We start from the raw sequence: 55,790 nt of genomic DNA, 5'->3' as shown, positions 1-55,790 counted from the left end.
GACCACGAGGTTCGCGAATACGGTGTGCGCTCGCTCCTGGTCGAACCCGCCTACACCAGCACGGGATTCGAGGCCAACAGCACGCTGGCCGACGAGGCCTTGTCTGCCTACGACGTGCGGCGACGCGACATGGGCCGCCTGCTGGCTGCGGCTATCAAGGACGGCGACGACCCCACTGTCGTCGCCAAGGTGGTCCTCGCGGCTGCGACCGATGAGCGCCCGAAGCTGCGCTACACCGCGGGTCCTCAGGCCGGCCGCGCCGGCCTGCTGCGGCGCCTCGCTCCCGACCGGATCTTCGACCAGCAGATCCGCAAGCTCAACAAGCTGCCCGCCTGAACTCAGACTTCGGAGTCGTCACCATGTCTTCTCATTCCACCTCCACCATCTTCGTCATCGGCGGCACCGGGGCACAGGGGATGCCCATCGTCAAAGCTCTTGTCGCCGACAAGAAGTACGCCGTGCGGGTCCTCACCCGCGATGCCACATCCCCTCGCGCCAAGGCTCTCCTCGCGCTCGGTAACGTCACTATCGTCGAAGGGTCATTCGCGGACGAGGACGTTCTGCGTGAAGGATTTCGTGACTGCGACGGAGCGTTCGTCAACATCGACGGTTTCAACACTGGCGAGAAGACCGAGACCTACTGGGCTTTTCGCAGCTATGAGATTGCTATCGAGGAAGGGATCAAGTTCTTCGTCTATGGAAACCTGGACTACGCCCTGAAGAAGTCAGGTTACGACTCCCGGTTCCGGACCGGCCACTATGACGGCAAGGGTCGCATGGCCGAATGGGTGCTCTTCCAGAACGAGAAGAACAGGGACAGGATGGGAGCGGCGGTCTTCACCTCAGGTCCCTACATCGAGATGGTGATCTCGCCGCTCACGCCCATGACGCCCAGCATCGAGGACGGTGTCGTCACGTGGCGGGTCCCGCTCGGTGACGGCGCCGTTCCACACGTGGCTCTCGACGACTGCGGATTCTATGTCCGCTGGCTCTTCGATCACCCGGAACGGGCCAATGGCATGGACCTCGAGGTCGCGATCGAGCACGTGACCTATGCGGAGATGGCCGCGGCGTTCGAGAAGGTCACCGGGCATCCGGCCCAGTACATCGACACCGATCTGGAAACGTACTGGAACAGTCCGGACCTGAAGGGGATCGCCGATCACCCTGCCGGATACAACGCCGATCCGAACGACAAGAGCACCATGAGCTTCCGCGACAACTTCACGGGCTTCTGGAACGTGTGGAAGCACGGGATCATCACCAGGAATTACGCACTGCTCGACGAGATCCACCCCAACCGGATCAAGAGTGCTGAGGAGTGGTTCCGCCGTGAGGACCAGCTGGGGCGCGAGCTCGGCAAGGGAGGTCTCTGGGAGAGGGTCCAGCCGGAGAACTGGAGCATGGACTCGGCGGTCCTCAAGAGCAGTGCGGACTTCAGGACAGGCAAGTTGTAGCCATCACACGTCGCGACGACAACCTCGGTCAGCGGTGCTGGTCGGGGCTGTCGTGGTGAGCGAAAGTACGTCGGGTGGTCAGGTCGGCGCCGGTGAGCACACCGGCCCGGCCGAGCAGTCGGCCATTCTCCCAGTTGGACAGTCCGAGCTCGGGGCGGTCCAGCGCGTACTGGCCGTCGACCCAGCGGGTGAATCCGTCGCCGACGAACGGGGCGTTGACCCGGTCGCGGAACCGAGCGTACGCCGCCGTGTCGGCCGAGACGAAGGACGCCACGAACTGAGGGCTGTAGGTGTTGAAGAGTCTGACTGCTTGGTCGACATCGTCGACCACCACGAGGCTCAACTCGGGCGTGTCCTCCCACTCCCACTCGGTCCCGAGCTCGTCGAGGGGCAGCAGGCTCGCGCGCGGCTCCAGGGACATCCGCTCGGCACGCCGCACCTCGATACGGCGCTCGAACTCGTCCCGTGACACCCAGCCTTCGCTTCCGTCTGCGACATGCACCCGAGCCTCGCCGCCACGCGCCGCGGCGGCGTCGTCTGCTGCCCGCAGCAGCACCGGCACGAGCTCGTCCGCTCGGTCGCGTACGACGGCGACGACGTTGAGGGTGTTGCACACCTTGCGGTCCAGGGAATGCCGCACGACGCCCGCGAAGTGCTCGGAATCGGCGGTGCTGTCGGCGACGAGCCACGCGCCGCCGGTGCCGTGGGCACTCACGGGGATCCCGCTCTGGCGCGCGACGCTGCCGAGCTGGGTCACCGCGGCGCCCGAACCGCGTACGACGGCCAGTGCCAGACGGGGGTCGCTGAACAGGGCCCAGCCGGCGGCGCGGTCGCGCACTCCGACCAGGCTGATCGCGGCTTCGGGCAGGCCTGCGGACCGCAGGGCGGGGCGCAGGGCGTACCGGTCGATCGCCTGAGCCGTCGCGAGTGCGTCGCCGCCGATGCGGAGCACCGCGGTGTTGCCCGTTGCCAAGACACCGGCGGCGTCGGCGAAGACGTTGGGACGCCCCTCGAAGACGAAGCCGATGACGCCCAGGGGAGCGGAGACGATCTCGACGCTCCAGCCGTCGTGCTGGACGCGCTCGACCAGTTCGCTGGGACCGTCTGAGCGGGCCTCCTGCTGTGCGGCCCAACCTCGTAGCCCGGCGACCATGTCATGGCGCATCTGCGCCGAGGCGATCAGCCTGGTCGTCGAACGCCCCTGCTTGTCGGCGCGAAGAACGTCGTCGGTGTTTGCCGCCTCGATGCGGTCCCAGACGACGTCATCAGCCAGCAAGTCGGCGAAGGCGATGTAGAACTGCTGGACCCCGGCCGACGGGGCTGTCCGCAGCTGCGCGAACGCGTCGACCGCCGCATCGACCACGGCTGTCACGGTGGACTGAATCGCCTTGGGTACGTGCAGGAGTGCCCCGGTCGACTGCACGACGTGCAGTTGGTCGCCCGCACGGAAGGCCGCGGCGAGCTCTGCAGGAACGGTTGTGTATCGGTCCCCGCCGAAAGGAATGACCGCGCCTTCAGGCAGGCTGGTCAGTGCGGCGATGGTCATTCGATCTCCCACGTCCAAGGTGTGGTTCTCAGTTCAGCCACCTGGCGGGTCATTGCACCCCTTCAGCGTCGAGGAGAGCGCCCACAGTCGGCGAGACGAGCCCGGTCAGGTCCTCGGCCCCGACTCCCGCCCGGGCGCTGGCCCCGTCGAAGACCACCATGAGCTGGCGGGCCAGCAGATCGGGGTCGCGTGCCCCGCCCCGCTCCACCTCGGCACGGAAGAACTCCGCCAGGGCTTGCTTGACGCCGCGGGCGACCCGACTTGCGGGGTGCTCCGGACTCTTGAGCTCGATCTGGACCGTCAGGTATCGGCAACCCTGGAACTCTGGTGCGACCGCCTCGGTCTCCATTCGATCGAAGACGTGCAGGATCCGCTCGCGTGGTGAACCACCATCGTCCGCGGCGGGGAGGAGCCACGCCGTGTAGGCGGGCGCTCCTCGCTCGAGGCTCGCCGCCAGCAGCTCGTCCTTGCTGTCGAAGAGCTGGTAGAGAGAACGCTTCGAAACCCCCGCCGCCTGGCACAACGCCTGGACACCGACTCCGACACCTTCGCGGTAGCTGAGCTGGGCCGCCGCCTCGAGCAGTCGCTCCTCAGGACTTGCCTTCACCTCCGTGGTCATGCGGCGAGTCTAGCCGGACTCGAGCCGATGCGAAACCGATCGGTTTCTATCGGCGCGTGCTGCCGTGTTCGGCGTGGCCGCACGCCGTCGGTGGCCGTGCCTTCGTTGGAAGGGATGGGGTTGCAATCCGGAAACCGATCGGTTTATCGTTCATGACACCGATCGGTTTCAAACTCGGGCGTGCGGTGTCGGCACCTGACTCGAGCACCCATTTCGTGGCACGACAGCCCGCGTAGACATCGCGCTCCGACCGGGCCAGATCAGAAAGGATCATCCTTTGTCCAGCAAGAACAAGCTCGAGGACCATCCCACCGTCGTGAAGATTCGCCTCCGGGACGACCGGAGTGTCGCGCGCCCCACCGAACCGCTGGACGCGGCGTGGTTGCGTGAACTGTGTCTCGAGGCGGGCGCGGACGATGTCGGTTTCGTCGAGATCGACCGACCGGAGATCTCCGATCAGCGTGAAGACCTGGAGGCCGCGCTACCTGGTGTCCGAACGCTGATCAGCATGGTCAGTCGAATGAACAGGGAGAACATCCGGACGCCGTCGCGTTCGGTGGCGAACCTGGAGTTCCATCATTCGGGTGACCTCATCAACGACGCCGCCAGGCAGGTGGTCCGCGGGCTCGAGGCGAAGGGCGTACGTGCACTCAACCCGGCAATGGGCTTTCCCATGGAGATGGACAAGTTCCCCGCGAAGGCCTGGGTGGTCTCGCACAAGCCAGTTGCTGTCGCGGCCGGGCTGGGCCAGATGGGCCTCCACCGCAACGTCATCCACCCTGAGTTCGGCAGCTTTGTCCTGCTGACCACGGTTCTTGTCGACGCCGAGGTGGGGGAGCTCTCCCGGCCCATCGACTACAACCCGTGCGTGGACTGCAAGCTGTGCGTCACAGCCTGCCCGACCGGAGCGATCTCCGCGGACGGTCACTTCAACTTCTCCGCCTGCTACACGCACAACTACCGCGAGTTCATGGGCGGCTTCGGTGACTGGGCCGAGCAGGTCGTCGAGAGTCGCGATCGGCACGACTATCGATCCCGGGTAACCGACCAGGAGAGTGCTTCAATGTGGCAAAGCCTTTCCTTCGGGGCCAACTACAAGGCCGCCTACTGCATGTCGGTCTGCCCGGCAGGGGAGGACGTCCTCGGTGCCTGGTTGGACGATCGCAAGGCACACGTGGACACGGTCGTGCGCCCGCTCGTGGACAAGGAGGAGACCGTCTACGTCGTCGCCGACTCCGACGCTGAGAGGCACGTGGAAAAGGCGTTCCCGAACAAGCAGGTGAAACAGGTCGCTGCGAGCCTGCGGCCGGCCGACATCGCGGGCCTTGTGGAGGGTCTGCCGCTGATCTTCCAGCGCGAGAAGGCGCTCGATATGTACGCCACGTACCACTTCAGCTTCACTGGATCCGAGACTCGCGAGTTCACGGTGACGATCCGTGATCGTGAGCTCGACATCGACGACGGGCTTCACGGCGATCCGGATCTCCGAGTCTCTGCCGACTCTCAGACCTGGATGCGGTTCCTCTCCAAGCGATCGGTGCTGCCGTGGGCGCTTCTTCGGGGCCGTATCAAGATGCACGGCTCGCCGCGGTTGCTGCTCGCTTTCGGTCGACTCTTCCCGTCGTGACCGATCGATAGGAAAGAAACCCCAGAACTCATCACGAAGGGCACGAAATATCATGGGCATCTCTCGCGTCGAAGTGGAGCGCGATCTCGTAGTGGCAGGTAAGGAGGCGGTGGGCGAAGGTGTTGTGCGGCTGACCCTGCATGATCCAGACGGTCAGCCGCTGCCCGAGTGGGAGCCGGGAGCACATATCGATCTGAAGCTGAAGGAGGACCTCGTCCGACAGTACTCACTGTGTGGAGACCCGGGGGATCGTTCGAGCCTAGAGGTCGCGGTGCTGCACGAGCCCGAGAGCCGAGGCGGGTCGAGCTACGTGCACGACGTCCTCGCCGAAGGCGACACCGTCCGCGTTCGTGGTCCTCGCAACAACTTTCCGTTGGAGAAGTCGAAGCGCTATCTGTTCATCGCGGGTGGCATCGGAATCACCCCGATGCTGCCCATGGTCGCCGCAGTCCATGCCCGCGGAGCGGACTGGAACCTGGTCTACGGGGGACGTACCCGAGCGTCGATGGCGTTCCGCGAGGACCTTCAGCGTGCGTACAAGGGGAGGGTGAAGTTCCGGCCGCAGGACGAGTTCGGTCTGCTGGACCTGCCCTCCCTTCTCGGCAAGCCACAGCGAAAGACAGCCATCTACGTCTGCGGGCCGGAGCCGCTCCTAGCGGCGGTCGAGGCGGCCTCGCAGAAGTGGCCGAAGGACGCGTTGCACGTGGAGCGGTTTGCGCCGAAGCGCGACCTCGCCGCCGGGCCGCGTACCAGCTTCGAGGTTGAGCTGGCCCAGTCCGGCAAGAGGTTGCGGGTCTCCGAGAACATGTCGATTCTTCATGCCGCCGCAGGCGCTGGGGTGTCGGTCTTGAAGTCGTGCGAGGAGGGGGTCTGTGGAACCTGCCAGACGAAGGTGCTCGCTGGAGAGATCGACCACCGCGACTCCGTGCTCGACGACCGAGACCGCGCCGCGGGAGACTCCATGATGATCTGCGTCTCCCGGGCCAAAGGGGACCGGCTCGTCCTGGACCTTTGATCCGATCGGCCGTCGTGAGGGCGTGAGGCGCTCAGGTCAGCGAGTTCAGGAGCTCGGCGGGCACGTCGGGTCGTTCCAGTGCGACGAAGTGACCGGCGCCGGCGATCTCGGTGAACTCCGCCGAGGGGAGCAACTGCCTGTTGGCCTCTCGGTCGGTGAGGCGAGACCAGTCCTTCTGGCCATAGACGAGGTGGATCGGCGCGGTGACGTCGGAGTACCGCGAACGGGCCGCGATCAGGCTGGGGAGATTCCCGTACACGGCGCGGGCGACGGTCGGGTAGCCCGGTCGGCGGCCCACCTCGAGCAGCTCGTCGAGGTAGTCGTCTCGGAGCGAGGCCTTGTCGCCGAGGCCGCCACGGAGAACCGCGCGCATGATCGGCTTGGGCTCCACCGCTGCGATCCGGGGTCCGACTCCCGGGGCAAGGACGCCGGTGACGACGAACCTGGCCAGCAGGCTGGATCGGGCGATTCCGCCTGCATAGTCGTAGGGATTGATCGCAACGACTCGTCGGACCCGGTCCGGGAGGTCGGCGGCCGCGGTCAGCGCGAGGACCGCGCCCATCGACTCGCCGAGGATCGTAACGTCATGCAGGTCCAGTCGAGTCACGAGCGACGTGACCGCGGCGCGCATGGCGGGTTCGTCGTACGAGGCTCCTGGGACGATCTCGGAGTAGCCCATCCCGGGCAGATCGAGGGCATAGACCGTGTAGCGGTCCTGCACCAGGGGAATCAGCTCGCGAAAGTGTTCGGCCTGGGTACGCACCGTGTGCAACAGGACGAGGGATCTGCCGGTGCCTCCGGTGAGGTAGCGAAGTCGCCCTCGCTGCTGGCTGCTGGGTCCTGTGGGATCGAGAACGCGGGCGGTCATCCCCGGGATCCGGATCGTGGATGCGGTCGCTACTTCTTCGGACATGCCATCTCCTCGGGCCTGTGACGTGTCGCGGTTCGGGTGCCACGAGGACTCCACCAGCTGCGACAGCAGACGAGTGCTCGACCCTGGCTACTGGAATCCATAGTCAGAAACCTACCCGATCATGGAAGCGCAAGCCCGCATGAGTGGCTGCCCAAGCTGATCAAAGGCCGGGGACACGACCGACGCTGTGCGCTCGGCCCCACTCGCCGACGCACCGTCGTCGACGAGTGGGACCGATTGGTTCGCTCGCTACGACGCCTCGCGTCGGTGAGGTCGCTCAAACGAGGGAGCGGGCTTCGTCCCTGGCGCCACCCGAGGCCTTCCATGATGCACCACGGCCCTCGCGGATCATCCTGCCGGTCGTGGCGACGGTCTAGCAAGGGTCGGTGGGATCGTGCAGCATCGGGCTGCCCGATCCCACAACGGTCGGTCCTGTGGCACTGCTCTGTGCCGTGGCAGGCGCCTCAGTTCGCCGGCGACGCGAGCGACCCTTCGCCTTACGAGATATTCCGTACGCTCTCGCGGACCTTCAACATGAGCAGCGTCGAGGGGCGCGGCTTGGCCTGCTCCTTCACGCTGTCGGTGACGATCGCCGCAAGCCGTTGGGCCTCTTTGGTCAATCGAAAGGCGATTGTCGTGAGTGCTGGTCGGGTGAGCCTGCTCAAGGGCGAGTCGTCCGCGCCCACTACGGAGACGTCGGCGGGGACGGAAAGTCCCTCCGCTGATGCTGCCATCATCAGCGCAAACGCCACCTCGTCGTTGTAAGCGCAGATGCCGGTCAGGCCGTTAGCCGTTGCCTGGGTCAGCCACTTGCGCACCGCAGACCCATTGTTTCCGGACGGCAGGCGCCAATGGATCAGTCGTCCGCCTGCCTGGCTCAGCTGGTTTCTCGCACCTTCGAGGCGAGGGGTGCTGAACCAGTCCAGAGCCCGGTCGGCAGGGGAGACGTAGGCAAGTGACGTATGGCCATGCTTGATCAGCGCGTCAGCTTGTAGCTTTCCGATCTCAGTCTGCTTCAGAGCAGAGACGTCCTCCCGGTTCGGAACATCGCCCATGAACGAGGTGACTGCGATGCCCCGGCGATCTGCGATGTCGACCTCCGCTTGACTGAGTTCACCTATGGCGACCACCGCTCTAGGAGTCAGCGCGCCGAACACCTGAGTCAGGTCCTCACCCGGGCTGCGCTGGTGGAACAACATCGTGAGGCCGACGGCATTGAGCTCGGAGCTCACTTCTCGGAGCAGGACGCCGAATGGCCCGGTGATCGGCCAGTCCGGCATGAGGCACAGCACGACACTGCTTCGGCCTGACCGCAAGGCGCGCGCCTCTGGTGAGGGTGTATAGCCCAGCTTTTCGGCCGTAGCCAGCACGCGACGCCGGGTCGCTTCGGGGATGGCTCCGGCGTTGGGGTGATCGTTGAGAACGAAGCTCACCGTCGTCCGGGACACGCCTGCTGCCTCGGCCACGTCGCGGCTGCTGACTCGTCCTTGCCTGGCTTGAGTCACTTCACTTCACCCCGAACGTCCCGACGCCACCTTGGCGATCCCACCCTAGTGGTGCTGTTGCGATCTACCGACACGTGCCTCTGCGATTCCATAGTCAAAGTGTGTTGGCGAGGATCGACAGCGAGTGGTCGACCTGGGGGATCCTGGGGTCCTCGTTGAGGTGTCCATGAAGCACCGCCCAAGGAGATCCGCCGTGGATCGATCTCGAGGTGGGCCGCGTTTCGCGCGGCCCAGCGTCCAGTTGCGCTCGCTGGGTCGGGTCGACGATGGCGTCCAACACCGAGGTCATTCCCTCCAGGTGCGGGAACTTGGCGGCAAAATGCGGATCGATAGGCATGGTCGGCTCCTCAACTGGATTGGATTCCAGCGTTCAGGCATGAGCGCAGAGCATCGACGAGGTCGTTGGCACGCGTGTCGGGAAGTCCGCCCATCCGGTTCGGGGTGTAAGCGAAGCCGACCCGTGCTTCCCGGTCTGCGAAGGCCAAGGCTCCCGACGCGCCGTCATGTCCGAAGCTCGATGGCCCGAGCATGGGACGTAAGTCGGAGGTCAGCATGAATCCGAGGCCGTAGCGCGGTTCGTGGCCTGGGACACCGAAGACCATGGGGCCGGCGGAGCGGACGGTGAGCGCGTCCGACACGACCGGGGCCGATAGCAGTGGCTCGCTCCCTTCGACGTTCGATATGCACGCTGCGTACAGCTTGGCCAGGCTGCGCGCCGTCGTCGTGCAGTTGGCAGCCGGGATGGCGCTGGACCAGACCTCGGGGTCGTTGTAGTGGCACGCCTCCTGGACGCCCGGCAGGGGCAGTTGGAGTGCGCCGTTGAGCGTGGCGGCACGCATCACGCGGTCATCGTGTAGCAGCAGTTCCCGAAGCCCCTCCTTGATGTTGTCGGAGGTCCACTCCGGCACGGACGGCAGCGACCTCGCAACTCGGCGATGTTGGGCTTCGGGAAGCCCGACCCACGTGTCGAGGTTGAGTTGCGGCGCAAGCTCGGTGCGCAGGTATTCGCCGGGAAGCTTGCCCGTCACTCGGCGGATGACCTCGCCGATCAACCATCCGAGGGTGAGGGCGTGGTACGCGTGTCCTGATCCCGGCTCCCAAAGCGGGCTCTGGCCCTCGAGTGCGGCGATCACCGGATGCCAGCTCAGAACGTCGCTGCGAGAGAGCGAGGACTCCAGCAGCGGGAGACCGGCGCGGTGGGCGAGCACGTGCTCGAGCGTGATGGTTTCCTTCCCGAAGGAGGCGAACTCCGGCCAGTAGTCACTGACCGACGCACTGAGCTGGACGCGCGAAGTGTCGGCAAGTCCCAGCAGGCAGAGGGCGAGCAGACCCTTGGAGCATGAATAGACGACAGCCAGGGTGTCTTCGGCCCACGGGGTCTCTTCCTCGGGATCGGCGACGCCGCCCCAGACGTCGACGCGCTTGTGCCCGTCGACGTACACGCTCAGTGCGGCTCCGGTATCGCGTCCTGCGCGAAGGTGGTCGGCGAACTGGTCAACGAGCCGTTCGAAGCCGGGGCCATACGTGCCGTGCACTTCGGTATCCATCGAATTCCTAACACGATTTAGTGATCCGTGTCACGGACGGTATACCGCAGAGGCTTGACCAGCAAGGGATCCGGCTGGACGGGTCTTGTCAGGGGCGGGGTTTCCAAGAACCTTTGCCGCCCGGGCTCTTGTGTGTCGGGCGTCACATGTTGTACGGTCCTGACACCAGTTAGTAACACGTGTTAGTCCGCGCAGTACTGCCGATTTCGACTTCAGGAGTCCCCATGAACCGCAAACGATTGATGACGTTGGTTGCTGGATTGGCGCTGACGTTGGGCGTGACAGCCTGTGGGAGCGACGGCGAGACGTCGAGCCCCGAGAGCGCGACGGAGCTGCGGATCGGCCTTTCGTTCGGGCCATCCACGCTCGACCCGGCCAAGGACGGCGGCGGAGCGCCGAACGTGATGCGTTCGCTGACCAACGAGTCGTTGTTCCACATGAACGCGGACTACACCGCCAGCCCAGCGCTGGTGAGCGACTACAAGTACGTCGGCGAGGGCAACAAGGTTTTCGAGTTCACGCTGAAGAAGGGGATCCGCTTCACCGACGGGAGTCCACTGGACGCGGCGGCGGTCAAGACGTGGCTGGACTACTTCGGCAAGCAGCCCGGGCCGTACGCCACCACGCTGGCGATTGCGTCGGTAGAGACCGAGGGTGAGTACACCGTCCGGCTCAACCTGGCGTCGCCGAGCCCGATCGTGCCCTTGCTCCTGTCTCAGTACGGCAACCGGGGCGCCCTCTCGAGCCCCAAGTCGGTCGCTGACTCGGACAGCCTGGCCAAGGGCACCTACGGCGTCGGCCCCTATGTCCTGGACCCCACTCAGTCGGTGACGGGTGATCACTACACGCTGGTGCCCAGCAAGCACTACCACGACCCCTCGGCCGTTCGCTTCAAGAAGGTGACCGTTCGGATCATCTCCAACCCGTCCTCGATGTTGCGTGCGTTCCAGTCCGGCCAGATCGACTTCGGCAACCTGGACTCATCGACGGCGCCCGCGGCGGAGAAAGCCGGCGTGAAGGTGATGCACTGGCGCAGCGGCACCGTCGTGGTGACGCTCGGTGACCGCAACGGGACGACCACCAAGCCGCTCGGCGACGTGCGGGTGCGCCAAGCGCTGAACTATGCCATCGATCGAAAGGCGATCGCCAAGGCGATGGTGGGCAAGTACGGCCGACCCACGTCGCAGTACCAGACCGAGTACACCGATCCGGCTCAGGACGATCGCTACCCCTACGACCCGGCGAAGGCGAAGGAGCTGCTCGCTCAAGCAGGTTACCCGGACGGGTTCAGCATGAACGTGGTCGACCCAGGCTCCATGATCGGCAACTGGGGCGACCCGACGATGCAGGCGGTCGCGAAGGACTGGGACGAGATCGGCGTTCACGTGAAAGTCACTCAGGCGACCACTGACTTCATCCCGCAGGCGCTGTCGAAGAAGTTCTCCGCGATGCAGTGGACACCGGACACCTCGCCGACGTCGATCGCGTATTCGCTGCTGTATGCGCCTGACGCCTCGCTCAACCCCTTCGGGGCCGTGGCGCCGGAGATCGATGAGTTGTTCGCGCAGGGGCAGAGCGAGTCGGGCGACCAGGGGGCGGAGACGTTCAGGAAGCTCAACAGCATGGTCACCGAGCAGGCGCTCAATGTTCCGGTCTACGAGTACGACATCCCGTGGGGGATGAGCGAGCACATCACCGGAGTCGAGAAGGGCTCTTGGATAGTCTTCGGCGCCGACCTCGGATGGAAGGGCTAGTCCCGATGGCCAGCGTGTCGGTTGACGCGATGGGTGCGCCGCTCAGGCGCTCCGGTCGCGGGCGCGCCTTGGGCAGACGCGGCAACGGTGGCCGCTGGCTGACCTCGTCGCTGGCTCGCCGCTTGTTGACGGCAGCGCCGTTGCTGCTGGTCGTGTCGAGCTTCAACTTCCTGTTGCTGTCACTCACGCCGGGGGATGCGGCGCGCCAGATCCTCGGCGCCCGTGGCACGCCGGAGCAGTACGAGGCATTGCGTCAGCAGCTCGGGCTCGATCTCCCGGTCTATGAGCAGTACTGGCGCTGGCTGAGTCACGCGGTCTCCGGTGACTTCGGGACCTCGATCATCAACGGCACCCCGGTGCTGGAGTCGATCATGAGCCGGGTGCCGGTGACCCTGTCACTCATCGCTGGGTCGCTGGTGGTGAGTGTCGTGGTGGGCGTCAGCCTTGGCGTGTTCAGTGCGGTTCGCGGGGGAGTGGTCGGGAAGATGGTCGACGCGCTCGCTCTCCTGAGCTGGGCATTGCCGGTCTTCTGGGTCGGGTCCGTGCTCGTGGTCGTCTTCGCGATCAAGCTCGAGTGGTTCCCCGCCCTTGGCTATGTGCCGTTCACCGATTCGCCCCGGGACTGGGCACGGTCGCTGGTGCTGCCGGTGATCGCGCTCTCCCTCGGCTCCGTTGCCGCCGTGCTGAAGCAGACCCGTGAAGCCATGCTCGACGTGCTCGGCAGCGAGTACATCAGGATGGCCGCCGCGAACGGCATCTCCCGGACTTCACTGACCTATCGCCACGCCCTCAAGAACGCCGCGATCCCGGTCGTCACCGTTCTGGGCGTCCAGACCATCGGCCTGCTGGGTGGCGCAGTGCTCATCGAGAACGTCTTCTCCGTGCCGGGCCTTGGTTCCCTCGTGGTGAGCTCAGCCCTGGCCCACGACATCACGATGGTGCAAGCGGTCGCGGTGGTCTTCACCGTCATTGTCATCATCGTCAACCTGTCGGTCGACCTCGCCTACGGGCTGTTGAACCCGAGAGTGAGTGCAGCATGACCGTGATCGTGCCCGGAGCCGAGATCTCCACAACTCCCACCGCCAACCGCGGTCTCGTACGCCGCTTGATGCGCCGGCCGCTGGCGGTCGTGTGCCTGGGTTACCTGGCGGTCGTCATCGTGATCGCCGTCGCTGCCCCGATGCTGATGCCAGATGTCGCGAGCGAGAGGGCCGGTGATCTCGGGGCCGGCCTGCAGGGCCCGAGCGCCGCTCATCCTCTCGGCGTCGACAGCCTGGGGCGCGACGTTCTCGAGCGACTCTTGGTGGGCACCCGGATCACGTTGGTCGGTGTCGTCGAGGCGATGGCCGTTGTTCTCACGCTCGGGATCCCGATCGGACTGGTGGCCGGCTACGTCGGCGGCAAGGTCGACCGGGCGATCATCTGGCTGGCCGATCTGGTGTTATCGCTGCCCGCAATCATCTTGGTCATCGTGGTGCTCTCGGTCTTCCCGCAGAGCGTGACAGCCGGAATGGTGACGTTGGGCGTCCTGGCGGCCCCGGGCCTCGTGCGCGTCGTACGAGCCGCGACCCTGCCGGTTCGAGAACAGCTCTACGTCGCCGCTGCCCGCGTTTCCGGCATGTCACGGACCTACATCATCAGCCGCCACGTGCTGCCGCGGGTCATGGGTCCGATCATCGTGCAGGCGTCCCTGCTGGCGGCGACTGCATTGCTGGTGCAGACCGGACTGGCCTTCCTTGGCCTCATCACCACCCCACCGGAGCCCAGCTGGGGTGGCATGGTTGCCGACGGGGTCGGGACCCTGTTCCAGCAGCCGTGGCTGATCTGGCCGCCTGGGCTGGCCATCGCCATGACCGTGCTGGCCTTCGGCCTTCTGGGCGATGCCGTCCGTGACGTCAGCACCGAGGGCTGGTCTGCCAAGTCCGCCCTCCCGGATCGCGACAAGCACCACCGGGCGCTCACGCCGACGGCCGACGCCGTTCCGGCAGGTCCGAACGGCAGCCTCCTGTCGGTCCGTGACCTCACGGTGTCCTTTGTCACCCCGGCGGGGCCCATCCGCGCGGTGGAGGGGGTGACCTTCGGCATCGCCCGCGGCGAGACCGTCGGGGTCGTCGGAGAGTCTGGCTGCGGGAAGACCACCACGGCGCTCGCGATCATCGGCCTCCTCGGTGGCGGCGGACGGATCGACTCCGGACAGGTCTTCTTCGACGGCAGCGACTTGGCTGCTCTGCCGGAGTCTGAGCTCCAAGAGGTCCGGGGCGCCGAGATCGGGTACGTCTCTCAGGAACCGATGGTCGCCCTGGATCCCGCGTTCCGGATCGGCTGGCAACTCGCCGAAGCGGTCCGGATCAACACCGGAGTGACCCGCGCCAAGGCCAAGAGACGCGCCGTCGAACTGCTCGAACAGGTGCAGCTGCCAGAGCCCCATCTGGTGGCCCGCCGATACCCGCACGAGCTGTCGGGAGGAATGGCCCAGCGAGTCGTCGTCGCGCGTGCCCTGGCCGGCGAACCGAAGCTGCTGATCGCAGATGAGCCCACGACGGCGCTCGACGTCACCATCCAGGTCGAGATCCTCGACCTGCTGCGTACCCTGCAGCGCGACCGGGGCATGGCGATCATGCTGGTCACCCACGACCTGGGTGTCGTTGCGGACATGTGCGACCGAGTGGTGGTGATGTACGCCGGCCAGGTCGCCGAACACGCCGGCGTGAAAGAGCTGTTCGGTGACCCACACCACCCCTACACCCGGGCACTGCTCGCCTCGAATCCGCACAACCAGCATAGCTCTGCGGTGCTGCCCACCATCCCAGGTGCGGTCCCCAGCCCGGGCTCGTGGCCGCAGGGCTGCCATTTCCGGTTGAGATGCGCGCATGCCACCGGTCAGTGCGGCATCGGTCAGATTCCCCTCGTCCAGATCGGTGCTTCCCACGAGGCCCGCTGCCTCTCCGCCCACCAGATCGAAGGTGTCTGACGTGAACGACGAGCCGAACCTCCTCGAAGTCCGCGACCTCTCGGTTCACTTCCGCCGCGGCCGCGGCTCGCCCGTCCTGCGAGCCGTCGATCACGTGAGTTTCGAGGTGGCCGAGCGGGAGACCCTGGGCATCGTCGGCGAATCAGGCTCCGGCAAGACCACCATCGGTCGGGCCGTGCTTGGTCTTGTGTCGCCGACCGCCGGCCAGATCCGGTTCGATGGGGAGGACATCACGCGATCGGACTACCGGCGCCGCAGAGGCCTCAGTCGCGAGCTGCAAGTAATTTTCCAAGATCCCTACAGCTCCCTGAACCCGACCCGAACGGTCTTCCAGACGCTGGGTGAGTCGCTGCGCGCAGAGAAGCTCCCGAGCGACGAAGTCCGCAACCGGGTCATCACCATGCTCGAGAGGGTTGGCCTGCCTGCTAGCGCGGCGGACCGGTACCCGTCCAGCTTCTCAGGCGGCCAGCGCCAGCGCATCGCCATCGCCCGTGCGCTCATTGTCCAGCCCCGGCTGGTGATCTGCGACGAGCCCGTCAGCGCGCTGGATCTCTCCGTCCAGGCGCAGGTGCTCAACCTGCTTCGGGAGCTGCAGGACGAGTTCGCACTCAGCTACCTCTTCGTCGCGCATGACCTGGACGTCGTCCGTCACCTCTCGCACCGGATCATGGTCCTGTACCGCGGACAGATCATGGAGCAGGGCCCAGCCGAAGCCGTCTATGCGAGCCCGAAGCACCCGTACACGAAGACTCTGCTCGAGGCTGCGCCCGTTCCCGATCCCGTGCGACAGGCAGAACGCCGCTCGCAACGGGCACGAACTCGTGACACCGCCGGCCCCATCCCGGTCGCGGGCTGCCCCTTTGCCACTCGCTGCCCACACGCGACGTCCCTGTGTCACCTCGAGCGCCCAGCACTCGAAGAGACCTCCGCAGGGGCCACCGTCGCCTGTCACTGGTGGCGAGACATCAGCGGGGAATCCCCCGATACGACCGTCGAGACGCCCTTAGACCCGGTGGTCGACGGTGCCGTGCCCCAGAAGAGCCTCTGAAGGAGACCAGCAATGCCGATCGACCCCGTCCTCGAGCCCATTCTCGCCCAGCTCCAACCGCTGCCCGAGGAACTGGATGACATCGCCGGTCTTCGCGCGATGAACGAAGCCGTTGCCGCCAGCATGGTGGGCTCACTCGTTGAACCCGGACCCGAGATTCGCGACTGCCGCGCCTACACCGTGCAGGTATCGGGTGGAACGATCGAGGTCCTGGTGTACCAGCCGCTCGAGCCAGGTCCGCACCCCGCTCACCTGTTTCTGCACGGCGGTGGCTGGATCGCCGGGAACCCGAGGTGGGCGGTCGTCGACGTCGCCTCGCGGGAGAGATGCGCCGGAGCTGGGTGTGTGGTCGTCGCAGCTGACTATCGCAAGGCCCCCGAACACCCGTTTCCCACCGCCCTGGAGGACTGTTACACGGTCCTGCACTGGATCGTGGAACATGCCGATGAGCTGGGCGTACGACAGGACCTCGTCACGATCGGTGGTCAGTCGGCCGGGGGCAACCTGGCGGCCGCTCTTGCACTGAAGGTGCGCGATGAGGGAGGACCCCGGATAGCGTTGCAGCTGCTCGAGGTGCCGGCCCTTGACCTCACGCTCGATCTCCCTTCGCACACCGAGCTGGACGGCTACGCCCTCACCAGGCGCGACGTCGAGATCTCTCGTCGGCTCTACCTCGCCGACCTCGATGCGGCCCACCCTTACGCATCGCCCCTCCATGCACCCGACGTCTCAGAGCTACCGCCGGCGCACATCATGACCGCGGAGTACGACATGCTTCGCGACGACGGAGCGCACTACGCAGCGCGTCTGGCCGACGCCGGTGTGCCGGTCACCCACTCGATGTATCCCGGGCACGTGCACATCTCACCGGCACTGACCCAGGTGATGGCGTCGGCGCGGGAGTGGCGCAGCGAGGTTCTGGCCGTCCTGAGGAACGCGCACGCCGGTGAAGCACTTCGTGTGGATCTGACGCGGGAGTCGACCCGTGGCTGAGCTCACGAAGCGCGATGGCGGCGTACTCCACTATGAGGTGACCGGTCCCGACGATGGGCCGACACTGCTGCTCATCGAGGGGCTCAGCGCCCACATGCTCGGCTGGCGTGAGGAATTCACGCACTTCTTCCGCGACGCCGGTTACCGTGTCGTCCGGTTCGACAACCGCGATGTCGGTCTCTCCCAGAGGTACCCGGGACAGAGCTACGGGTTGTCCGAGCTCGCCGAGGACACCCACGACCTGATCGACCACCTGGGGTCGGCGCCGGTTCACGTCGTCGGGCAGTCCATGGGTGGAATGATTGCGCAGCACCTCGTGACGCTATTTCCGGACGATGTCGCCAGCCTGACGCTGTTGTACACCACAGCTTCCGCCGCCCACATCAACACCGGCGCGCGCGGCCCGCACAGTCCAAGTGTAGAAAGGCGTGCCTCGACTCGCGACGAGGCAATCGAGCTCCACATCGTGCAGGAAAGGCTCTGCGCCTCACGGACGTACTCCTTCGACGAGGCGTGGAAGCGTGAGCTCGGGGGCCGGATGTGGAATCGCGGCTACGACCCGGACGGTGTCGCGCGTCAGACCCGGGCCGTGTTTGCCCATTCGACCGACCTCTCGCGGCTGTCCTCGATCTGCGTACCCACCTTGCTCATCCATGGCACCGCAGACCGGCTCATCGACTACGACGCCTCGGTCGAGCTGTACGCCGCCATCTCGGGCAGTGAGCTGTGGCTCGTGGAGGGGATGGGCCACGACCTCCCCCGCGAGCTGTGGCCTTCCTTGACCAGCCTGATCGTCGCCAACGCGGCCAAGGCGCGTACGGCGGTAGCCGCAGAGGAGCAGAGCGCGTGACGGACCACAACGACCCACGGCCCAGCCCGACAGGGCCTCCCGACAGCGAAAGGCAAGCCATGACTGACAACGTCCAGACACACCGCCGCACGGCACTCGATCGGATTGCCGGCGCCCCGATCTCCTGGGGCGTGTGCGAGGTCCCGAACTGGGGCCATCAGCTCGAAGCCGACCGCGTTCTCAAGGAGATGAGCTCTCTTGGCATCGCCGCGACGGAGTTCGGGCCGGTCGGCTTCCTCGAGGAGGAGGCGGTCGCCAAGGCCGAGCAGTTGTCGGCGTACGGGATGAGGGCCGTCGGCGGCTTCCTGCCGGTCCTCCTTCACGACGCGCGCCACGACCCCATGCCCGAGGTTGATGCCTTCATCGACGGCTGCCTCGCCTCCGGGGCGGGTGTCGTGGTGTTGGCTGCATTCACCGGCGTCGACGGGTACGACGCGCGCCCGGTGCTCGACGACGACGGATGGTCGGTGATGCTGGCCAACCTCGACCGGATCACCGACCGCGCCGCCGCACGTGGCGTCATCGCCTGTGTGCATCCGCACGTCGGCACCATGGTCGAGAGCGGTGAGGAGACCGAGCGCATTCTCGCCGGATCCCGCGTCGGACTCTGCGTCGACACCGGGCACCTGCTCGTCGGCGGTGCCGATCCGGTCGCTCTCACCGCCCAGCATCCGGAGCGGGTGGTCCACGTCCACCTCAAGGACGTCGACGGTGCGATTGCCGCGCGTGTCATGGACGGCACCCTCACGTTCGGCGAGGCAGTTCAGGCAGGGATGTTCCTTCCGCTCGGCGAAGGCGACGTGGACATCGCGGCGATGGTGCGCACGCTCGAGGCGGCCGGTTACCAGGGCTGGTACGTCCTGGAGCAGGACGTCATGCTCAACGCACCGCCCAGCGATGAGCACAGCGATGAGGGTCCGGTCGGCGATGTCCGCAAGAGCCTGGACTTCCTGCTGGGGGTCGCCCAATGACGATCGGGGCCGCGAACGCAGTGCACGTCGAGGTGCTGACCATGGGGCGGGCCGGCGTCGACGTGTACCCACAACAGATCGGCACCCCGCTCGAGGACGTGACCAGCTTCGCCAAGTTCCTCGGCGGAAGCCCGACCAACGTGGCCGTCGCCGCAGCGCGGCTCGGCCGCTCCGCCGCGGTGATCACGAGAACGGGCGAAGACCCGTTCGGACGGTTCATCCACAGAGCCCTCCGTGAGTTCGGGGTGGATGACCGCTTCGTCACCGGAGTTGAGCACCTCCCGACCCCGGTGACGTTCTGCGAGATCTTCCCGCCCGACGACTTCCCGCTCTACTTCTACCGGCTGCCCACCGCGCCCGATCTGCAGATCGGGGCCGACGAGCTGGACTTCGACGCGATCGCGGCCGCTGATGTGTTCTGGGTGACCGGAACCGGGTTGTGCGAGGAGCCGTCACGCTCCGCCACGATGGCCGCGCTCAAGGCACGCACGGGGCACGGCACCACAATCCTCGACCTCGACTACCGTCCGATGTTCTGGCGGTCGCGGGCCGAGGCACACGAGCACATCCACGCCGCCGTGCAGCTCGTCGACGTCGCGGTCGGGAACCTCGACGAGTGCGAGACCGCTGTCGACGAACGCGATCCGCAGCGGGCGGCAGCCGCGCTGCTCGACGCCGGCGTCGAACTGGCCGTGGTCAAGCAGGGCCCGGCCGGAGTCCTGGGCGTCCGCCGCGGGGAGGCCGTGGTGGTGCCCCCAGTGCCGGTTGACGTCGTCAACGGCCTCGGTGCCGGCGACGCGTTCGGCGGGGCGCTGTGCCACGGGCTGCTCGCGGGCTGGGACATCGACCGGGTGCTTCGGTTTGCGAACGTCGCCGGATCGATTGTGGCCGGACGACTCGCGTGCGCTGACGCCATGCCAACCAGCGCCGAGCTCGAGCCATTTCTAAGCGAGGCACTGTGACCGTGGAAATCCGCGACCTCGTCGATGTCAGGGCTCGTGAGCCGCAGCGTGTCACCGAACTCGCAGCGATCCGCTCGACGCCTCAGGGTCTCACCGGCGTCACCGGGCGCCTGATGCTGGTCGCCGCCGATCATCCGGCTCGCGGGGCGCTGCGCGCCGGCGCGGACGGGCTGGCGATGGCGAACCGGCGCCTGCTGCTCGAACGCCTGGCGATCGCGCTGTCGCGGCCGGGTGTGGATGGCGTGCTCGGCACTCCGGACATTGTCGAGGACCTGCTGTTGATGGGCGCGCTCGAGGGGAAGGTGGTGATCGGCTCGATGAACCGCGGCGGCCTCGCGGGAACGTCGTTCGAGATCGATGACCGCTTCACCGGGTACGACGCCGCGGCCATCAGCCGGATGGGTCTACAGGGCGGCAAGATGCTGCTGCGCATCGACGCCGACGATCAGGCCACCGCGCGCACGCTGGAAACATGTGCACGTGCGGTCGGCGAGCTTGCCGGGCAGGGGCTGATGGCGATGGTCGAGCCGTTCATCGCGCACTGGGTCGAGGGGCAACTGCGCAACGACCTGACGGTCGAGGCGGTGATCCGGTCGGCGACCGTGGCTGCCGGCCTCGGGTGGACCAGCGCACACACCTGGCTGAAGCTGCCGGTGACCGACGACATGGACGCGGTTCTCGCTGCCACGACATTACCGGTCCTCCTGTTGGGCGGTGAGGTCTCCGTCGATCAGGACACCCAGTTCGCCGCCTGGCAGAAGGTCCTGGCAAACCCGCAGGTGCGCGGCATGGTGGTCGGCCGCTCCATGCTCTATCCGCCCGACGGTGACGTCGCAGCCGCCGTCGACACCGTTGTCGGGATGATGTGAGATGAGCACACAGACCAGGACGGGACTCGTCCTTGCGGCGGGAAGCGCCGCACGAGACGGACTCGACGTCGTGATCACCCCAGAGTCCGCGGGCTGGGCGTTCAGCGGTCTCGCCGTGCTCACACTCGCACCCGGCGAGCAACGCACTTGGTCGACCGGCGACGCGGAGACACTCGTGCTGCCACTCGCTGGCTCCTGCACGGTGACTTGCGGCGAGGAGACCATCACGATCGCCGGCCGGCGAGACGTCTTCAGCGGTCCGACCGACTTCGTCTACGTCCCCCGCGACGCCGACGTCACCGTGGTCAGCGAGGCCGGGGGCCGGTTCGCCCTGCCGTCGGCCTGTTGCGAGCGCCGGCTGGCGTTCCGGCACCAGCCAGCCGATCGTGTCCCGGTCGAGCTGCGCGGAGCCGGCCAGTCGAGCCGACAGGTGAACAACTTCTGCACTCCCGGTGCGTTCGAGGCCGAGGCGCTGATTGCCTGCGAGGTGCTCACGCCAGGGGGCAACTGGTCGTCGTACCCGCCGCACAAGCACGACGAGAAGACCGAGACCGAGAGCGTGCTCGAGGAGATCTACTACTTCGAGGTCGAGCCCGGGCCGGCCGGGCCGGGCATCGCGTACCAGCGGGTCTACGGGAGCGCGGCCAACGACGTGGACGTACTGGCCGAGGTCGGCACGGGTGACGCGGTACTGATCCCGCACGGCTGGCACGGCCCCTCGATGGCAGCACCCGGGTACGACCTCTACTACCTCAACGTGATGGCCGGGCCCGGTGAAGAGCGCGCCTGGCGTGTTTGCGACGACCCGGCGCACGGCTGGGTGCGGGACACGTGGGTCGATCAAGAGATCGACCCGAGGTTGCCCTTCGGACGTGTCGGAGAAGACGCATGACTATCCGGCTGACGGTAGGCCAGGCCATCGTTCGTTTCCTCGCCCACCAGTGGACCGAACGCGATGGTGCGGAGCAGCGCCTCATCCCAGGCATCTTCGGCATCTTCGGCCACGGCAACGTGGCGGGGATCGGCCAGGCCCTTCTGCAGGGGGCTGCCCACGACGAAACCGACCTTCCGTACTACCTCGCCCGTAACGAGCAGGCGATGGTGCACGCGTCTGCGGCCTTTGCGAAGACTCGCAACCGGCTGCAGACCCTCGCCTGCACGGCCTCGATCGGACCGGGCTCGACCAACATGGTCACAGGCGCGGCGCTGGCCACGACGAATCGGCTACCCGTGCTGTTGCTGCCCAGCGACATCTTCGCCACCCGGGTCGCCAGCCCAGTCCTGCAGGAGCTGGAGGACCCACGCTCCTATGACGTCTCCGTCAACGACACCCTGAAGCCGGTTTCGCGTTTCTGGGACCGGATCTACCGGCCCGAGCAGCTGCCCTCGGCTCTTCTCGCTGCCATGCGGGTCCTCACCGACCCCGCCGAGACCGGCGCCGTCACACTGTGCCTGCCCCAGGATGTCCAGGCCGAGGCCTTCGACTGGCCCGAGGAACTCTTCGAGCGGCGGGTCTGGCACGTACGCCGCCCGGTCCCCGAGCCTGCTGCCCTGACGCGGGCCGTCGCGACGATCCGCGCAGCAAAGCGTCCCCTGATCGTCGCCGGCGGCGGCTCCGTCTACTCCGAGGCAGAGATCGCACTGGTAGAGCTGGCCGAGGCGACCGGGATCCCGGTCGCCGACACGCACGCAGGTAAGGGCGCCATGCCCTGGGACCACCCGCAGGCCGTCGGTGGTGTCGGCTCCACCGGCACCCCGGTGGCAAACCGGCTCGCCCGCGACGCCGACGTCGTCATCGGGGTCGGCACGCGCTACAGCGACTTCACCACCGCCTCGCGGACGCAGTTCGCGAGCCCCGATGTGGCCTTTGTGAACCTCAACGTCGCGCCCTTCGACTCGGCCAAGCACTCGGCGGTTTCGATGGTGACGGACGCGCGCGAAGGTCTGATCGCACTGACCGAGGCGCTGGCCACATGGGGAGTGGACGACGAGTACGTTGCGTCGTACCAACGGCACCGGGACGCGTGGAACCGCGAGGTCGACAGGGCCTTCCACCTCGGCCACGCACCGCGTCCCGCGCAGACAGAGGTGCTGGGCGTCCTGCACGACGTGCTCGACCCGAGCGACGTGATCGTGCAGGCAGCAGGAAGTCTGCCCGGAGATCTGCAGCTGCTCTGGCGGGCGAACGACCCGAAGTCGTACAACGTCGAGTACGCCTACTCCTGTATGGGCTACGAGATCGCCGGCGGCCTGGGCACGAAGATGGCCGACCCGAGTCGTGAGGTCTTCGTGCTCGTAGGCGACGGCTCCTACCTGATGATGGCTCAGGAGATCGCGACGGCCGTCTCAGAGGCCATCAAGCTCAACATCATCTTGATCCAGAACCATGGGTTCGCCTCCATCGGCGCCCTGTCTGACTCCGTCGGATCCCAGCGATTCGGCACCAGCTACCGGCAGCGCAACCCCGACACCGGCCAGCTCGACGGCGCTACCCTGCCGATCGACCTTGCTGCCAACGCCGCCAGCCTCGGTGCCGACGTCATCCGGACCACGACGATCCAGGATTTCCGCGCTGCCGTCTCGCGGTCCCGCGCCTCCGCACGGACCACCGTGGTCGAGATCGAGACCGATCCTCTTGCCCCGGTCCCGTCGTCGGAGTCGTGGTGGGACGTCCCCGTGGCCGAGACCTCCGAGCTGGAGAGCACACAGGCGGCACGGGCCGCCTACGAGAAGGCCAAGGCCGACCAGCGCGGCTACCTGGCATCGGCGCGCCTGAACCGGGCGAGCGATCCAAACAACCAGAAGAGGGACGAACGATGAAGGTGATCGACCACTGGATCGGCGGCAGGGCCACGACCGGGTTTGGCGAAAGACGGGGCGCGGTTTGGAACCCCGCCACAGGTGAGCAGCAGGCCGAGGTCGTGCTGGCCAGCCGCCAGGACGTCGACGCGGCGGTCACAGCAGCCCGCGAGGCGTTCAGCGACTGGTCGCAGTCGTCACTGAGCGCACGGACCAAGGTGCTCTTCACGTTCCGTGAACTTGTCAACGCGAACATCGAGAGGATTGCCGAGGCGATCACCGACGAGCACGGCAAGGTGCTCTCTGACGCCCGGGGTGAGGTGCAGCGCGGCCTCGAGGTGGTGGAGTTCGCTTGCGGCATCCCGCAACTGCTCAAGGGGGACTTCTCCGCACAGGTTTCCACCGGTGTCGACCTGCACTCCTTCCGAGAGCCACTCGGGGTGTGCGCCGGGATCACCCCGTTCAACTTCCCAGCGATGGTGCCGATGTGGATGTTCCCCGTCGCCATCGCCTGTGGCAACACTTTCGTCTTGAAGCCCAGCGAGCGTGACCCCTCGGTCTCCCTCATCCTCGCCGAGCTCTGGGCAGAGGCGGGGTTGCCCGACGGCGTGTTCAACGTGCTGCAAGGCGACAAGGAGGCCGTCGACGGGCTTCTCGAGCACCCCGACGTCGCCGCGATCTCCTTCGTCGGCTCGACGCCGATCGCGAAGTACATCCACGGCCGCGCCTCCGAGACGGGGAAGCGCGTGCAGGCGCTCGGCGGCGCCAAGAACCACGCGATCGTGATGCCCGACGCGGACCTCGACTACGCCGCGGACCATCTTGTTGCCGCGGCGTTCGGGTCGGCGGGCGAGCGGTGCATGGCGATCTCTGCGGCAGTGACTCTCGGCGGCGTCGCTCCCGAACTCCTCGACCGAATCGGTGCGAAGGCGCTCGCCATGAAGGTCGGCTCCGGCCGTGACACCGCGAGCCAGATGGGACCCATCGTGACGGCCCAGGCTCGCGATCGGATCGTCGGGCTGATCGACTCCGGTGAGCGCCAAGGTGCCCGGATCCACGTGGACGGGCGGGGCATCACCGTGCCCGGCTACGAGCAGGGCTACTTCGTGGGACCGACGGTGATCGATGGGGTCACGCCCGAGATGGACGTCTACCGCGAAGAGATCTTCGGGCCGGTCCTCTCGGTGGTCCGTACCGACGACGTCGATGCCGCGATCGACCTGATCAACGCCAACCCGTACGGCAACGGAACGACGATCTTCACCTCGAGTGGCGAGGCCGCCCGCCGATTCCAACGAGGGGTCCACGTCGGGATGATCGGCATCAACGTGCCGGTCCCGGTCCCGATGGCCTACTACTCCTTCGGCGGCTGGAAGGACTCGCTCTTCGGAGAGCACCACATCCACGGACCCGAGGGCGTGTCCTTCTACACCCGCGGCAAGGTGATCACTTCCCGCTGGCCGCACGTCGACCACGCGGAACATCAGGCCGCTCACTTCAGCTTCCCGACTTCCAGATGAACGAGGCTGCCATGGATGCGAATGCGACAACAGAACGCGGGACAGAACGCGCCGGCGTTGCCCGGCTGAGCGAACCACTGCGAGTGGGCGTGGTCGGGGCCGGTGCGATGGGGGCCGATCACGTCCGGACCCTGTCGAGCAGTGTGCCGGCCGCGACCGTGACCCGTGTGTACGACTTGAACGATGAGCGGGCTCTGCTGGCCGCCCAACCGGCCGGTGCCGCTCTGGCTTCCTCTGCCGAGGCACTGGTGGCGTCCAGTGATGTCGACGCGGTGGTGATTGCCTCTCCTGACGCAACGCACGCGGACCTGATCCTCGCCTGTCTGGCCGCCGGTAAACCGGTGCTCTGCGAGAAGCCGCTGGCGGTAACGCCCGAGGCAGCGCTGGAGGTGGTGAGAGCTGAGGTCGCATCAGGCCGGTGCATGATCCAGGTGGGGTTCATGCGCCGCTACGATCCGGGGTTCCTGGAACTGCGCCGAGTCATAGGCGACGGGCAGGTCGGCAGCATCCGCCTGGTCCACGCGGTCCACCGCAATGCGTCCTCGAGCACCAGCCTGGATGACGCAACCCTGGTCAGCGGCTCAATGGTCCACGAGATCGACACGATTCCGTGGCTGCTCGACGACGAACTGGCCGGGATCCGCGTGGAGTCGCCGTTGGTGGAGGGTTTCAGAGATCCCCAGATCGCCACGATGTGGACCCGAGGCGGGGTAATGGCCACGGTCGAGGTCTTCGTCAACGCGACCTACGGTTACGACGTCACATGCGAAGTCGTGGGAACGGGCGGTACGGCCACTCTGAGTCCAGGATCGTCGGTCAGCACCCGTACTACCGGGCGTCAGGAGCACATCATCCGCAGCGATTTCGTGGACTTCTTTAGGGATGCCTATCGAGCGGAACTGAGCGACTGGGTGCACGCGGTCTCCACCGGCACTGTGATGGGGCCGAACGCCTGGGACGGCTATGTCGCCGCAGTTGCCGCCCGGGCCGGCATCCGGTCTTTGGCCAGCGGCCTCCGCGAGCCAATCGAGCCCGGGGAGCGACCGGATCTGTACGCGCCCTGAAGTCGATCGTGCACGCCGCGCCAGAGGAAGTCTGGACGTCTCGAGCCGTGGATGGGAGAGCGTGGACACGATCACCGGGTCGCTGCCGAAGCCGGCCGGAGCCAGCTGGCGGCTGCAGGTGGTCGCGGCGCAGGCCGACGGGGCGGCGGACCTGATGACCAACGCAACCAACATCGCTGCTGTCGGACCCGGCATGCACCAGCGGATGTACCGATCGGCCCACACCCTGGGTAGCGGCGAGGGGATGAGCTACGAGGGGCCGATCCCGGAAATTCGTGGCCGCACTCTGGTGCCACGATCTCGTCGGATCGATGGGCAAGGTCGCCGACCCCGTCAACAATCCCTCGGCCGGTCGACCCCGATTGAGTACGAGACCATCATGACCCCAACCGCCACCCAGGCGGCCTAGCCCCAACTGTCACCAGTTCGTGCAGCAGTCCCTCTCTGGACCGGTCAGCAACCGGACAGTAGAGCACCTCCAAACTGAGATACCAGGTCAGACCGGTGAGAGCGGACGGGCTGGCCTGTAAGCCGGGTTCCATTCCCCCGGAGATGGTTGTTGGTGGCTGTCGATGGAAATATGCGGTTCACCTGAGGAAACGTGATTTCTATCGACGGCTGTCAGCGATCTGGAGTGACTCTCGACCGGACAGTAACCGGACAGTAGACGGTGACTGTGGCGCCGGGCAGCCATAGCGGCGAAAGCTGTCAACGTCCGGCTTCGTCATCGTGATGGTTGACGCTGCTGAGTTCGACCTGACTCTTGTCGCTCTGACAGGTGGAGTATCAGGATGATCTCTACGAACAGCAGCACCCCAAGGGTGGCAATGAGGACGTTGAACAGCATCAAAGGTTCTCTGGAGATGATCAAGAGCGTCGCAGGAAAAGGAATAGCGGTCGCGGCCACAGCGGCGAGGGTGGGCCATGGCGATATCGGAGATCGGCGATGACGCTTGACCCAACGCAGCATCAGTGCATGGGGGGCCACCGCCAGCAATGCCAGCCCTGCGACGCTCAGGCCGAGGAACGCGATCAGCCGAGCCCAGTCGCCGCCGAGACCCGCGAGGACGACCCAGCCCGTGGCCAGCGCCGACACGGTCAGGCACCCAACTACGACAGTTGTGGTGACAATGGTGAGAGCCTCCGCTGCGGGACGCCTCTCGGCCGGCGCTGGTGGAGGGTCAGGTGGCACGGACACGGCGCAACGGTAGAGCATCTGCGTGCTGGTCGCCGTCTTTGACACTGTATTCAAGCGTGCAGCGGCGTGGTCATCCGGGAATGCTTCGGATGACCACGCCCTGGTGAACGTGCTACTTCAAGGCAGGGATACGCCGCCAACCCTCGCCGGAATAGAAGTACAGTTGCTTGTGACGCTCACTCAGTTCGACCTCGAATGACCCCAACGCATTGTTGAAGCCCGTCACCACCGACTCCCGTCGTGCTGCACGTCGACCCGGAACCGCACCCATGCATCTGCCGGCTGTCCGTTGACCGAGGCGCGGGTGTACGCGTTGAGCTGGGTGTGCACGACCGATGCGCCGTTGTCCGGGACATCGGACCTGATCCATGGGCTGACATGTGGGTCGATGTGGCGCCTCGTAACGAGATCTACCTGCGTCGCATGGTCCGCAATCAGGTAGCTATGGAGAGACGTCGGTGCGTCCAGGAGTTGGTCGACTTGGGAAGCAGTGAGTTCGTGGCTCCGGCTGTCCGTAAGGTACTGCGCGGCGAGAATTGCGAAGCGCTCTCCGTACCTCGGCTCAGCCGGGGTACGAGATGCCTCGGTCACCGCATCCCATGCAACAGTGTCGGCCAACGCCTTGACGTTGACATTCGCGAGCTTGTCTTGCTCCACGTTGGTGAAGGAAGTCGCTGCTCCTGGCTCGTGCTGCGTCGGTTTCGCCTCATGGTTCGACGTCGGGTTCACCTCCTGGGTCGACTCTTCCATGTTGGACGAGCACCCGCTGACGAGCACCAGCACCGCCGCGAGCAGGGCGAAGATGCGAGGCCTAGCTCGTGCGGTCGATGAGGTAGTCATTGATGATCATCCCGTAGCGAAGGTGTCCGGCCGGATTCTGGTGAAAGGAATTCTCCTTGGGAGTGCTGACTGCATGGATCCAAGGATTGTCGTCGCAACCGCCATGAGTGCGGAACTCATTCTCGATGCGCACGCCCAGACCCGTCCAAGCGCCACTCTGGGTAGCAGCCCGGTCAATGGCGCCGTTGAGGTGTATGACTCCTCGCCAGATGAAGTTGGCCTCCCCCTGGTCGATGGCGACGCCACAAAACCCTCCCGGCGAGTCGCCAACAGGCGAGGGATACCCCATAGCGATGACGTCGGTGTACGGGAACCGGTCTGCGAGTCGCGAGTACAACGCCGCGAGGCGTTGTTCAGTCAGGTTCACTGTGGAGGTGAAGTCCGCCTCATTCTCTGGGGTATTGCAATTTGATGTGACGCAGCGCCCGAGCCAAGCGGCGAATCCCACATCATTGCCACCGATGCTGACGGTCATCATCTTGGCCGCGTTGGGACTTGCGGACGAGAAATGATCCTCCGCGAGGCCTGCCTGGATGTTGTCGACGTCGGCGATCGCGGCCCCAGAGCAGGCAACGATCCTGCGGTAGGGGCTGTAATACGAGGCCACATGCGAGGACCAACTGTCAGAGGCGCGGACGCACTTCAAGTCGTCGTAGGCATACGGGTCCCGATACATGCCGTTTCCTGCAGCGTAGGAGTCGCCGACGACCGCGTAACTGGCGTTGGACGGGATGCCCTTGGAACGCTTGGTCGCGCCAGTTGCCCATCCGGAGGTCAGGAATCCTCGGCTCGACTGAGTACGGAAGGCGTAGTAGCCCGGTTGGAAACGTCGACAGCAAGGCGTATCTGTCTACGAAATCAGTCAGGCATCGCAGGTCAGAGAATGTCGCCGCGCTGCCACGCCCGGGTTCCCGGATACCAGATGGCGCCAGCCGCAGCGCCGTCGAGCACTGGGTCGATGAAGGAGGCAACGAGGTCACGAGCCTCCTGGACCCTCCGGTAGGCGGAGCAGTACGGCACGGACTTGGCCATCTTGGCGTACGCGGTGCCCCAGGTGGTCGGCACCGTGAAGTGAGCGATCGGCGCCATCTGCCGCAGACGGGTCTCGTGGGCGATGGCGGTGTGCAGCGCGGCTCCGGACACTTCCTGGGTGGTGGCGAGCACGACGAGGTCGACGAGGTCCTTCTCCCTACTGGAGGGACGTCCGTTGTAGGTCGCGATGGTGGCGCAGACCTTGTCGGCGACCTGGTCGACGACGGGGTAGAGACGGTAGGGAGAGCTGGGCAGCCGAGGGAGGCTCAGGCCGCTGGCTGGCGCCGTCGTGGTGACTGGTGCGGTGACGCCGACGCCGATGGCGAGGTCGATGTTGATCTGGGACTTCCGCTGGGCGCCGATGTAGACCTCGAAGCGGACGCGGTAGCCGTCGGTGTAGGGCTGCTCCTCCCCGCCGATGGATTGCTGGTGGCCGGTGTAGACGAACCGGAAGTGGTCGCCCAGGTCCACCTCGGCGAGTCGCCGCAGGTCGGCGAGTGCCTGGTCGAGCGTGAAGCCTTCGCGGTAGAGGTCGATGTCAAGGGTCGAGCGGGTCGACGGGACCCGGGCGAGCATCCCGGTGCCGCCTTTGAGGATCCACTCCGAGTCCTGCCCCTCCGAGAACACCCTGCTGAGGAACCGGCGGAAGTACTCCATCCGGATGCGCTCGTTGATGGTGAGTGACGGGTCGGCCGCGGCAGCGGCGCGGGCGGCGTCCTTGATCGCGGCCTCGACGCCGTTGGCTGAGGAGTATGGCTTGAGATCAGCCAATGTTCTCGACCTTCCTTGCCGCCTCGGCCAGGGCGGCGTACGTGGCTGATCTCGCGATCCGCTGCGTGAGGGAATCGGGATCCAGGCCGGCGCTCTCGAGGAGGCGTCGACACAGACCCGCCCCGTCACCGCGGCGAAGGCCGTTGCTGACAGCCAGCGGCGCGAGCAGGTCGCTGAGGACGTTGATGTCGATCGTGGTCGTGCTCGCGGCGTCACCCAGGACGTCAGCGACGAGGCTGAGGTCGGTGCGGGCCTCGACGAGATCGGTGATGGTCCGCTCGACGGTGGTGACGGGCAGTCCGGCCCTGATCGTGACGTCCCGATCGGAGAGGGAACGCTGGTGGTACCGCAGGTCAGGCCGCTGGGTCTGCTTGCGTTGACTGGTCGTGAACTCGTGTCGGTCGGCGGGCAGATCCCCCAGCGCGTGGAGATGAGCAGCCGACGGGCCGGAGACGACTACCCCTGCTGGGCCATCGCTGAGACGCTCGGCAGCGAGCCGTCCCGGGGCGGTGCTCAGCCAGGCGGCACGGAGATCCTCGAAGTCGTCGCTCGGAACGCCTGCGTGCCTGTAGACGCCATGCGCGAGACGTACGAGATGGCCGGCAGACGCGAGCCGGGACAGGTCGAGTCGGGTCACTCCGTGCATCCTGGCCTGGGCTGCGGTGATCATCCCCCATTGGGAAGACGTCACCTCAGCCACTACCAGCGCCGCTTGACTGGCCTTCATACTTGAAAAGTATCCCTCAGAAAGATACTTTTCAAGCACCTTGGCGCGAAGGCCGTGTTCATCTATACCGAACAACCCACCTATCCCCAAGGTCGACCGTTGACGGGATCGCGTGGATGGGTCAGATGCGACGGTGGTGGAGGTTCCTTCGGCAACGAACAGTAGCCGCGGATGCGCACGTTCGCGGTGCTGAACGGATCGCGCGGGCGCAGGAAGGTGCTCGCGTTGATCTCATCGAGTGCGGTTGGGTCGCGTCCTTGATGGCCGGCCTCCAAGCGGAGCGAATGGGTGCCGGCAGGTTGAGATCGTCCCAAATGTCGATGAGGAGGGCGCCGTCGAGCCAGCGGATCATCTGCTGCGGAAGGCACCGGCGGATCAGGATTTCGTACGCCCGGGTCCGGTCGGTTCGGTCGCGGAGATCCCACTCGTTCTGCAAGAGCGGTCTGATCTTCACCAACTCGTCGGGCAACCCGATCGGCAAGAGCACCCTGTGGATGGCCTGGAACATGGCGGCCAAGAAGGTCAAGACCGACGCGACGCCGCACGACCTGCGGCACTACTTCGCCTCGATGCACATCCGCGCCGGCAGCTCGATCAAGGCGCTCCAAGCCCTCCTCGGGCACAAGAACGCCGCCGAGACCTGGGACACCTACGGGCACCTGATCGGCGACGAGGACGAGACCGTCAGGTCTGTCCTTCAGGCGGCACTCGGCGCCGGGCCGGTGCTCAAATCGGTGCCCGGTTCAAACCCTGCTTTACCTCTAGACCGGACAGTAACCGGACAGTAGAGCACCTCGAAAAGTAAAGCGCCTGGTCAAGCCGGTGAGTGCGAACGGGCTGGCCTGTAAGCCGGGTTCTGTAGTCGGCGACCATCCATCTCGGACCATCGTTGCCGATGGCCTCTAGCAACCTACCCGCGCACTCGGGCGGACCGCCCTCTCGGTGAACTAACACCGTCGTACGCTGTCTGGTCTTGCTCCGGGTGGGGTTTACCTAGCTCCTCGTGTCACCACGAGGACTGGTGGGCTCTTACCCCACCGTTTCACCCTTACCGCTACCTGGAGGGTAGCGGCGGTCTGTTCTCTGTGGCACTGTCCCGCGGGTCACCCCGGGTGGCCGTTAGCCACCACCCTGTCCTGTGGAGCCCGGACTTTCCTCGATGTCTTCACTGAGTGAACAGTGGAGACGACGCGATCGCCCGGCCAGCCCGTCCGCGATCAAAAGTCTAGTGCGCGGCGGGCTCGATAGGCGCATCTGGAGCCGGGGGAGATCTGCGTGCTCCCGTTGTCGGCACGGATGGAATACCATGCAGGGGTATCACGTTCGGAGGGTGTGATGACAGAGAACGAAGAGTTCGAGTACGTAGCCCCTGCAGTTGTCTTCCCCGGTCAGGCCGCGCACGAGGCCGCCTACCGGACGGCCCACGACCTGCTCTCGCGACGCTTCCCGGTGGAGGCGCTCGAGGTTCTGGAGCCGGCGCTGGCAGACGACCCGGACAACATCGGGCTGCGGAGCATGCGAGCGTGGGCCTACATGCTCCGGGCGCAGCTCGCCAAGGCCGAGGCCGAGCTTCGCTGGCTCGTCGAGCGCGACCCGAGCGACGCCTGGAGCCAGCACTCGCTGGGTCGCGTCCTCGAGCGCCAGGACCGTCTCGAGGACGCGCTCGGGCCGCTGCGCCTGGCCGCCGTGATGAGCGACGACTACGACCATCACGCAGCCGTCTACCGCGTACGCAACCGGCTCGCGCAGCGCCAGGAGTGACCTCAGGAGTGGCCCGGATGACGCGGCGACCTCGGCGGTGGCAGGGTGGGGGCATGGAACCTGACACCACGACCCTCACCGCCGAGCAGGTCGCCCAGGAGCAGCTCGAAGGCTGGACGTACGAGACGAGCGGCGAGGCCGACAGCATCGTCGCCCGCGTGGAGACCGGCGACTTCGTCACCGGTCTCGCGCTGGTCAACGCGATCGGGGCGAAGGCCGAGGAGGCCAACCACCATCCCGACATCGACCTGCGCTACCCCTACGTCGAGATCCGGCTCACCAGCCACGACGCCGGCGGCGTCACCAGCCGCGACGTGGCCATGGCGAAGGTGATCAACGCGCTCTCCGCGGAGAGCACGCTCTGATCGCTCACATCCGTCACCTCGACGGAGTTGCCCACCCGAGCATCTCCGAGAACGGTAAGTTGGCGGCATGAGCGACGAGCACGCAGGCGAGTACTACTACTGCCTCAAGCACAAGACCGTCGAGCCGTACGCCGGCTGCAAGGCCAAGGACCGTCTCGGCCCCTACGCCTCCCACGCCGAGGCCTCCATGGCGCTCGACAAGGTGCAGGAGAACAACGAGCGCTGGGACAAGGAAGACAAGGCCTGGGAGGGCGACGCCGGCACCGAGTCCGAGTGAGCCGACCGAGCTGATCCTCAGCGCGGTGTGACGCGGAGCAGGGCGTCCTCGCCGCCGCCGTTGTCGGTGGTGACGAGGAGGTCTCCCTCGGCCGTCAACGAGACCGTACGCAGTCGCCCGTGGTCCTTCATGACCTCGGGCGACCGGTCGTCGGTGAGCTTTCCGGACTCGTCGAAGGCGAGGATCCGCAGCTCTTGGTCCTTGAGCACGGCGACCGCGAGCGCCCCGCCGAAGGCACCCCACCGGTCCTGGACCGGGATGAAGGTGCCGCCGCCGGTGGCGATGGTCGGGTTGCCGGATTCCCAGGCCGCCTCGACCTGCTCGCCGGGCAGGTCCTGGTCGGTCATCGGCACCGACTCGTCGTAGCCGGCGCCGGGGTTCCAGCCGTAGTCGCCGCCGAGGGCGATCTCGTTGACCTCGTCGTCGCGGTCCGGGCCGTGCTCCATCGACCAGATCGTGCCGTCTGCTCGCTCTGCCAGGCCCTGCACGTTGCGGTGGCCGAACGAGGTGACGTAGCGCCGCGGGCCCTCGTCGCCCGCCCACGGGTTGCCCGGCCACGGCTCGCCGGTCTCCGGGTCGAGCCGGAGCGTCTTCCCACCCAGCGAGTCGAGGCTGCGCGGGTTCTTCTCGTCCGCCGCGTCGCCGGTGCCGACCCAGAGCGCCCCGTCGGCGCTGATCAGAAGCCGGCAGCCACCATGTCTCCCGGACGAGGTGGGGAAGCCGTCGATGAGTGTCTGCTCCTGGGTTGCCCGAGTCAGCTCGGCGTCGAGGGTCCAGGAGATGACGCGTACGTCCTTGCCGTCGTTCCACCCCTGGCAGGTGTAGATGCGCCGGTTCTCCTCGAAGTCGGGGTCGATCTCGAGGCCCATCAGTCCGGTCTCGCCGGAGACCCAGATGTCGCTGTCCTCGAGCGGGATCTCGCGCCGCACTCCGTCCTCGATCAGCGAGAGGACCGCCCGGTCGCGCTCGGTGACCAGGAACCGTCCGGCGCCGATGTCGGCGACGTCCCAGGGGTGTTCGAGCTCGTCGTTGACGACCTGAACATCGAGCTGCGGGACCTGGTCGGAGGTCGGCATCACTGCTGGGGGAGCGGACGAGGAGGCGCCGGCGGATGCGCTCGGCGAACCCGACGGATTCAGTGGTGGTGGAGTGGCGGCGGGCATGGGATCGCCACCGCACGCCGCAGTCGAGCCGAGACCGAGAACCAGGACCAGGGCGGCAGCGGCGCGCATGCCTAGAAACTACAGGCGCGGCCCATAGCCTGTGCGGTTATGGCCAACGTGATCAGGTCGATGCGTGACCACCCCTCCGCGGTTCTGCTGCTCGGCCAGGTCGTGGCCGTCCTCGCCTACCCGTTCCTCGACGACTCCACCGGCGGGCGCGCCGGGCTGGGCGTGCTGCAGCTGCTGCTCCTGCTGACAGCGGTTGCGGCGGTACGCCTCACCCCGGCATTCTCCTGGGCCGCCTGCATCTTCGGTGGTCCGGCGATGATCTTCGCAGTATGGGAGTCGGTCGCGCCCGAGACCGGCTGGGTGGTGCTGGCCTCGGCCTTCTTCCACGTCCCGTTCTACCTGTTCGTCTCCTACGCGATGATCCGCTACCTCTTCCGCGACGACGAGGTGACCCGAGACGAGCTCTTCGCAACCGGCGCGGCATTCACGGTGGTCGCCTGGGCCTTCGCCTACCTCTACGCCGCGGTGCAGGTGATCTGGCCGGGCTCGTTCGGTGAGCACCGCCAGTGGTTCGACCTGCTCTATCTCTCGTTCACGACGCTGACGTCGGTGGGCCTCTCCGACATCGTTCCGGTGCTCCCCAACGCCCGCTCGGTCGTGATGATCGAGCAGGTCGCCGGGGTCTTCTACGTCGCCCTGGTGGTCGCTCGCCTGGTCGGGCTCGCGGCCGCCAGGGCCCGACGCGCATAGCTGTCCATGGACAAACTGGTCACTTTGGGCCCGAGCGAATCCTGCGATCGGGCCCAGATCGACCAGTTGATGCGGCGAGTTATCCACAGGTGACCGCAAATGGGATGGCGAGCGTGCAGCCTCCGATACAGGGTGGATGCATGGGGGAGACGACGACGCGACGGGCGCCACGACGGCGGAGCGGCCGCTGGACGATTCTCGGGGCCGGGGTGCGGCTCGCGAGCGATCTCGGTGAGGAGGACCCGGTCTGGGCCCGGATGCGGGCCTGGGCCGAGCGGTTGCCCGACGGCACGGTCTCCACCGGGCTGACCGCGGCAGCGGCGTACGACCTCTGGCTGCCGCCGTTGGCCCCGGACCATCCGGTCGAGATCTCCGTCCCGCTCGGGGTGCGGGTGCGCAGGCCGCAGGTCGAGGTCAGCAGGCATCCGTTGCCTCCGCACAGCCACGGGATCGGCGGCGTACGGATCGCGACGGTCGCCGAGACCGTCCTCGCCGCGGCCCGGCGTCTGGGCGTGCTGGATCTGGTCGTCCTCGTCGACGGCGTGCTCCACGAGAGGGGCTGCACCCGCGAGGAGTTGGAGGAGGTGGCGCGTGGCCGCCGCGGCGGGCCGCGGCTGCGCGCGGCGCTGGCTCTGGCTGACAGCAGGTCGGAGTCACCGTGGGAGTCGCTGCTGCGCATGCTCCATGTGGCGTGCGAGGTGCCGGTGGAGCCTCAGGCCGAGCTGCTCGACAGCACCGGACGGTTCGTGGCACGAGCAGATCTGCTGATCACCGGGACCAGAACCCTTCAGGAGTACGACGGGGCAGTCCACCGGGATCGTGGCCAGTACGCGCGCGACCGCCGCCGCGACTCCCGTCTCGCCGGGGCGGGCTACGTCCGACACGGCTACGTCGCGCCGGACGTCCGCTTCCGCGCCGCGATGATCCTGCGAGAGGCCGACGAGGCGCTCGGACGTCCCTACGACCCGATGCGCCTGGACGCCTGGTACGCCCTGTGGCGCGGCTCCCGATGGGAGCAGGATCCGAGAAGTGGTCAATCTGGGCCCGACGCTGAGCCGGCGGACGGCCCAGATTGACCACTTTGTCGGAGCAGATCAGAAGGTGTGCTCGGGGGCGGGGAAGGTGGAGCCCTTGACGTCGGAGATGTAGGCCTCGGCGCCCTCGGAGAGGACCGACTTCACGTCGGCGTACTGCTTCACGAACCGCGCCATCTTGCCGCTGCGCATCCCGAAGGCGTCCTGCCAGACCAGCACCTGACCGTCGCAGTCGGGGCCGGCGCCGATCCCGATCGTGGGGATGTCGAGCTCCTTGGTGATCTGCGCGGCGACGTCGCCAGGGACCATCTCCATGACGACCGCGAACGCGCCGGCCTCCTGGACGGCCTTGGCGTCGTCGATGATCCGGTCGGAGGTGTCGCCGCGGCCCTGGACGCGGTAACCGCCGAGCACGTGCTCGGACTGCGGGGTGAAGCCGATGTGGGCGATCACCGGGATGCCGCCCTCGACCAGCTTCTTGATCACCGGGGCCATCTCGGCGCCGCCCTCGAGCTTCACGCAGTGCGCGCCGGCCTCCTTCATGAACCGCACCGCGGTCAGGTAGCCCTGCTCCGGCGATGCCTGGTAGGAGCCGAAGGGCAGGTCGCCGACGACCATCGCCCGCTTCACGCTGCGCGAGACCGCACGGGTCAGGGGGAGCAGCTCGTCCACGGTCACCGGAAGCGACGTCTCGTTGCCGAGGACGTTGTTGGAGGCCGAGTCGCCGACGAGCAGCAGGTCGACCCCGGCCTCGTCGAAGATCTGGGCGGAGTACATGTCGTAGGAGGTCAGCATCGTGATCTTGTCGCCACGCTGCTTCATCTCGCGAAGATGATGCGTGCGCACCTTCTTCACAGGCTTCGCGGGTGCATTGCCTGCGACGCCGGAACCGTACGGTGCGGTCTCCTCAGCGGAGTTCGTGCTCATCATCGAGCCTTTCTGGTGTCATCTCGCAGCTCCCTGATGGAGTCCACGGACTACTCCCAGCGTAGGTCCAGTTGAACCCGTACGCGCTGTGGCGGTGATCACTCTCGGGTGAGCTCGGCCTCGAGACCCGCGATCGCCTCTCGATCGTCCTCGGGGTCGCCGTGAGGTCCCGCGAACCGGGTGGCGTACTGGTCGATCTCGTCCAGGCGCCACTCCAGGTCGAAGAGGCCGCCGGGCGCGCGGAGGTCACGATCGGCCGGAGCCAGCATCAGCGACTCCCAGTCGACGAGGACGATGCCGGTCTCGGGGAGGAGCTGGTTGCGTTCGTGGGGCTCGCCGTGGGTGGTCACCCAGGTCGTCGGGTCCTCGGCGTCGGCGAGCCTGTGGTAGGTCGCCGTCCAGGCGGTGATCGCCGGCAGCGCTTCCCGGATCGCAACCCGTGCCCGCTCGCCGAAAGGCCCCTGATCCCACCGGACGGAGATCCGTTCGGCCAGCTCCTCGCTGAACGTCGGCCCGACCAGCGGCCGCCAGCGCCGGATCCCGGCAGGCGGATCGGTCGCGTGCAGCCGCTGAAGAAGGGGTCGTACGCCGTCGGCGACCGCCGGTCGCTCGCCGGTCACCCACGGGGTGGCCGACAGCAGCCCGTCACCGATCGGGACGGTGAAGAGCCCGCTCGACGTCGGTAGCGGAGGGACCACGAACTCCAGCCCGGCCTCGTGGAGCGCGGCGGCGCCGGTGTAAGTGCTCGCCAGCGTCTCCGCGCTGTGGCGCCCCGGCATCGGCAGGTCGTAGGTCACGAACAGCCGCGGCTCGCCGCCTGCGCTCGCGCGCCAGTGCCATGCTCCGAAGCCCACCGGCAGATGCTCGGCACGGTCGACGGCCGGATCCCAATGCGCCCGAACGACGGCGAGCACGTCGGCGTCGTCGATGCCGGCCGGAGGCTCGTTCACAGCCGGTCGAAGGGCGCCGCGTAGGCGAACCTCCCACGGACGGACGGGTCGTACGCCGCCAGCGGCCGTGCCTGGAAGTAGTCGCCCCACGCGGGGTCGGGGGCCTCGATCCCGAGCTCTGCGGCGGGTACGAAGCCGAAACGGCCGTAGTAGTCGGGGGAGCCGAGGAGCACGACGACCTGCTCGCCCAGCGCGTCGGCGGCGCCGAGGACCGCGTGCATCAGGGCCGAGCCGACCCCGGACCGCTGCGTGGCCGGGGACACGCTCACCGGCCCGAGGCCGAGCGCGGGCCGGCCGGCGAGCTCGCCACGCGTACACACCACGTGACCGACCACCTCCCCGTTCATCTCGGCGACCATCGACAGCTCCGGGACCCAGCCGGCGTCCTCACGCAGCCACCCCACCAGCGTCGCCTCCCCGGGCGCCCCATCGGCCTCGACCGATGGAGCCGAGTGCTCCACCTCGGTGAAGGCTGCGGCGGTGACCGCACGGATATCGGCTACGTCCTCGGGACGTTCACGTCGGATCAGCACACGTCCAGGCTAGACGGAACGACAGCGCCGGCGCTCCTGGTTATCTGGGCCATTGACGTACGGCTGTAGCCTCCCGCTTCATGAAGATCCTGATCACCGGCGGCGCCGGCTACCTCGGCTCGGTCACTGCAAAGGCGCTGGAGACGGCGGGCCACACGCCCGTCATCCTGGACTCATTGCTCGTCGGCCCGCGGAGGTACGCCGAGGGGCGGATCTTCTACGAGGGCGACGTCGCAGACCGTGCACTGCTGAGGCGAATCGTCGAAGAGCACCCGGACCTCGGCGCGACGATCCACATGGCCGCCCGGATCGTGGTGCCGGAGTCGGTCGCGCTGCCGTATGAGTACTACCGCGACAACGTCGCCAAGTCGCTCGAGCTCTTCGACGAACTGACCACGCTCGGGAAGACGCGTCTGGTGTTCTCCTCGACAGCCTCGCTCTACGCGCTCAAGCCGGAGCTGGAGGTGCGCGAGGACGACCCGGTCGAGCCGACGTCTCCGTACGCTCGAACCAAGCGGATGATGGAGCAGGCGCTGGAGGACATGGCCGCTGCCAGCGACCTGCGCGCGATCATCCTGCGCTACTTCAACCCGATCGGCGCCGACCCTGACCTGGAGTCCGGCTACCACCTACGCGACGCCACCCACCTGGTCCCGATCCTCGCCCAGACCGCGCTCGGGGAGCGCGACTCGTTCACCATCACGGGCATCGATCACCCCACCCGCGACGGCACGGGCGTGCGCGATTATCTGCACGCCTGGGATCTGGCCAAGGCCCACGTACGCGCGGTCGAGAGGTTCGACTCGGTCCTGAAGACGACGGGTGAGACCAGCACGTACATCAACATCGGTGCCGGCGACGGTGTCACCGTCCGCGAGATGATCGCCGCCGTCGAGCGGGTCGTCGGCCGTCCGATCCCCACCACCGAGGCCCCGCCGCGTCCCGGCGACGCCGTCGGCGCCTTCGCGAATGCCGACAAAGCACTAGAGCTCCTCGGGTGGAAGGCGGAGTCGACCCTCGACGAGGCAGTCGCCTCCGCGCTGGCGTGGGCGGAGAAGCGTAAGGATGTCCTCGGCTACTGAGCTGCTGCCTGGTTGCTGGCGGCCAGGCGCGGCCACCAGGTCGTCGTGAATGGCCGCGACACGCCGACGCTGGGGCGTGTTGTGGGCAGTTCCGGTGCCGGTTGAGGCCGCCAACCCTCGCGGGGAATCCCAGATGCGCGCGGGGGTGGCGGCAGTGGATGATCAGCGCCGTGAGTGACACAGATGCAGGTTGGTTCGCCGAGAAGCCCACGCTCGTCGGAAGCGCGGTCGTCCTGCGACCGTTCGCCGACGGTGACGTCGGCACGATGGCGCGGGTCCTCGCCGACCCAGAGGTGCTGAGGCTGACCGGTTCGGTCAACGGCGACGCGGAGGCCGAGGAGTCCGAGGCAGCGAGCGCGGTTCCGGACGAGCGGCTGCGGGAGTGGTACGCGACCCGCAACGACCAGACGGATCGGCTCGACCTCGCCATCGTCGACCAGGGCACCGGGAAGCTCGTCGGCGAGGTGGTCATCAACGAGGTCGACACCAGCAACCGCTCGGCGAACTTTCGCATCCTCATCGGACCCGACGGCCGCAACCGCGGCCTCGGCACCGAGGCCACCCGCCTGATCGTCGACCACTGCTTCCGCACCACGGTGCTGAACCGGATCGAGCTGTGCGTCTACGCGTTCAACCCCCGGGCGCAGCACACCTACGAGAAGGCCGGGTTCAGCGTCGAGGGCGTCCAGCGCGAGGCGCTGCGATACGACGGAGGCTACATCGACGCCATCGTCATGTCCCGTCTGCGTTCAGAGCACCTCGGAGGCTGACGAGCGGCCACCTCGACCAACTTTCGAGGATTGATCGCGAAAGTCGTTCAGGTGTGGTTGAAAGTCTGTGGCCGGCGGCACTAGCATCCGGCGTGACGTCCATCACAATCCGTTCGGCGTCCCGACGTTCGGAGTCTCGATGTCTCACCTCCTCCCCTCACGCCGCCCGCGGACCCGGCTCGCCGTCGGGTCGGCCGTCCTCGGGATCACCGCCATGTGCCTGGGCAGCCCGATCGGAGCCGCTTCCGCGACCCCTGCCGATGCGCCCGCGACGACCATGACCTGTGCGGCGCCCGACGCCCGCGCGAGCGTGGTCTTCCTCGATCTCGACAGCGGCGTGGCCAACAGCACCCTGAGCTCCGGCTGCACCATCAACGACGTCATCGACGACGAGCGGACCTGACCGGTCACGTCGGGATCCAGGCGCACGGCAGCACCCCGGACGTGGTGTCCTACCGGAACGTACGCATCCGCGAGCTGTCCTGAGGCGGTCCGCCGTCGGCGGCGGGCGTCGGGTGGCCAGATAGCTGGTCGCGCCTAGACTCCGGGGTGTGGACTTCTACTCCGCCTACTCCCATGGATTCGCACGGGTCGCGGCGTGCACCATCCCGATCTCCGTCGCCGACCCGGCGGCCAACGCACGCGAGGTGATCGCGCAGGCGCGCGAGTGCTCCGACGAGGGGGTCGCGGTCGCGGTCTTCCCGGAGCTGTGCCTCTCGGGCTACTCGATCGACGACCTCGTCCTGCAGCGAACCCTCCTCGATGCCGTACGCGCCGCGATCAGCGCGATCGTGGTGGCCTCCGAGGAGCTGTTGTCGGTGATCGTCGTCGGCGCGCCGCTGCGCCACGGCGACCGGGTCCTCAACACCGCGGTCGTGATCCACGGCGGCGAGGTGCTGGGTGTGGTGCCCAAGACCCATCTCCCGAACTACCGCGAGTTCTACGAGAAGCGCTGGTACGGAACCGGCCACGGCGCCGACGGCACCATCATGCTCGGCGGCGAGGAGGTGCCGCTCAGCAACGAGCTGCTCTTCCGGTGCACCGACGTCAAGGATCTCGTCTTCCACGTCGAGATCTGCGAGGACATGTGGGTCCCGGTGCCGCCGAGCGCCAAGGCCGCCTTGGCCGGGGCGACCGTGCTGCTCAACCTCTCCGCGAGCCCGGTCACCGTCGGGCGCTCCGACGCGCGCCGCCTGCTGGTGCAGTCGGCGAGCGCGCGATGCGCCGCTGCGTACGTCTACACCGCCGCCGGGCCGGGCGAGTCGACGACCGACCTGTCCTGGGACGGGCAGACGATGGCGTACGAGCTCGGCGAGCTGCTGGGGGAGACCGAGCGGTTCCCGGACGGCCCGCGACGCACCGTGGTCGACGTCGACCTGGAGCGAATCCGCGGGGAGCGGATCCGGCAGAGCACCTTCGACGACAACCGCCGGTCTGAGGGCGCCTACCACTCCGAGATCGAGTTCGAGCTCAGCCCGCCTCTGACCGGCGGTGGGCTGCGGCGCAAGGTCGACCGGTTCCCGTTCGTCCCCGACGACCCCGACAAGCTCGCGCTGGAGTGCTACGAGGCCTACAACATCCAGGTCTCCGGGCTCGAGAAGCGGCTCCAGTCGATCGGTCCGGACACCAAGATCGTCATCGGCGTCTCGGGCGGGCTCGACTCCACCCATGCGCTGATCGTCGCCGCCAAGGCGATGGAGCGGCTCGGTCGTCCGGCGAGCGACATCCTCGCGTTCACCATGCCCGGCTTCGCGACCTCGGACGACACCAAGTCCAACGCGATCAAGCTGATGGAGGCGCTCGGCACGACCTACGAGACGCTCGACATCCGGCCGACGGCGACCCAGATGCTGAAGGAGATCGGCCACCCGGCCGGCGACGGCGAGCCGGTCTACGACGTGACTTTCGAGAACGTCCAGGCGGGGCTGCGTACGGACTTCCTCTTCCGCATCGCCAACCAGCGCGGCGGCATCGTGCTCGGCACCGGCGACCTCTCCGAACTCGCGCTCGGCTGGGCGACGTACGGGGTCGGCGACCAGATGTCGCACTACAACGTCAACGCCGGCGTGCCGAAGACCCTGATCCAGCACCTGATCCGCTGGGTGCTGGACTCTGGGCAGCTGGCGACCGAGCAGTTCGGCGGCGCCGCCGACCAGGTCCTCCAGGAGATCCTCGACCAGGAGATCTCGCCCGAGCTCGTGCCGGGGGAGGAGCTGCAGTCGACCGAGCAGAGGATCGGCCCGTACGCCCTGCAGGACTTCACCCTCTTCCACACCGTCCGCAACGGCTTCACCCCCTCGAAGATCGCCTACCTGGCCTGGAACGCCTGGCACGACATCGAGGCCGGTGAGTGGCCGCCGGGGTTCCCGGAGGAGAAGCGGACGGCGTACGAGATGAAGGAGATCCGGACCTGGCTCGAGGTCTTCGTGAAGCGCTTCTTCGCCAACCAGTTCAAGCGCTCGGCGCTCCCCAACGGCCCCAAGGTCTCCAACGGCGGCACCATGTCGCCCCGCGGCGACTGGCGGATGCCCTCCGACGCCTCGCCGGCGGCCTGGCTCGCCGAGATCGAGGCCCGGGTTCCGGTTGAGTAGCGTCCTGAACATGTCGTCCAAGAGCGTGGTCTGGTCGTCCGGTGGAGCCGGGCGAGCTCGTGGGCCCGGGGGCGGCCGTGATGACCGCTCCTTGACGTCGAGTAGGGCTTGCCCTTCATTTCCGCGAAATGAAGCAAATGTCTTCATCTATTGAGAATAAAGGTATTCTCTTCATATGTCTGCCGTAGCTACCGTCATCGGTGACCTCGTGGCCTCGCGCACCACGTCCGACCGTGCGCGGGTCCACGAGGCGTTCGCCGACCACATCGAGGTGATCAACCGGGAGTGGCAGCCGGTCACGCCGCTGCGGATCACGGTGGGCGACGAGTTCCAGGGCGCGTTCGAGACGGTGGGAGCCGCGATCCAGGCGGCGTTCCGACTGCGGATCGCGCTCGCCCCGCTCGTGGACATCCGCCACGGCATCGGCTGGGGCGAGACGAGCGTGCTCCGCGACGATCCCCGCGTCGAGGACGGGGAGGGCTGGTGGGTGGCGCGGGCTGCGATCGAGACGGCGGAGGACGCCGCGAGCAAGGCAGCCTCTCGCAGCGTACGAACCTGGTATCAGCCTGCGGAGGGGGCGGGCGGGCCGGATCCGGCTGCCATCAACGCCGCGCTGCTCTCGCGCGACGAGCTCTTCTCCCGACTGGACCTCTCCTCGGTGTCGGTGCTTTCTGGCATGCTCTCCGCCATGTCTCAGAAGGCCATCGCCGCCGAGCTCGACATCACCCCCTCCGCGGTCTCCCAGCGCATCCGTCGCGACGGGATCGCCGTGATCGTGCGTGCTGACGAGCTCATGGGAGATGTGCGATGAGCGAGCGCAAGCGAGCGAGCAATCAGGTCATCATGCCGCCGCGTCCGCATCCTGGCGCTTGCGCTACGGCAGCGACCGGAGCGAGGTCGAGCGGCGAGCTTGCTCGTCCGCTCGCGCCGAGCGAGGGAGTCACCGCGCGAAGCGCGGAGGTGGCGGCATGAGTTGGATCGCGCTGCTGCTGATCGGGGTCGGCACGGTCGACTTCGCCCACTCCCTCCTCGACCCGCTCAAGCGGATCCGCTGGGTCCCCGAGGCGATCGGGGCGGTGGCGGTGATCACCTTCGGGCTGCTCTCGGCTCTCTTCGGGGGCGACCTGGCCGCGGTGATCGTGATCGCGGGGATCGCCGTGCTGTGGGGCTTCCTGGCCCACCCGACGCAAGGCGTCGACAAGAACCCTCGCCCCGGGATCCCGTTGGCGCTGCTGGGCGCGGCGGTCTTCCTCGGGATCCTGCTGGCTCCGGTGGCCGGGGAGGTCGCCGGCCCGGTCGCCGCCTGGGCCGAGCAGGCGCCCTGGGTCTGGGTCGAGGCGGCGCGTCCCGAGGCGGTGCTGCTCGCCTTCGGTGGCCTGCTGGTCCAGATCTCGACGGGCAACGTCGTGGTGCAGCTGGTCCTCGACGTCACCAAGGTCGCCAACCCGCTCGACGGCGTCGCCGGCAACAATCTCAAGGGCGGCCGGATCCTGGGGCCGCTCGAGCGGTTGACGATCTTCGGACTCGGTCTCACCGGCAGTCTCGCCGCGGCGGGCCTGGTGGTAGCGGCGAAGAGCCTGATCCGCTGGCCCGAGCTGCAGTCGTTCCGCGACGAGAGCAAGGGCCCGAGCATCAACGACGTGACCGAGTACTTCCTGGTAGGCAGCTTCGTCTCCTGGATGACCGCGCTGGTGACCCTCGCTCTGGTCATCACCTAGATTTCGTTGTCATGACTGTGGGTAAGGCTCTGAGCCTCGTGGTGGCCGCTGTGCTCCTCCTGGCCGGCGGGGCGCTGGCCCTGACCGGTATGGGCTATCTCGGTGAAGGCGGCACGAGCACCGCCTGGTCGGTCATCGGCGCGGCCCTGGCGGGTTCGGAGTGGCCCTGGTGATCTCCGTCTTCAGGGGCCCCGGACGCTGAGCCCGGACTGAGCAGGCGTGGTGATCCTGGCTGTCAGGCCGGAGCGTTAGTGTTCACGCATGGGCAAGCAACAGGACTTCGTGCTCCGGGCACTCGAAGAGCGGGACGTACGTTTCGTGCGACTTTGGTTCACCGACGTGCTCGGCTATCTGAAGTCGGTCGCGGTGGCTCCGGCCGAGCTCGAGAGCGCCTTCGCCGAGGGCATCGGCTTCGACGGCAGCGCGATCGAGGGGTTCGCCCGGGTGACCGAGGCCGACATGCTGGCGCTGCCGGATCCGAGCACGTTCCAGATCCTGCCGTGGCGTACGGACGGCCCGTCCACCGGCCGGATGTTCTGCGACATCGTGATGCCCGACGGGTCGCCGTCCTACGCGGACCCGCGCTATGTGCTCAAGCGCACCCTGTCGAACGCCGCGGAGAAGGGCTTCACCTTCTACACGCACCCCGAGATCGAGTTCTACCTCTTCAAGGACAAGCCGGTCGGCGGCGCCGAGCCGGTGCCGGTCGACTCCAGCGGATACTTCGACCACACCGCCCAGTCGATGGGCGCCGACTTCCGGCGTGAGGCGATCACTATGCTGGAGGCGATGGGGATCTCGGTGGAGTACAGCCACCACGAGGGTGGCCCGGGCCAGAACGAGATCGACCTGCGTTACGCCGACGCGCTCAGCACCGCCGACAACATCATGACCTTCCGCACCGTCGTCCGTGAGGTCGCGCTGAGCCAGGGCATCTGGGCGAGCTTCATGCCCAAGCCGTTCACCGAGCACCCGGGCTCGGGCATGCACACCCATGTGAGCCTGTTCGAGGGCGACGCCAACGCCTTCTACGAGCCGGGTGCCGAATATCAGCTCTCCAAGACCGGCCGCAGCTTCATCGGCGGCGTGCTGCGGCACGCCCCGGAGATCACCGCGGTCACCAACCAGTGGGTCAACTCCTACAAGCGTCTGATCGGCGGGGGCGAGGCGCCGGCTCACGTCGCCTGGGGACACAACAACCGATCCGCGCTGGTCCGGGTCCCGATGTACAAGCCGCTCAAGGGCCAGTCGACCCGGATCGAGGTCAGGACCCTGGACGCCGCCTGCAACCCCTACCTGGCCTTCGCCGTGATCCTGGCGGCGGGCATGAAGGGCATCGAGGAGGGCTACGAGCTGCCTCGCGAGGCGGAGGACGACGTATGGGCGCTGACCGAGCGTGAGCGCAAGAGCCTCGGCATCGACCCGCTGCCGGAGAACCTCGACGAGGCGATCGGCATGGCCGAGGACTCCGAGCTGCTCGCCGAGACGCTCGGCGAGCACGTCTTCGACTTCTTCCTGCGCAACAAGCGCGCCGAGTGGGCCGCCTACCGCGAGCAGGTGACCGACTTCGAGCGCTCCAGGATGCTTCCGGTCATCTGAGCCCAGATCCACGGCTCCCCACGGATCCGGTCGCAAGAAGTTGCGTCTGCAACCTCTTTAGGGGGCGATTCCACACTTCCGATCCTGTGCTGCCACACTGGATCGAACGGGAGAGTGGGAGTGATGTCGTTGAGTCTTCCCAGGGTGCTTGTGATCCAGCACGAGGAGACAGTTCCGCCGACTTTGTTCGGTCATTGGCTGGCCGAGGCGGGCATGTGCGTCGACGTCTGCAAGGCGTACGCCGAACCGATTCCGCAGCTCTCGTCGCTCGACGCCTCCTACTCCGGGCTGCTCGTGATGGGCGGCTCGATGGACGCCGACTCCGACGACGAGCACCCTTGGCTGCAGGTCACCCGCGAGCGGATCGCTCAGGCGGCCGAGGCGGGCATCCCGACGCTCGGGATCTGCCTGGGTCACCAGCTGGCCGCGATGGCTCTCGGCGGATCGGTGGAACGCAGCCCGTTCGGGCTCACCGTCGGCGTTCGCCAGGTGACCTGGGAGCCCGAGGTGCTCTTCGACCCGCTGATGCGGCTGCTGGCGGGCGACGACCGCGCCATGCACTGGCACCGCGACATCGTCGGCGAGCTTCCCGAGGGCGCCGTCAAGCTGGCCAGCTCGATCGACGGCCAGGTCCAGGCAGCCCGGCTCGCGCCGACCGTGTGGGGTGTGCAGTTCCACCCCGAGGTCGACGCCGCCGGGGTGGCCGTGTGGGCGGATGAGTCCACCGACGAGCTCGAGCAGATCGGACGCAGCGTCGACGACGTGGTCACGACGGCCACCTTCGCCGAGAACGAGCTCATCAAGACCTGGCAGCCGTTGGCCTTCGGCTTCGCCCGCCTGGTCCGCGAGCGCGCCGCCGCCGTCGCCCCGGGCGGCACCCGTGGCGGCGTCATCCCGGCTCCTCGGCCCTGGAGTGCGTGAGACGCGCCGCACCGTGCCTGCTGTGTGAGAACGTCGAGTGACAGAATCGGGTCCATGACGTTGCCAGGCAAGGGCGAGCTGCTCCGGCTCGGCTTCTACGACCCGGATGCGGCCTTGGCGGATCTGGCCGGTCTCGGCCCCGGCGCCCACGAGCTGTTGGCGATCCTGAGCCGCGCCGCCGACCCCGACGCTGCGCTGGCCGGTCTGGTCACGCTGGCCGGGTCCCAGGGAAACGGCTTCGTCGAGGAGCTCGCCGCCGACGAGGGGACCGCGATGCGGTTGGTCTCGGTGCTCGGCGCTTCGCCGGCGCTGGCCGATCACCTGGCTCGTCACCCCGGTCACTGGCGCGAGCTCGCGGACCCGACCCTGGGCACGACCAGGCCCGCGGCGTACGTCTTCCGGGCGTCGCTGCTCGAGGCGGTCGGTGCGAAGTCGGTGGACGAGTCCCCGGTGGCCACGGTCCCGGACGCGGAGGCGGTCGACGCGCTGCGGGTCGAGTACCGCCGCTGGCTGCTCCGGCTCGCTGCCCGCGACCTGGCCCACCAGCTCCCGGTCGACGACGTCGCCGCCGAGCTCTCCGACCTGGCCTGCGCCACCCTCGATGCCGCGTTGGCGGTCGCCCGTGCGCGGCTGGGGGAGGAGGATGCCCAGGCTGTCCGGCTGGCCGTCATCGCGATGGGAAAGTGCGGGGGCCACGAGCTCAACTACGTCTCCGACGTCGACGTGATCTTCGTCCACGAGGCGGCCGACGGAGTCGGCGAAGACGTCTCGCTGCGGGTCGCCACCCAGCTCGCCAGCAACCTGATCCACGTCTGCTCGGCCCACACCGGCGAGGGCACGATCTGGCCCGTCGACGCGGCACTGCGCCCGGAGGGCAAGGCCGGGGTCCTCTCGCGCACGATCACCGGCCACGTCGGCTACTACGAGCGCTGGGCGAGCACCTGGGAGTTCCAGGCGCTGCTCAAGGCCCGCCCGGCCGCGGGCGATCTCGAGCTGGGCCAGGCGTACGTCGACGCGGTCAACCCGTTCGTCTGGAAGGCCGCCGATCGCGACGGCTTCGTGGCCGACACCCAGGCGATGCGCCGCCGGGTCGTCGCTCACATCCCGTCCAAGGAGGCCGACCGTGAGCTCAAGCTCGGTGCCGGCGGGCTGCGGGACGTGGAGTTCGCCGTCCAGCTGCTGCAGCTGGTCCACGGCCGCGCCGACACCGGGATCCGCGAGCCGACCACGCTCTCCGCGCTCGCGGCGCTGACCCGCGCCGGCTACGTCGGCCGCGAGGACGGCGAGGCCATGCACGAGGCCTACGCGTTCCTGCGGCGGATGGAGCACCGGCTCCAGCTCCGCCGGCTCCGGCGCACCCATGTCGTCCCCGACGACGAGGCGTCGCTTCGCTGGCTCGCGCGCTCGCTGGGCTACCTGCGCGATCCGGTGGTGCGGCTGAAGAAGGAGTGGGGCCACCAACGGATCGAGGTACGCCGCCTCCACGAGAAGCTCTTCTACCGCCCGCTCCTCGACGCGGTCGCCCGGATCCCGTCGGGGCAGGTCCACCTGTCGACGAAGGCTGCCGAGGAGCGGCTGACCGCGCTGGGCTACGCCGATCCCAAGGCGGCGCTGCGACACCTGGAAGCACTCACGACGGGCGTCTCCCGCCGGGCCGCGCTGCAGCGCGCGCTGCTTCCGGTGATGCTGCAATGGCTCTCCGAGGGCTCCGATCCCGACGCCGGGCTCTTCGGGTTCCGCCGCATCTCCGACGCGCTCGGGGTCACGCCCTGGTATCTGCGCTCCCTGCGCGACGAGGGCTCGGTGGCGCAACACTTCGCCACCATCCTGTCCACCTCTCGCTACACCACCGCGCTGCTCGAACGGGAGCCGGAGGCGCTGCGACTGCTGGGCCACGACCTGGCGCCGCTGTCGGCGGAGGCGCTGACCGACGAGATGGTCGCCCGCGCGGCCCGTCGACGCACCACGACCTCCGCGGAGGAGGCCGTACGCCACATCCGGGCCATCCGCCGGCGCGAGCTCTTCCGGATCTCGGCCGCCGAACTCCTCGGCGAAGCCGGGATCGACACCATCGGCGCCGCCCTGTCCAGGCTGACCGACGCGACCCTCGAGGCATCGTTGCGCACGGTCGTGGCCGACGAGGTCGCCCGGCGCGGGATCGACGGGCCGCCCACCCGGATCGCCATCGTCGCGATGGGCCGCTACGGCGGGTTCGAGCTCTCCTACGCCTCCGACGCCGACGTACTCTTCGTCCATCAGCCGGTCGAGGGCGCGGATCCTGGAGAGGCGACCCAGTTCGCGCTCAAGGTCATCGCCGACCTGCGCCGGCTGCTCGCCCTTCCGGGTGCCGACCCGCCTCTGGAGATCGACGCGGACCTGCGCCCCGAGGGGCGGCAGGGCGCGCTGGTGCGGACCCTGCCTGCGTACGCCGCCTACTACGCCAAGTGGTCGGGTATCTGGGAGTCGCAGGCACTGCTGCGAGCGGATGCGGTCGTCGGCGATCCGAAGGTGCGTGAGGCGTTCATCGAGATGATCGACCCGCTGCGCTATCCCGAGGGCGGGCTGAGCGAGGACGACATCATCGAGGTGCGTCGCATCAAGGGCCGGGTGGACCATGAGCGGCTACCGCGCGGCGCCGACCCCAACACCCACCTCAAGCTCGGCCGTGGCGGTCTCGCCGACATCGAGTGGACTGCCCAGCTGTTGCAGATGCGGCACGCCTACGCCGTGCCGGGGCTGCGTACACCACGCACCGTGGAGGCACTGCAGGCTGCCCGCGACGCCTCGTTGATCGAGGCGGACGACGCCGAGACCCTCATCGGGGCGTGGCGGATGGTGAGCCGGGTGCGCAACGCCGTCACCCTCGCGCGCGGGCGCCCGGCGGACTCCCTGCCTGCGGGGCCGGTCGAGCAGCACGCCGTGGCGGCCATCCTCGGATACCCGGCCGGCGCCACCGACGAGCTGGTCAACGACTACCTGCGGATGACCCGTCTCGCCCATGGCGTGGTCGAGCGTGTCTTCTGGGAGTGAGCCGAGAACGAACTCGTCGGGGGTAGGGGCGGTCGGCCCCTACCCCCGACGCGTGTCTACAGGTTGTTGTTGCGCGGCGGCAGCCAGCCCGGAGGGCGCTGCGGCCGCGGCTGCGGCTCGTTGCCGGCTTCGTCGCCGGGCTGGCCGCCTTGGCGGTTGAACAGGTCCGGCTGTGGCTCCGAGCGGCTCTCGGAGGCCTGCTGAGCGTAGGGCCGAGGCGTCCAGCGCCCGCTCTGCGGTCGCAGCTGGGTCGGCCGCTGGGGGCGCTGGGCGAACATGTTGCCGATGCCTTCGCCGGCGGGCTGACCCGCCTGTGGGCTGCCGGAGGCGGCCGGCTGGCGCGTGGGAAGCCGCTGGAGCGACTGCCGGGGCTGCTGGAGCAGGTCGTGCGGCTGGCTGGTGAGGGCCGGCCGCCCCATGCCGGGCCCCTGCGCCATCAGCTGAGGTGAACCGGCGTCGAAGCCGGCCCGTTGCTCCGGGGTCCAGGGGTCTTCGAGGTCGTCGTTGATGCCCGCGAACATGGTGCCGAAGCCGATCACGATCAGCATGCCTGCGGAGATCGCGAAGATCGGCATCGCCAGGTAGACCGGGTCGGCGCCGCTGACGTGCCCGAGCTTGTCGTCGGGCGAGCTGTGGATCTCGAGGGCCAGCATGCCGGTGTAGTGCATGGTGCACACGCCGATGCCCATGATGAGGGCAGCGCCCACGCGCATCAGCCGCGAGGAGACGTTGAAGGTGAAGAAGAGCGCGAGCGCCGAGGCGACCAGCGCGATGACGATGGAGATGACGACGACCGTCGGCTTCCAGACCATCTTGGCACTCATGTCCATGGCGTACATGCCGGTGTAGTGCATCGCGCCGACGCCGGCCCCGGTGACCAGACCACCGACGATGTAGCCCGGGTTTCCGCGGAGCGCTGTCGCGATCAGCATGCCGACCGCCGCAGCGGCGATGGCGACCACCAGTGAGATCAGCGTGGTGCCGACGTCCAGGGCGTACGCCACATGGCTGTCGAAGGCGAGCATGCCGATGAAGTGCATCGACCAGATCGCGCCGCCACCGATGGAGGCGGCCGCGCCGAAGAGCCAGAGCCAGGACCCGGTGCCACCGTTCACTCGGCGGGCGCGGCTCGCACAGGTCAGACCGACCCATGAGCCGAGAACGGAGATGATGAATGACATCCCGACCAGGGGTTGGCTGAACGCCCCAATCGTGACTTCTTCGATGGTTGTCACGCTGTCTGACTTCCTCTCGTTCCTCGCCGGATGCGGTGTGGGGGATCGGCGGGGTGGATCTGGAGACGTGCTAAGGATGCCCCGGGGGGTATGCTCCGGAGTAGTCGTAACGGGCTATGGTGCCGCTGTAGCGCAGGTCACAATAGAGGAACAAGTCCCCCATTTCCACGCCGGGGTAGGGTATCTCAGCTATGCCCAGTGATGTATACGTGCTCGAGCTCGACGACATGCAGCAGTCGGCTGTCGATCTGGGCGACCCGACCCGCCTCGTCTTCGACTACATGAGGCGTGTCGGCGATGTTATCGACCGTCTGCCGCCGGGGCCAGTGCGGGTGTTGCACGTCGGCGGAGCCGCGATGACGCTGCCGCGCTACATCCACGCGACTCGTCCACGCTCCTCTCAGATCGTGCTCGAGCCGTCGATCGAGATCATCGAGCGCGTACGCCGCGAGGCGCCGCTACCGCCGCGCAGCGGGATCAAGGTGCGCCCCGTCGACGGCAAGAGCGGTATCGGCGGCGTCCGCGACGGGTTCGCCGACATGGTGATCCTCGATGCCTTCGACGGCGGACACACCCCGGCCGAGCTGACCTCCGCTGCCTTCGTCGAGGACGTACGCCGCGTGCTCGCGCCCTCCGGGATCTTCGTCGCCAACCTGGTCGACCGGGCGCCGTTCGCTCGGGTGCGGGACTTCGTCGCGGCTGCTCGAGACCTGGGTGACATGGTCGTCGGGGTCGAGCCGGCGACGATGAAGGGCCGTCGCCCCGGAAATCTGATCATCGCGTGCGGCACGGTGCCGAGCACGCCGTTCGGATCGCCGTCCCCGATGGAGTACCGCATCTTCACGGACGGAGCGGTTGCCGACTCCTTCGGTGGTGGGACGCGCCACTAGGCTTCGAGCATGTCGATCGAGCTGGCCCGAGCCCACCTGGACCGATTCGGACGTGGTGGGGACATCATCGAGTCGAAGGACTCCAAGGCGACCGTCGAGCTCGCCGCAGCCGCGCTCGGCGTCTCGCCGGCGGAGATCGCCAAGACCATCGGCCTCTACACCGAGGACCGCTCCGCCGCGATCCTCGTCGTCGCGGCCGGGGACGCCAAGATCGCCAATGCGAAGTTCAAGGCCCACTTCGGCACCAAGGCACGGATGCTCGTGGCCGAGGATGTGGAGCCGATGACCGGACACGCGATCGGGGGCGTCTGTCCCTTCGGCAACCCGCCGTCCGCAGAGGTCTGGCTCGACGCCTCCCTGAAGCGCTTCGACATGGTCTATCCCGCCGCCGGTGGCGCCAACACGACCATCGCGCTCACCCTTGGTGACCTCGAGACGATCAGCGAGGCCCGGGGCTGGGTCGACGTCACCAGGCTTCCCGAGGTCGGCTGACCGAACCGGTCCGGCCTCCCCGGAAAGGGGACAGCCCCGCCCTGCCGAGGCAGGAGCGGGGCTGTCATGCTGAGTTGATCAGCTTAGCCAGAGTCAGACCGGACGGACGTTCTCGGCCTGCGGGCCCTTCGGGCCCTGGGTGACGTCGAACTCGACGCGCTGGTTCTCGTCCAGGGACTTGTAGCCCTGGGTCTGGATCGCGGAGAAGTGCACGAAGACGTCGTCGCCCCCGTCGTCCTGGGCGATGAAGCCGAAGCCCTTGTCGCCGTTGAACCACTTCACGGTTCCCTGAGTCATGAATCTAATCCTTGTGTAAACAGGGCGACTCCGTGCCGCCCTTTGGGCGTTGAATCCACGAGATCCTGATCTCTGCTTTCGCGAAAGACCAAGTGCTGCGCGAACGGTCACCGAGAGCAACCGTGAAGCGCATAGGAGCGCCTCCTTCAACGCTGACAAGCGTACATGCCGAAGACCGACTTCGGGCATCCCCCTCTTCTCGGCGTTTCAGGCGTCTGATGCGCTGCCGCGGGCAGTGCTCGGACCGTCCGGATTGACAATCCCGAGCATCGCATCGACAAGATCGGGGTATAGGTAGCCAACCGACGAGAGTTTGGGGCAACACGTGGACCAGCCATGGTGGCGCGAGGCCGTCGCATATCAGATCTACCCGCGATCGTTCGCGGACTCCAACGGCGACGGGCTCGGTGATCTGCCGGGCATCACCGACCATCTGGGCTACCTCGCCGCGCTGGGTGTCGATGCGGTCTGGATCTGCCCGTTCTACACCTCGCCGCAGAACGACCACGGCTACGACGTCGCGGACTATTGTGACGTCGACCCGATCTTCGGCACCCTCGAGGACGCTGACAGCCTGTTCGCCCGGGCTCACGAGCTGGGGCTCAAGGTGATCGTCGACCTGGTGCCGAACCACACCTCGTCGGCTCATCCTTGGTTCGCCGAGGCGCTCGCTGCAGAGCCGGGATCCCCGGCGCGAGACCGCTACATCTTCCGCGACGGCCGAGGTGAGAACGGCGAGGAGCCGCCGACCAACTGGCGCTCGGTCTTCGGCGGCCCCGCCTGGACGCGGGCCGGGGGCGGGCAGTGGTATCTCCACCTCTTCGACGACGACCAGCCCGATCTCAACTGGCACAACCCAGAGGTCGTCGCCGAGTTCACCAAGATCCTCACCTTCTGGCTCGAGCGGGGCGTCGACGGGTTCCGGGTCGACATCGCCCACGGGCTCTTCAAGGATCTGCGCGACCAGGTCGTCCCCGAGGGGCTCGCGCTCACCTCCGACGCCGCGGTGATGTATCAGCGGGGCGTCACCGACGCGCCGATGTGGGACAACCCGGGGGTTCACGAGATCTACCGCGACTGGCGCAAGCTGATCGACTCCTTCGACGGCGACCGGATGATGGTCGCCGAGGCTTGGACCCCTGGCCCGGCTGAGCTGCGACGCTACGTACGCGCCGACGAGTTCAACCAGGCGTTCAACTTCTCCTGGCTGCAGGCGCAGTGGTCTGCCGAGGCATTCACCGAGGTCATCGGGTCGACGTTGAAGGCCCTCGGTCCGTCGCGGGCGGCGCCGACCTGGGTCTTGTCGAACCACGACGTCGTACGCCACCGCTCACGCTACGGTGACGGGCTCCAGGCGCTGCATCGGGCGCGCGCGGCGACGCTGACGATGCTGGCGCTGCCGGGGTCCGCGTACCTCTACCAGGGCGAGGAACTCGGTCTGCCGCAGGTCTATCTGCCGCCCGAGTATCAGGAGGACCCGTGGTCGGAGACCGGCGAGGGTGGTCGGGACGGCTGCCGGGTGCCGCTGCCGTGGAGCGGGTTCGAGCCGCCCTTCGGGTTCAGTCAGGTGCCCGAAGAAGAGCTGCCGATGCAGCCGTGGCTGCCGCAGCCGGCCGAGTGGGTGGACCTGACCGTGGCGGCTCAGAACGGCGTCAAGGACTCCACGCTGGAGTTCTACCGGGCGGCGCTGTCGGCGCGGCGTACGTTTGCACTCGGTGCCGACGAGGATGTCGAGATCCTGGACGCGCCCGAGGGTGTCGTCTCGTTCCGGCGTGGCGGGGTCGGTGGGTCCGAGGGCGCGAGCCGCGAGCTGATCGTCGTCCTCAACTGCGGGATGGAGCCGACGCCGCTGCCCGAGGGCGAGATCGTGATGTACAGCGGCGATCCGGTCGTTGGCGACCTGCCGACCGACGCCGCGGTCTGGATCCTCGCCCCCGCCGACTGATCCCACCTCTACTGCTGGGCTCCCGGACGACCATGAATCGGCCGGCAGGCGCTTGTCATCGCGTGGTGGTGGCGGTGGTGCTTCTTCTGGCTGTGCTTTTTGTGAAACAGAAGGGCCCCGCCGCCGATCGCGGCGAAAATCCACCACGGCACACCCATCGCGATCAGCCCGAACGCCACGAGCAGGAAGCAGGCGACCAGCGGGAAGGCCTGCGGGCGGTTCCGGCGCGGGCTGCGGGCGGCCGGTGGTGGCTGCGGCACGGTTCTGGGCAGGTCGGTGAAGAGCATCTCCAGGTCGGAGCTCACTCGCGCTGACCAGACCGCGTCCAGGCGCTCGTAGTAGTCGTCACTGGAGAGGCGGCCGGTCGAGTAGTGCTCGGCGAGCCTCGCCGACGCCTCCTCTCGGTCGGCCTCGCTCACCCGCAGGTTGTCGAGGTTGCTCATGTCGTCTCCCTTGTGCGGCCGATCGACTGTCGGCGTAGTGTCCCGATATATCGCGAGGGTACGCCGGAAGAAGTGCGCCCGCAAGGGACTTTCGTCGAGACCTCTCCGCGCCGCTGGTCGAGCCGCCGGAGCCGCTGGAGCCGCCGGAGCCGCCGGAGCCGCCGGAGCCGCCGGAGCCGCCGGAGCCGCTGGAGTCGCTGGGCGGAGGCGTGTCGAGACCAACACGGTTCTCGTCGGGGAAACCTCGCTTCGCGACTGTTTCTTCGTTTCAGGGTTCGCCGCCGACCCTTTCCTCCAGTGTTTCTCGATCAGCCGCCGCGACGCTCCTATGTCCTGTCAAGGGTTTGTGGGTGCTCGAGTTGGCGGTAGAGCTCGCGGGTGATGTAGCGCTTGAGGCAGCGGCGGATCTC

General features: G+C 67.4%; 56 protein-coding genes and 1 other RNA gene (1 of these 57 running past the window's edge). 38 read left to right on the top strand and 19 right to left on the bottom strand.

Going from position 1 to position 55,790, the window contains the following annotated elements; genetic code table 11:
- Positions 1-336, top strand: the end of a protein-coding gene (locus tag ABZZ22_RS10880; RefSeq protein WP_354930568.1) for an oxidoreductase. 480 nt of this gene lie to the left of the window's left edge; the window shows 336 of its 816 coding nt (coding positions 481-816); its start codon lies beyond the left edge, outside the window; the stop codon is at positions 334-336.
- A gap of 23 nt (positions 337-359) precedes the next feature.
- Positions 360-1,457, top strand: a complete 1,098-nt coding sequence (locus tag ABZZ22_RS10875) for an NmrA family NAD(P)-binding protein (RefSeq protein WP_354930565.1) — start codon at positions 360-362, stop codon at positions 1,455-1,457.
- A gap of 28 nt (positions 1,458-1,485) precedes the next feature.
- On the opposite strand, the gene ABZZ22_RS10870 is transcribed toward ABZZ22_RS10875, so the two are convergent.
- Together ABZZ22_RS10870 and ABZZ22_RS10865 are read right to left on the bottom strand one after the other, a co-directional pair.
- A complete protein-coding gene (locus ABZZ22_RS10870) occupies positions 1,486-3,003 on the bottom strand; it encodes an aldehyde dehydrogenase family protein (protein WP_354930562.1) in 1,518 nt (505 codons plus the stop codon).
- 49 nt (positions 3,004-3,052) lie between these two features.
- Positions 3,053-3,622, bottom strand: coding sequence for a TetR/AcrR family transcriptional regulator (locus tag ABZZ22_RS10865; protein ID WP_354930559.1), 570 nt, complete (start codon positions 3,620-3,622; stop codon positions 3,053-3,055).
- Between the two features lie 277 nt (positions 3,623-3,899).
- Between ABZZ22_RS10865 and ABZZ22_RS10860 the strand changes: the two genes are divergently transcribed.
- Together ABZZ22_RS10860 and ABZZ22_RS10855 are read left to right on the top strand one after the other, a co-directional pair.
- A complete protein-coding gene (locus tag ABZZ22_RS10860) occupies positions 3,900-5,249 on the top strand; it encodes a 4Fe-4S binding protein (protein WP_354930557.1) in 1,350 nt (449 codons plus the stop codon).
- 52 nt (positions 5,250-5,301) lie between these two features.
- Positions 5,302-6,264 (top strand): PDR/VanB family oxidoreductase, encoded by a 963-nt coding sequence (locus ABZZ22_RS10855; RefSeq protein WP_354930554.1) that lies wholly within the window; start codon positions 5,302-5,304, stop codon positions 6,262-6,264.
- Between the two features lie 31 nt (positions 6,265-6,295).
- On the opposite strand, the gene ABZZ22_RS10850 is transcribed toward ABZZ22_RS10855, so the two are convergent.
- From ABZZ22_RS10850 to ABZZ22_RS10835, 4 genes are all read right to left on the bottom strand, one after another.
- Positions 6,296-7,177 carry an alpha/beta hydrolase gene (locus ABZZ22_RS10850; RefSeq protein ID WP_354930551.1) on the bottom strand — a complete coding sequence of 294 codons (882 nt, stop codon included), beginning with the start codon at positions 7,175-7,177 and terminating at the stop codon, positions 6,296-6,298.
- A 497-nt stretch (positions 7,178-7,674) separates the two neighbouring features.
- Positions 7,675-8,643, bottom strand: a complete 969-nt coding sequence (locus ABZZ22_RS10845) for a LacI family DNA-binding transcriptional regulator (protein WP_354930548.1) — start codon at positions 8,641-8,643, stop codon at positions 7,675-7,677.
- A 133-nt stretch (positions 8,644-8,776) separates the two neighbouring features.
- Positions 8,777-9,019, bottom strand: coding sequence for a hypothetical protein (locus tag ABZZ22_RS10840; protein ID WP_354930545.1), 243 nt, complete (start codon positions 9,017-9,019; stop codon positions 8,777-8,779).
- 10 nt (positions 9,020-9,029) lie between these two features.
- Entirely contained in the window at positions 9,030-10,229 is a 1,200-nt protein-coding gene (locus tag ABZZ22_RS10835; RefSeq protein WP_354930542.1) for a serine hydrolase domain-containing protein, read from the bottom strand.
- A gap of 224 nt (positions 10,230-10,453) precedes the next feature.
- Here ABZZ22_RS10835 and ABZZ22_RS10830 point away from each other — a divergent pair, with 224 nt between their 5' ends.
- From ABZZ22_RS10830 to ABZZ22_RS10765, 14 genes are all read left to right on the top strand, one after another.
- A complete protein-coding gene (locus ABZZ22_RS10830; protein ID WP_354930539.1) occupies positions 10,454-11,983 on the top strand; it encodes an ABC transporter substrate-binding protein in 1,530 nt (509 codons plus the stop codon).
- 5 nt (positions 11,984-11,988) lie between these two features.
- The gene (locus tag ABZZ22_RS10825) at positions 11,989-13,023 is read left to right on the top strand and encodes an ABC transporter permease (protein ID WP_354930536.1); all 1,035 of its coding nucleotides are present in this window, start codon (positions 11,989-11,991) and stop codon (positions 13,021-13,023) included.
- Complete coding sequence (locus tag ABZZ22_RS10820; protein WP_354930533.1) at positions 13,020-14,954, top strand: dipeptide/oligopeptide/nickel ABC transporter permease/ATP-binding protein; 1,935 nt, start codon at positions 13,020-13,022, stop codon at positions 14,952-14,954. Before ABZZ22_RS10825 ends, ABZZ22_RS10820 begins: the two co-directional genes overlap by 4 nt.
- A 1-nt stretch (position 14,955) precedes the next feature.
- On the top strand, positions 14,956-16,002 hold the full coding sequence (locus tag ABZZ22_RS10815) for an ABC transporter ATP-binding protein (RefSeq protein WP_354930530.1): 1,047 nt from the start codon (positions 14,956-14,958) through the stop codon (positions 16,000-16,002).
- A gap of 12 nt (positions 16,003-16,014) precedes the next feature.
- Positions 16,015-16,995 (top strand): alpha/beta hydrolase, encoded by a 981-nt coding sequence (locus ABZZ22_RS10810; RefSeq protein ID WP_354930528.1) that lies wholly within the window; start codon positions 16,015-16,017, stop codon positions 16,993-16,995.
- Positions 16,988-17,845, top strand: coding sequence for an alpha/beta hydrolase (locus ABZZ22_RS10805; RefSeq protein ID WP_354930525.1), 858 nt, complete (start codon positions 16,988-16,990; stop codon positions 17,843-17,845). Before ABZZ22_RS10810 ends, ABZZ22_RS10805 begins: the two co-directional genes overlap by 8 nt.
- Before the next feature lie 59 nt (positions 17,846-17,904).
- The gene (locus ABZZ22_RS10800; RefSeq protein WP_354930522.1) at positions 17,905-18,816 is read left to right on the top strand and encodes a TIM barrel protein; all 912 of its coding nucleotides are present in this window, start codon (positions 17,905-17,907) and stop codon (positions 18,814-18,816) included.
- Positions 18,813-19,778, top strand: coding sequence for a 5-dehydro-2-deoxygluconokinase (iolC, locus tag ABZZ22_RS10795; RefSeq protein ID WP_354930519.1), 966 nt, complete (start codon positions 18,813-18,815; stop codon positions 19,776-19,778). Before ABZZ22_RS10800 ends, iolC begins: the two co-directional genes overlap by 4 nt.
- A gap of 2 nt (positions 19,779-19,780) precedes the next feature.
- Positions 19,781-20,647, top strand: coding sequence for an aldolase (locus ABZZ22_RS10790; protein WP_354930516.1), 867 nt, complete (start codon positions 19,781-19,783; stop codon positions 20,645-20,647).
- A 1-nt stretch (position 20,648) separates the two neighbouring features.
- Positions 20,649-21,539 carry a 5-deoxy-glucuronate isomerase gene (gene iolB, locus ABZZ22_RS10785; RefSeq protein ID WP_354930513.1) on the top strand — a complete coding sequence of 297 codons (891 nt, stop codon included), beginning with the start codon at positions 20,649-20,651 and terminating at the stop codon, positions 21,537-21,539.
- Positions 21,536-23,467, top strand: a complete 1,932-nt coding sequence (iolD, locus tag ABZZ22_RS10780) for a 3D-(3,5/4)-trihydroxycyclohexane-1,2-dione acylhydrolase (decyclizing) (protein ID WP_354930510.1) — start codon at positions 21,536-21,538, stop codon at positions 23,465-23,467. The genes iolB and iolD overlap by 4 nt, the downstream gene beginning before the upstream one ends.
- On the top strand, positions 23,464-24,966 hold the full coding sequence (locus ABZZ22_RS10775) for a CoA-acylating methylmalonate-semialdehyde dehydrogenase (RefSeq protein WP_354930506.1): 1,503 nt from the start codon (positions 23,464-23,466) through the stop codon (positions 24,964-24,966). The genes iolD and ABZZ22_RS10775 overlap by 4 nt, the downstream gene beginning before the upstream one ends.
- Positions 24,967-24,977: 11 nt before the next feature.
- A complete protein-coding gene (locus ABZZ22_RS10770) occupies positions 24,978-26,030 on the top strand; it encodes a Gfo/Idh/MocA family oxidoreductase (protein ID WP_354930503.1) in 1,053 nt (350 codons plus the stop codon).
- 61 nt (positions 26,031-26,091) lie between these two features.
- The gene (locus tag ABZZ22_RS10765) at positions 26,092-26,439 is read left to right on the top strand and encodes a hypothetical protein (RefSeq protein WP_354930500.1); all 348 of its coding nucleotides are present in this window, start codon (positions 26,092-26,094) and stop codon (positions 26,437-26,439) included.
- A 315-nt stretch (positions 26,440-26,754) separates the two neighbouring features.
- Here the strand turns inward: ABZZ22_RS10765 and ABZZ22_RS10760 are convergent, their stop codons facing one another.
- A complete protein-coding gene (locus ABZZ22_RS10760) occupies positions 26,755-27,126 on the bottom strand; it encodes a hypothetical protein (RefSeq protein WP_354930497.1) in 372 nt (123 codons plus the stop codon).
- Positions 27,127-27,250: 124 nt separating this feature from the next.
- Here ABZZ22_RS10760 and ABZZ22_RS10755 point away from each other — a divergent pair, with 124 nt between their 5' ends.
- Complete coding sequence (locus tag ABZZ22_RS10755; protein WP_354930494.1) at positions 27,251-27,427, top strand: hypothetical protein; 177 nt, start codon at positions 27,251-27,253, stop codon at positions 27,425-27,427.
- 23 nt (positions 27,428-27,450) lie between these two features.
- Here the strand turns inward: ABZZ22_RS10755 and ABZZ22_RS10750 are convergent, their stop codons facing one another.
- The 4 genes from ABZZ22_RS10750 to ABZZ22_RS10735 all read right to left on the bottom strand — a co-directional run bounded on the left by ABZZ22_RS10750 (position 27,451) and on the right by ABZZ22_RS10735 (position 30,598).
- Positions 27,451-28,011: a hypothetical protein gene (locus ABZZ22_RS10750; protein ID WP_354930491.1), complete on the bottom strand. Its 561-nt coding sequence runs from the start codon at positions 28,009-28,011 to the stop codon at positions 27,451-27,453.
- Positions 28,012-28,039: 28 nt separating this feature from the next.
- Complete coding sequence (locus ABZZ22_RS10745; protein WP_354930622.1) at positions 28,040-28,801, bottom strand: GDSL-type esterase/lipase family protein; 762 nt, start codon at positions 28,799-28,801, stop codon at positions 28,040-28,042.
- 143 nt (positions 28,802-28,944) lie between these two features.
- Positions 28,945-29,871 (bottom strand): nucleotidyl transferase AbiEii/AbiGii toxin family protein, encoded by a 927-nt coding sequence (locus tag ABZZ22_RS10740; RefSeq protein ID WP_354930488.1) that lies wholly within the window; start codon positions 29,869-29,871, stop codon positions 28,945-28,947.
- Entirely contained in the window at positions 29,864-30,598 is a 735-nt protein-coding gene (locus ABZZ22_RS10735) for a type IV toxin-antitoxin system AbiEi family antitoxin domain-containing protein (RefSeq protein ID WP_354930485.1), read from the bottom strand. Before ABZZ22_RS10735 ends, ABZZ22_RS10740 begins: the two co-directional genes overlap by 8 nt.
- 314 nt (positions 30,599-30,912) lie before the next feature.
- Between ABZZ22_RS10735 and ABZZ22_RS10730 the strand changes: the two genes are divergently transcribed.
- Entirely contained in the window at positions 30,913-31,386 is a 474-nt protein-coding gene (locus ABZZ22_RS10730; protein ID WP_354930482.1) for a tyrosine-type recombinase/integrase, read from the top strand.
- A gap of 41 nt (positions 31,387-31,427) precedes the next feature.
- Here the strand turns inward: ABZZ22_RS10730 and rnpB are convergent.
- Positions 31,428-31,808, bottom strand: an RNA gene (gene rnpB / locus ABZZ22_RS10725) — RNase P RNA component class A.
- 125 nt (positions 31,809-31,933) lie between these two features.
- Between rnpB and ABZZ22_RS10720 the strand changes: the two genes are divergently transcribed.
- The 3 genes from ABZZ22_RS10720 to ABZZ22_RS10710 all read left to right on the top strand — a co-directional run bounded on the left by ABZZ22_RS10720 (position 31,934) and on the right by ABZZ22_RS10710 (position 33,001).
- Positions 31,934-32,359, top strand: coding sequence for a tetratricopeptide repeat protein (locus ABZZ22_RS10720; RefSeq protein WP_354930479.1), 426 nt, complete (start codon positions 31,934-31,936; stop codon positions 32,357-32,359).
- A 53-nt stretch (positions 32,360-32,412) separates the two neighbouring features.
- Positions 32,413-32,724: a 4a-hydroxytetrahydrobiopterin dehydratase gene (locus ABZZ22_RS10715; RefSeq protein WP_354930476.1), complete on the top strand. Its 312-nt coding sequence runs from the start codon at positions 32,413-32,415 to the stop codon at positions 32,722-32,724.
- A gap of 67 nt (positions 32,725-32,791) precedes the next feature.
- Positions 32,792-33,001, top strand: coding sequence for a hypothetical protein (locus tag ABZZ22_RS10710; protein ID WP_354930473.1), 210 nt, complete (start codon positions 32,792-32,794; stop codon positions 32,999-33,001).
- Between the two features lie 17 nt (positions 33,002-33,018).
- Here the strand turns inward: ABZZ22_RS10710 and ABZZ22_RS10705 are convergent, their stop codons facing one another.
- The gene (locus tag ABZZ22_RS10705) at positions 33,019-34,233 is read right to left on the bottom strand and encodes a PQQ-dependent sugar dehydrogenase (protein ID WP_354930470.1); all 1,215 of its coding nucleotides are present in this window, start codon (positions 34,231-34,233) and stop codon (positions 33,019-33,021) included.
- A gap of 39 nt (positions 34,234-34,272) precedes the next feature.
- Here ABZZ22_RS10705 and ABZZ22_RS10700 point away from each other — a divergent pair, with 39 nt between their 5' ends.
- Both ABZZ22_RS10700 and ABZZ22_RS10695 read left to right on the top strand, forming a co-directional pair.
- The gene (locus ABZZ22_RS10700) at positions 34,273-34,923 is read left to right on the top strand and encodes a potassium channel family protein (protein WP_354930467.1); all 651 of its coding nucleotides are present in this window, start codon (positions 34,273-34,275) and stop codon (positions 34,921-34,923) included.
- A gap of 140 nt (positions 34,924-35,063) precedes the next feature.
- The gene (locus ABZZ22_RS10695; protein WP_354930464.1) at positions 35,064-35,999 is read left to right on the top strand and encodes a hypothetical protein; all 936 of its coding nucleotides are present in this window, start codon (positions 35,064-35,066) and stop codon (positions 35,997-35,999) included.
- Positions 36,000-36,017: 18 nt separating this feature from the next.
- Here ABZZ22_RS10695 and panB read toward each other — a convergent pair whose 3' ends face one another.
- From panB to ABZZ22_RS10680, 3 genes are all read right to left on the bottom strand, one after another.
- Positions 36,018-36,887: a 3-methyl-2-oxobutanoate hydroxymethyltransferase gene (gene panB / locus ABZZ22_RS10690; protein ID WP_354930461.1), complete on the bottom strand. Its 870-nt coding sequence runs from the start codon at positions 36,885-36,887 to the stop codon at positions 36,018-36,020.
- Between the two features lie 95 nt (positions 36,888-36,982).
- The gene (locus ABZZ22_RS10685; protein ID WP_354930459.1) at positions 36,983-37,834 is read right to left on the bottom strand and encodes a hypothetical protein; all 852 of its coding nucleotides are present in this window, start codon (positions 37,832-37,834) and stop codon (positions 36,983-36,985) included.
- On the bottom strand, positions 37,831-38,367 hold the full coding sequence (locus ABZZ22_RS10680; RefSeq protein ID WP_354930456.1) for an N-acetyltransferase: 537 nt from the start codon (positions 38,365-38,367) through the stop codon (positions 37,831-37,833). Before ABZZ22_RS10680 ends, ABZZ22_RS10685 begins: the two co-directional genes overlap by 4 nt.
- A gap of 80 nt (positions 38,368-38,447) precedes the next feature.
- Here ABZZ22_RS10680 and galE point away from each other — a divergent pair, with 80 nt between their 5' ends.
- The 10 genes from galE to ABZZ22_RS10630 all read left to right on the top strand — a co-directional run bounded on the left by galE (position 38,448) and on the right by ABZZ22_RS10630 (position 50,078).
- On the top strand, positions 38,448-39,449 hold the full coding sequence (galE, locus tag ABZZ22_RS10675; RefSeq protein ID WP_354930453.1) for a UDP-glucose 4-epimerase GalE: 1,002 nt from the start codon (positions 38,448-38,450) through the stop codon (positions 39,447-39,449).
- 170 nt (positions 39,450-39,619) lie between these two features.
- Positions 39,620-40,219, top strand: coding sequence for a GNAT family protein (locus ABZZ22_RS10670; protein ID WP_354930450.1), 600 nt, complete (start codon positions 39,620-39,622; stop codon positions 40,217-40,219).
- A 139-nt stretch (positions 40,220-40,358) separates the two neighbouring features.
- Positions 40,359-40,622 (top strand): hypothetical protein, encoded by a 264-nt coding sequence (locus ABZZ22_RS10665; RefSeq protein WP_354930447.1) that lies wholly within the window; start codon positions 40,359-40,361, stop codon positions 40,620-40,622.
- A gap of 148 nt (positions 40,623-40,770) precedes the next feature.
- A complete protein-coding gene (locus ABZZ22_RS10660) occupies positions 40,771-42,810 on the top strand; it encodes an NAD(+) synthase (RefSeq protein ID WP_354930444.1) in 2,040 nt (679 codons plus the stop codon).
- Between the two features lie 175 nt (positions 42,811-42,985).
- Positions 42,986-43,621, top strand: a complete 636-nt coding sequence (locus ABZZ22_RS10655; protein ID WP_354930441.1) for a SatD family protein — start codon at positions 42,986-42,988, stop codon at positions 43,619-43,621.
- A 157-nt stretch (positions 43,622-43,778) separates the two neighbouring features.
- On the top strand, positions 43,779-44,528 hold the full coding sequence (locus ABZZ22_RS10650) for a hypothetical protein (protein ID WP_354930438.1): 750 nt from the start codon (positions 43,779-43,781) through the stop codon (positions 44,526-44,528).
- An 11-nt stretch (positions 44,529-44,539) separates the two neighbouring features.
- Entirely contained in the window at positions 44,540-44,701 is a 162-nt protein-coding gene (locus ABZZ22_RS10645; RefSeq protein WP_354930435.1) for a hypothetical protein, read from the top strand.
- Positions 44,702-44,789: 88 nt separating this feature from the next.
- Positions 44,790-46,127 carry a type I glutamate--ammonia ligase gene (gene glnA, locus ABZZ22_RS10640; protein WP_354930432.1) on the top strand — a complete coding sequence of 446 codons (1,338 nt, stop codon included), beginning with the start codon at positions 44,790-44,792 and terminating at the stop codon, positions 46,125-46,127.
- A 144-nt stretch (positions 46,128-46,271) separates the two neighbouring features.
- Positions 46,272-47,048: a type 1 glutamine amidotransferase gene (locus ABZZ22_RS10635; protein ID WP_354930429.1), complete on the top strand. Its 777-nt coding sequence runs from the start codon at positions 46,272-46,274 to the stop codon at positions 47,046-47,048.
- Positions 47,049-47,102: 54 nt separating this feature from the next.
- The gene (locus ABZZ22_RS10630) at positions 47,103-50,078 is read left to right on the top strand and encodes a bifunctional [glutamine synthetase] adenylyltransferase/[glutamine synthetase]-adenylyl-L-tyrosine phosphorylase (RefSeq protein ID WP_354930426.1); all 2,976 of its coding nucleotides are present in this window, start codon (positions 47,103-47,105) and stop codon (positions 50,076-50,078) included.
- 56 nt (positions 50,079-50,134) lie between these two features.
- Here the strand turns inward: ABZZ22_RS10630 and ABZZ22_RS10625 are convergent, their stop codons facing one another.
- A complete protein-coding gene (locus ABZZ22_RS10625; RefSeq protein WP_354930423.1) occupies positions 50,135-51,259 on the bottom strand; it encodes an MHYT domain-containing protein in 1,125 nt (374 codons plus the stop codon).
- A 245-nt stretch (positions 51,260-51,504) separates the two neighbouring features.
- Between ABZZ22_RS10625 and ABZZ22_RS10620 the strand changes: the two genes are divergently transcribed.
- Complete coding sequence (locus tag ABZZ22_RS10620) at positions 51,505-52,203, top strand: fused MFS/spermidine synthase (protein WP_354930420.1); 699 nt, start codon at positions 51,505-51,507, stop codon at positions 52,201-52,203.
- A 9-nt stretch (positions 52,204-52,212) separates the two neighbouring features.
- Positions 52,213-52,695, top strand: a complete 483-nt coding sequence (locus tag ABZZ22_RS10615) for a YbaK/EbsC family protein (RefSeq protein WP_354930417.1) — start codon at positions 52,213-52,215, stop codon at positions 52,693-52,695.
- 93 nt (positions 52,696-52,788) lie between these two features.
- On the opposite strand, the gene ABZZ22_RS10610 is transcribed toward ABZZ22_RS10615, so the two are convergent.
- Positions 52,789-52,992, bottom strand: a complete 204-nt coding sequence (locus ABZZ22_RS10610; RefSeq protein ID WP_179658568.1) for a cold-shock protein — start codon at positions 52,990-52,992, stop codon at positions 52,789-52,791.
- 325 nt (positions 52,993-53,317) lie between these two features.
- Between ABZZ22_RS10610 and ABZZ22_RS10605 the strand changes: the two genes are divergently transcribed.
- A complete protein-coding gene (locus ABZZ22_RS10605) occupies positions 53,318-54,937 on the top strand; it encodes an alpha-amylase family glycosyl hydrolase (RefSeq protein WP_354930414.1) in 1,620 nt (539 codons plus the stop codon).
- An 8-nt stretch (positions 54,938-54,945) separates the two neighbouring features.
- Here the strand turns inward: ABZZ22_RS10605 and ABZZ22_RS10600 are convergent, their stop codons facing one another.
- Entirely contained in the window at positions 54,946-55,380 is a 435-nt protein-coding gene (locus ABZZ22_RS10600) for a DUF1707 domain-containing protein (protein WP_354930411.1), read from the bottom strand.
- Positions 55,381-55,790 lie beyond the last annotated feature (410 nt).

Origin of the sequence: Nocardioides sp. NPDC006273, assembly GCF_040613495.1 — a bacterium.
Lineage (GTDB): Bacteria > Actinomycetota > Actinomycetes > Propionibacteriales > Nocardioidaceae > Nocardioides.
Note: the sequence above shows the minus strand (reverse complement) of the source record. Positions and strands in the feature narration are given on the sequence as shown.

What these genes read in the sequence shown, in the direction of transcription:
- ABZZ22_RS10875 (WP_354930565.1), top strand. Translation starts at nt 360, where the DNA reads ATGTCTTCTCATTCCACCTCCACCATCTTCGTCATCGGCGGCACCGGG.
- ABZZ22_RS10870 (WP_354930562.1), bottom strand. Translation starts at nt 3,003, where the DNA reads ATGACCATCGCCGCACTGACCAGCCTGCCTGAAGGCGCGGTCATTCCT.
- ABZZ22_RS10865 (WP_354930559.1), bottom strand. Translation starts at nt 3,622, where the DNA reads ATGACCACGGAGGTGAAGGCAAGTCCTGAGGAGCGACTGCTCGAGGCG.
- ABZZ22_RS10855 (WP_354930554.1), top strand. Translation starts at nt 5,302, where the DNA reads ATGGGCATCTCTCGCGTCGAAGTGGAGCGCGATCTCGTAGTGGCAGGT.
- ABZZ22_RS10850 (WP_354930551.1), bottom strand. Translation starts at nt 7,177, where the DNA reads ATGTCCGAAGAAGTAGCGACCGCATCCACGATCCGGATCCCGGGGATG.
- ABZZ22_RS10840 (WP_354930545.1), bottom strand. Translation starts at nt 9,019, where the DNA reads ATGCCTATCGATCCGCATTTTGCCGCCAAGTTCCCGCACCTGGAGGGA.
- ABZZ22_RS10835 (WP_354930542.1), bottom strand. Translation starts at nt 10,229, where the DNA reads ATGGATACCGAAGTGCACGGCACGTATGGCCCCGGCTTCGAACGGCTC.
- ABZZ22_RS10830 (WP_354930539.1), top strand. Translation starts at nt 10,454, where the DNA reads ATGAACCGCAAACGATTGATGACGTTGGTTGCTGGATTGGCGCTGACG.
- ABZZ22_RS10825 (WP_354930536.1), top strand. Translation starts at nt 11,989, where the DNA reads ATGGCCAGCGTGTCGGTTGACGCGATGGGTGCGCCGCTCAGGCGCTCC.
- ABZZ22_RS10820 (WP_354930533.1), top strand. Translation starts at nt 13,020, where the DNA reads ATGACCGTGATCGTGCCCGGAGCCGAGATCTCCACAACTCCCACCGCC.
- ABZZ22_RS10810 (WP_354930528.1), top strand. Translation starts at nt 16,015, where the DNA reads ATGCCGATCGACCCCGTCCTCGAGCCCATTCTCGCCCAGCTCCAACCG.
- ABZZ22_RS10800 (WP_354930522.1), top strand. Translation starts at nt 17,905, where the DNA reads ATGACTGACAACGTCCAGACACACCGCCGCACGGCACTCGATCGGATT.
- iolC (WP_354930519.1), top strand. Translation starts at nt 18,813, where the DNA reads ATGACGATCGGGGCCGCGAACGCAGTGCACGTCGAGGTGCTGACCATG.
- iolB (WP_354930513.1), top strand. Translation starts at nt 20,649, where the DNA reads ATGAGCACACAGACCAGGACGGGACTCGTCCTTGCGGCGGGAAGCGCC.
- iolD (WP_354930510.1), top strand. Translation starts at nt 21,536, where the DNA reads ATGACTATCCGGCTGACGGTAGGCCAGGCCATCGTTCGTTTCCTCGCC.
- ABZZ22_RS10775 (WP_354930506.1), top strand. Translation starts at nt 23,464, where the DNA reads ATGAAGGTGATCGACCACTGGATCGGCGGCAGGGCCACGACCGGGTTT.
- ABZZ22_RS10770 (WP_354930503.1), top strand. Translation starts at nt 24,978, where the DNA reads ATGGATGCGAATGCGACAACAGAACGCGGGACAGAACGCGCCGGCGTT.
- ABZZ22_RS10735 (WP_354930485.1), bottom strand. Translation starts at nt 30,598, where the DNA reads ATGAAGGCCAGTCAAGCGGCGCTGGTAGTGGCTGAGGTGACGTCTTCC.
- ABZZ22_RS10730 (WP_354930482.1), top strand. Translation starts at nt 30,913, where the DNA reads ATGTCGATGAGGAGGGCGCCGTCGAGCCAGCGGATCATCTGCTGCGGA.
- ABZZ22_RS10720 (WP_354930479.1), top strand. Translation starts at nt 31,934, where the DNA reads ATGACAGAGAACGAAGAGTTCGAGTACGTAGCCCCTGCAGTTGTCTTC.
- ABZZ22_RS10715 (WP_354930476.1), top strand. Translation starts at nt 32,413, where the DNA reads ATGGAACCTGACACCACGACCCTCACCGCCGAGCAGGTCGCCCAGGAG.
- ABZZ22_RS10710 (WP_354930473.1), top strand. Translation starts at nt 32,792, where the DNA reads ATGAGCGACGAGCACGCAGGCGAGTACTACTACTGCCTCAAGCACAAG.
- ABZZ22_RS10705 (WP_354930470.1), bottom strand. Translation starts at nt 34,233, where the DNA reads ATGCGCGCCGCTGCCGCCCTGGTCCTGGTTCTCGGTCTCGGCTCGACT.
- ABZZ22_RS10700 (WP_354930467.1), top strand. Translation starts at nt 34,273, where the DNA reads ATGGCCAACGTGATCAGGTCGATGCGTGACCACCCCTCCGCGGTTCTG.
- ABZZ22_RS10695 (WP_354930464.1), top strand. Translation starts at nt 35,064, where the DNA reads ATGGGGGAGACGACGACGCGACGGGCGCCACGACGGCGGAGCGGCCGC.
- panB (WP_354930461.1), bottom strand. Translation starts at nt 36,887, where the DNA reads ATGATGAGCACGAACTCCGCTGAGGAGACCGCACCGTACGGTTCCGGC.
- galE (WP_354930453.1), top strand. Translation starts at nt 38,448, where the DNA reads ATGAAGATCCTGATCACCGGCGGCGCCGGCTACCTCGGCTCGGTCACT.
- ABZZ22_RS10665 (WP_354930447.1), top strand. Translation starts at nt 40,359, where the DNA reads ATGTCTCACCTCCTCCCCTCACGCCGCCCGCGGACCCGGCTCGCCGTC.
- ABZZ22_RS10655 (WP_354930441.1), top strand. Translation starts at nt 42,986, where the DNA reads ATGTCTGCCGTAGCTACCGTCATCGGTGACCTCGTGGCCTCGCGCACC.
- ABZZ22_RS10650 (WP_354930438.1), top strand. Translation starts at nt 43,779, where the DNA reads ATGAGTTGGATCGCGCTGCTGCTGATCGGGGTCGGCACGGTCGACTTC.
- ABZZ22_RS10645 (WP_354930435.1), top strand. Translation starts at nt 44,540, where the DNA reads ATGACTGTGGGTAAGGCTCTGAGCCTCGTGGTGGCCGCTGTGCTCCTC.
- glnA (WP_354930432.1), top strand. Translation starts at nt 44,790, where the DNA reads ATGGGCAAGCAACAGGACTTCGTGCTCCGGGCACTCGAAGAGCGGGAC.
- ABZZ22_RS10630 (WP_354930426.1), top strand. Translation starts at nt 47,103, where the DNA reads ATGACGTTGCCAGGCAAGGGCGAGCTGCTCCGGCTCGGCTTCTACGAC.
- ABZZ22_RS10625 (WP_354930423.1), bottom strand. Translation starts at nt 51,259, where the DNA reads ATGTCATTCATCATCTCCGTTCTCGGCTCATGGGTCGGTCTGACCTGT.
- ABZZ22_RS10620 (WP_354930420.1), top strand. Translation starts at nt 51,505, where the DNA reads ATGCCCAGTGATGTATACGTGCTCGAGCTCGACGACATGCAGCAGTCG.
- ABZZ22_RS10615 (WP_354930417.1), top strand. Translation starts at nt 52,213, where the DNA reads ATGTCGATCGAGCTGGCCCGAGCCCACCTGGACCGATTCGGACGTGGT.
- ABZZ22_RS10610 (WP_179658568.1), bottom strand. Translation starts at nt 52,992, where the DNA reads ATGACTCAGGGAACCGTGAAGTGGTTCAACGGCGACAAGGGCTTCGGC.
- ABZZ22_RS10600 (WP_354930411.1), bottom strand. Translation starts at nt 55,380, where the DNA reads ATGAGCAACCTCGACAACCTGCGGGTGAGCGAGGCCGACCGAGAGGAG.